The 57,671-nt window shown below is 40.5% G+C and carries 47 protein-coding genes, 2 rRNA genes, 1 pseudogene and 1 other annotated feature (2 of these 51 running past the window's edge); of the genes and pseudogenes, 9 read left to right on the forward strand and 41 right to left on the reverse strand.

Going from position 1 to position 57,671, the window contains the following annotated elements:
- From N4597_RS08450 to N4597_RS08495, 10 genes and pseudogenes are all read right to left on the reverse strand, one after another.
- Nucleotides 1–812 (reverse strand): 23S ribosomal RNA (locus N4597_RS08450) (it extends 2,106 nt beyond the left edge of the window).
- A gap of 199 nt (nucleotides 813–1,011) precedes the next feature.
- Nucleotides 1,012–2,574, reverse strand: a 16S ribosomal RNA gene (locus N4597_RS08455).
- Together the 16S and 23S rRNA genes form the textbook arrangement of a ribosomal RNA operon.
- A gap of 407 nt (nucleotides 2,575–2,981) precedes the next feature.
- A complete protein-coding gene (locus N4597_RS08460; protein ID WP_172580086.1) occupies nucleotides 2,982–5,045 on the reverse strand; it encodes an LTA synthase family protein in 2,064 nt (687 codons plus the stop codon).
- 113 nt (nucleotides 5,046–5,158) lie between these two features.
- The gene (locus N4597_RS08465; RefSeq protein ID WP_050610950.1) at nucleotides 5,159–5,392 is read right to left on the reverse strand and encodes a YkuJ family protein; all 234 of its coding nucleotides are present in this window, start codon (nucleotides 5,390–5,392) and stop codon (nucleotides 5,159–5,161) included.
- A 185-nt stretch (nucleotides 5,393–5,577) separates the two neighbouring features.
- Nucleotides 5,578–6,594, reverse strand: coding sequence for a lysylphosphatidylglycerol synthase transmembrane domain-containing protein (locus tag N4597_RS08470; protein ID WP_056975973.1), 1,017 nt, complete (start codon nucleotides 6,592–6,594; stop codon nucleotides 5,578–5,580).
- Between the two features lie 118 nt (nucleotides 6,595–6,712).
- Nucleotides 6,713–7,729, reverse strand: a complete 1,017-nt coding sequence (locus tag N4597_RS08475) for a glycosyltransferase family 4 protein (RefSeq protein ID WP_170092162.1) — start codon at nucleotides 7,727–7,729, stop codon at nucleotides 6,713–6,715.
- A 26-nt stretch (nucleotides 7,730–7,755) separates the two neighbouring features.
- Nucleotides 7,756–8,938 (reverse strand): annotated as a pseudogene (locus tag N4597_RS08480) (glycosyltransferase family 4 protein).
- A gap of 186 nt (nucleotides 8,939–9,124) precedes the next feature.
- Nucleotides 9,125–10,843, reverse strand: a complete 1,719-nt coding sequence (gene ptsP, locus N4597_RS08485; RefSeq protein WP_170091943.1) for a phosphoenolpyruvate--protein phosphotransferase — start codon at nucleotides 10,841–10,843, stop codon at nucleotides 9,125–9,127.
- A complete protein-coding gene (locus tag N4597_RS08490; RefSeq protein WP_050610945.1) occupies nucleotides 10,843–11,112 on the reverse strand; it encodes a phosphocarrier protein HPr in 270 nt (89 codons plus the stop codon). The genes ptsP and N4597_RS08490 overlap by 1 nt, the downstream gene beginning before the upstream one ends.
- Before the next feature lie 197 nt (nucleotides 11,113–11,309).
- On the reverse strand, nucleotides 11,310–11,498 hold the full coding sequence (locus tag N4597_RS08495) for a hypothetical protein (RefSeq protein WP_056975965.1): 189 nt from the start codon (nucleotides 11,496–11,498) through the stop codon (nucleotides 11,310–11,312).
- 198 nt (nucleotides 11,499–11,696) lie between these two features.
- Between N4597_RS08495 and N4597_RS08500 the strand changes: the two genes are divergently transcribed.
- From N4597_RS08500 to N4597_RS08510, 3 genes are all read left to right on the forward strand, one after another.
- The gene (locus N4597_RS08500) at nucleotides 11,697–13,886 is read left to right on the forward strand and encodes an ATP-dependent Clp protease ATP-binding subunit (RefSeq protein ID WP_260905284.1); all 2,190 of its coding nucleotides are present in this window, start codon (nucleotides 11,697–11,699) and stop codon (nucleotides 13,884–13,886) included.
- A 162-nt stretch (nucleotides 13,887–14,048) separates the two neighbouring features.
- Nucleotides 14,049–14,333 (forward strand): DUF1827 family protein, encoded by a 285-nt coding sequence (locus N4597_RS08505; RefSeq protein ID WP_050610942.1) that lies wholly within the window; start codon nucleotides 14,049–14,051, stop codon nucleotides 14,331–14,333.
- 180 nt (nucleotides 14,334–14,513) lie between these two features.
- Nucleotides 14,514–15,560 carry a MucBP domain-containing protein gene (locus N4597_RS08510; RefSeq protein WP_167589739.1) on the forward strand — a complete coding sequence of 349 codons (1,047 nt, stop codon included), beginning with the start codon at nucleotides 14,514–14,516 and terminating at the stop codon, nucleotides 15,558–15,560.
- Between the two features lie 28 nt (nucleotides 15,561–15,588).
- Here N4597_RS08510 and N4597_RS08515 read toward each other — a convergent pair whose 3' ends face one another.
- The 7 genes from N4597_RS08515 to N4597_RS08545 all read right to left on the reverse strand — a co-directional run bounded on the left by N4597_RS08515 (nucleotide 15,589) and on the right by N4597_RS08545 (nucleotide 26,397).
- Nucleotides 15,589–17,427 (reverse strand): glycoside hydrolase family 13 protein, encoded by a 1,839-nt coding sequence (locus N4597_RS08515; RefSeq protein WP_260903419.1) that lies wholly within the window; start codon nucleotides 17,425–17,427, stop codon nucleotides 15,589–15,591.
- Nucleotides 17,408–19,846: a glycogen/starch/alpha-glucan phosphorylase gene (locus N4597_RS08520; RefSeq protein WP_172580085.1), complete on the reverse strand. Its 2,439-nt coding sequence runs from the start codon at nucleotides 19,844–19,846 to the stop codon at nucleotides 17,408–17,410. Before N4597_RS08520 ends, N4597_RS08515 begins: the two co-directional genes overlap by 20 nt.
- A 104-nt stretch (nucleotides 19,847–19,950) precedes the next feature.
- Entirely contained in the window at nucleotides 19,951–21,387 is a 1,437-nt protein-coding gene (glgA, locus tag N4597_RS08525; protein ID WP_260903421.1) for a glycogen synthase GlgA, read from the reverse strand.
- 4 nt (nucleotides 21,388–21,391) lie between these two features.
- Entirely contained in the window at nucleotides 21,392–22,537 is a 1,146-nt protein-coding gene (gene glgD / locus N4597_RS08530) for a glucose-1-phosphate adenylyltransferase subunit GlgD (protein WP_167589743.1), read from the reverse strand.
- Entirely contained in the window at nucleotides 22,527–23,669 is a 1,143-nt protein-coding gene (locus N4597_RS08535) for a glucose-1-phosphate adenylyltransferase (RefSeq protein WP_050610936.1), read from the reverse strand. The genes glgD and N4597_RS08535 overlap by 11 nt, the downstream gene beginning before the upstream one ends.
- 60 nt (nucleotides 23,670–23,729) lie before the next feature.
- The gene (glgB, locus tag N4597_RS08540; RefSeq protein ID WP_167589768.1) at nucleotides 23,730–25,664 is read right to left on the reverse strand and encodes a 1,4-alpha-glucan branching protein GlgB; all 1,935 of its coding nucleotides are present in this window, start codon (nucleotides 25,662–25,664) and stop codon (nucleotides 23,730–23,732) included.
- Between the two features lie 424 nt (nucleotides 25,665–26,088).
- Nucleotides 26,089–26,397 (reverse strand): hypothetical protein, encoded by a 309-nt coding sequence (locus N4597_RS08545; protein WP_050610959.1) that lies wholly within the window; start codon nucleotides 26,395–26,397, stop codon nucleotides 26,089–26,091.
- Nucleotides 26,398–26,688: 291 nt separating this feature from the next.
- Between N4597_RS08545 and N4597_RS08550 the strand changes: the two genes are divergently transcribed.
- On the forward strand, nucleotides 26,689–26,937 hold the full coding sequence (locus N4597_RS08550) for a hypothetical protein (protein WP_056975951.1): 249 nt from the start codon (nucleotides 26,689–26,691) through the stop codon (nucleotides 26,935–26,937).
- 75 nt (nucleotides 26,938–27,012) lie between these two features.
- On the opposite strand, the gene glmM is transcribed toward N4597_RS08550, so the two are convergent.
- From glmM to cdaA, 3 genes are read right to left on the reverse strand one after another with little or no spacing between them, the layout of a single operon-like run.
- Nucleotides 27,013–28,368 (reverse strand): phosphoglucosamine mutase, encoded by a 1,356-nt coding sequence (gene glmM, locus N4597_RS08555; RefSeq protein WP_056975949.1) that lies wholly within the window; start codon nucleotides 28,366–28,368, stop codon nucleotides 27,013–27,015.
- A gap of 26 nt (nucleotides 28,369–28,394) precedes the next feature.
- On the reverse strand, nucleotides 28,395–29,543 hold the full coding sequence (locus N4597_RS08560) for a CdaR family protein (protein WP_089145039.1): 1,149 nt from the start codon (nucleotides 29,541–29,543) through the stop codon (nucleotides 28,395–28,397).
- Nucleotides 29,540–30,382 (reverse strand): diadenylate cyclase CdaA, encoded by an 843-nt coding sequence (cdaA, locus tag N4597_RS08565; protein ID WP_050610932.1) that lies wholly within the window; start codon nucleotides 30,380–30,382, stop codon nucleotides 29,540–29,542. Before cdaA ends, N4597_RS08560 begins: the two co-directional genes overlap by 4 nt.
- Before the next feature lie 202 nt (nucleotides 30,383–30,584).
- Between cdaA and N4597_RS08570 the strand changes: the two genes are divergently transcribed.
- Nucleotides 30,585–31,259, forward strand: coding sequence for a DUF1361 domain-containing protein (locus tag N4597_RS08570; RefSeq protein ID WP_192944865.1), 675 nt, complete (start codon nucleotides 30,585–30,587; stop codon nucleotides 31,257–31,259).
- A 71-nt stretch (nucleotides 31,260–31,330) separates the two neighbouring features.
- Here the strand turns inward: N4597_RS08570 and murB are convergent, their stop codons facing one another.
- A complete protein-coding gene (gene murB / locus N4597_RS08575; RefSeq protein WP_050610930.1) occupies nucleotides 31,331–32,239 on the reverse strand; it encodes a UDP-N-acetylmuramate dehydrogenase in 909 nt (302 codons plus the stop codon).
- Between the two features lie 129 nt (nucleotides 32,240–32,368).
- Between murB and N4597_RS08580 the strand changes: the two genes are divergently transcribed.
- Nucleotides 32,369–32,908 carry a 3'-5' exonuclease gene (locus N4597_RS08580; RefSeq protein ID WP_089145038.1) on the forward strand — a complete coding sequence of 180 codons (540 nt, stop codon included), beginning with the start codon at nucleotides 32,369–32,371 and terminating at the stop codon, nucleotides 32,906–32,908.
- Nucleotides 32,909–32,963: 55 nt separating this feature from the next.
- Here N4597_RS08580 and ftsX read toward each other — a convergent pair whose 3' ends face one another.
- The 7 genes from ftsX to N4597_RS08615 all read right to left on the reverse strand — a co-directional run bounded on the left by ftsX (nucleotide 32,964) and on the right by N4597_RS08615 (nucleotide 41,079).
- The gene (ftsX, locus tag N4597_RS08585; RefSeq protein ID WP_050610928.1) at nucleotides 32,964–33,851 is read right to left on the reverse strand and encodes a permease-like cell division protein FtsX; all 888 of its coding nucleotides are present in this window, start codon (nucleotides 33,849–33,851) and stop codon (nucleotides 32,964–32,966) included.
- Complete coding sequence (gene ftsE, locus N4597_RS08590) at nucleotides 33,832–34,527, reverse strand: cell division ATP-binding protein FtsE (protein ID WP_050610927.1); 696 nt, start codon at nucleotides 34,525–34,527, stop codon at nucleotides 33,832–33,834. The genes ftsX and ftsE overlap by 20 nt, the downstream gene beginning before the upstream one ends.
- An 81-nt stretch (nucleotides 34,528–34,608) precedes the next feature.
- Nucleotides 34,609–35,737 (reverse strand): peptide chain release factor 2 gene (gene prfB / locus N4597_RS08595; protein WP_101812090.1). Its coding sequence is split into 2 segments (ribosomal slippage): nucleotides 34,609–35,664 and nucleotides 35,666–35,737, totalling 1,128 coding nucleotides; the frame shifts between segments, so codons are not numbered across the junction.
- 63 nt (nucleotides 35,738–35,800) lie between these two features.
- On the reverse strand, nucleotides 35,801–38,164 hold the full coding sequence (secA, locus tag N4597_RS08600; RefSeq protein ID WP_089144729.1) for a preprotein translocase subunit SecA: 2,364 nt from the start codon (nucleotides 38,162–38,164) through the stop codon (nucleotides 35,801–35,803).
- A gap of 174 nt (nucleotides 38,165–38,338) precedes the next feature.
- Entirely contained in the window at nucleotides 38,339–38,893 is a 555-nt protein-coding gene (gene hpf / locus N4597_RS08605) for a ribosome hibernation-promoting factor, HPF/YfiA family (RefSeq protein WP_050610924.1), read from the reverse strand.
- 160 nt (nucleotides 38,894–39,053) lie between these two features.
- On the reverse strand, nucleotides 39,054–39,758 hold the full coding sequence (locus N4597_RS08610; RefSeq protein ID WP_260903431.1) for a ComF family protein: 705 nt from the start codon (nucleotides 39,756–39,758) through the stop codon (nucleotides 39,054–39,056).
- Entirely contained in the window at nucleotides 39,751–41,079 is a 1,329-nt protein-coding gene (locus N4597_RS08615; RefSeq protein ID WP_260903434.1) for a DEAD/DEAH box helicase, read from the reverse strand. The genes N4597_RS08610 and N4597_RS08615 overlap by 8 nt, the downstream gene beginning before the upstream one ends.
- A 58-nt stretch (nucleotides 41,080–41,137) precedes the next feature.
- Here N4597_RS08615 and N4597_RS08620 point away from each other — a divergent pair, with 58 nt between their 5' ends.
- Nucleotides 41,138–41,785 (forward strand): YigZ family protein, encoded by a 648-nt coding sequence (locus N4597_RS08620; protein ID WP_170091278.1) that lies wholly within the window; start codon nucleotides 41,138–41,140, stop codon nucleotides 41,783–41,785.
- A 38-nt stretch (nucleotides 41,786–41,823) separates the two neighbouring features.
- Here the strand turns inward: N4597_RS08620 and N4597_RS08625 are convergent, their stop codons facing one another.
- The 4 genes from N4597_RS08625 to groES form a co-directional block, all read right to left on the reverse strand.
- Nucleotides 41,824–42,942: a glycosyltransferase family 4 protein gene (locus N4597_RS08625; RefSeq protein WP_089144732.1), complete on the reverse strand. Its 1,119-nt coding sequence runs from the start codon at nucleotides 42,940–42,942 to the stop codon at nucleotides 41,824–41,826.
- Between the two features lie 197 nt (nucleotides 42,943–43,139).
- Nucleotides 43,140–44,975 (reverse strand): APC family permease, encoded by a 1,836-nt coding sequence (locus N4597_RS08630; RefSeq protein WP_089144733.1) that lies wholly within the window; start codon nucleotides 44,973–44,975, stop codon nucleotides 43,140–43,142.
- A 265-nt stretch (nucleotides 44,976–45,240) separates the two neighbouring features.
- Nucleotides 45,241–46,860 carry a chaperonin GroEL gene (groL, locus tag N4597_RS08635; protein ID WP_050610917.1) on the reverse strand — a complete coding sequence of 540 codons (1,620 nt, stop codon included), beginning with the start codon at nucleotides 46,858–46,860 and terminating at the stop codon, nucleotides 45,241–45,243.
- Nucleotides 46,861–46,898: 38 nt separating this feature from the next.
- Complete coding sequence (gene groES, locus N4597_RS08640) at nucleotides 46,899–47,183, reverse strand: co-chaperone GroES (RefSeq protein ID WP_056975923.1); 285 nt, start codon at nucleotides 47,181–47,183, stop codon at nucleotides 46,899–46,901.
- Nucleotides 47,184–47,386: 203 nt separating this feature from the next.
- Between groES and N4597_RS08645 the strand changes: the two genes are divergently transcribed.
- Nucleotides 47,387–48,022, forward strand: coding sequence for a CPBP family intramembrane glutamic endopeptidase (locus N4597_RS08645; protein WP_089144734.1), 636 nt, complete (start codon nucleotides 47,387–47,389; stop codon nucleotides 48,020–48,022).
- A 41-nt stretch (nucleotides 48,023–48,063) separates the two neighbouring features.
- Here N4597_RS08645 and N4597_RS08650 read toward each other — a convergent pair whose 3' ends face one another.
- The gene (locus N4597_RS08650; RefSeq protein WP_050610914.1) at nucleotides 48,064–48,708 is read right to left on the reverse strand and encodes a redox-sensing transcriptional repressor Rex; all 645 of its coding nucleotides are present in this window, start codon (nucleotides 48,706–48,708) and stop codon (nucleotides 48,064–48,066) included.
- Nucleotides 48,709–48,941: 233 nt separating this feature from the next.
- On the opposite strand from N4597_RS08650, the gene N4597_RS08655 reads away from it, so the two are divergent.
- Nucleotides 48,942–50,897 carry an ABC-F family ATP-binding cassette domain-containing protein gene (locus N4597_RS08655; protein ID WP_260903442.1) on the forward strand — a complete coding sequence of 652 codons (1,956 nt, stop codon included), beginning with the start codon at nucleotides 48,942–48,944 and terminating at the stop codon, nucleotides 50,895–50,897.
- A gap of 48 nt (nucleotides 50,898–50,945) precedes the next feature.
- Here the strand turns inward: N4597_RS08655 and N4597_RS08660 are convergent, their stop codons facing one another.
- From N4597_RS08660 to rplK, 8 genes are all read right to left on the reverse strand, one after another.
- Nucleotides 50,946–51,842 (reverse strand): DNA/RNA non-specific endonuclease, encoded by an 897-nt coding sequence (locus N4597_RS08660; RefSeq protein WP_089144736.1) that lies wholly within the window; start codon nucleotides 51,840–51,842, stop codon nucleotides 50,946–50,948.
- 12 nt (nucleotides 51,843–51,854) lie between these two features.
- On the reverse strand, nucleotides 51,855–52,319 hold the full coding sequence (locus tag N4597_RS08665; protein WP_056975918.1) for a sunset domain-containing protein: 465 nt from the start codon (nucleotides 52,317–52,319) through the stop codon (nucleotides 51,855–51,857).
- 94 nt (nucleotides 52,320–52,413) lie between these two features.
- A complete protein-coding gene (gene rplL / locus N4597_RS08670; protein ID WP_050610910.1) occupies nucleotides 52,414–52,782 on the reverse strand; it encodes a 50S ribosomal protein L7/L12 in 369 nt (122 codons plus the stop codon).
- Nucleotides 52,783–52,843: 61 nt separating this feature from the next.
- Complete coding sequence (gene rplJ, locus N4597_RS08675; RefSeq protein WP_050610909.1) at nucleotides 52,844–53,347, reverse strand: 50S ribosomal protein L10; 504 nt, start codon at nucleotides 53,345–53,347, stop codon at nucleotides 52,844–52,846.
- 34 nt (nucleotides 53,348–53,381) lie between these two features.
- Nucleotides 53,382–53,499, reverse strand: a sequence feature (ribosomal protein L10 leader region).
- A gap of 56 nt (nucleotides 53,500–53,555) precedes the next feature.
- A complete protein-coding gene (locus N4597_RS08680) occupies nucleotides 53,556–54,197 on the reverse strand; it encodes an ATP-binding cassette domain-containing protein (protein ID WP_260903444.1) in 642 nt (213 codons plus the stop codon).
- A complete protein-coding gene (locus N4597_RS08685) occupies nucleotides 54,190–56,256 on the reverse strand; it encodes a hypothetical protein (RefSeq protein WP_260903446.1) in 2,067 nt (688 codons plus the stop codon). The genes N4597_RS08680 and N4597_RS08685 overlap by 8 nt, the downstream gene beginning before the upstream one ends.
- Nucleotides 56,257–56,463: 207 nt before the next feature.
- Nucleotides 56,464–57,156, reverse strand: coding sequence for a 50S ribosomal protein L1 (rplA, locus tag N4597_RS08690; protein ID WP_050610907.1), 693 nt, complete (start codon nucleotides 57,154–57,156; stop codon nucleotides 56,464–56,466).
- A 110-nt stretch (nucleotides 57,157–57,266) separates the two neighbouring features.
- On the reverse strand, nucleotides 57,267–57,671 hold the 3' portion of the coding sequence (gene rplK, locus N4597_RS08695) for a 50S ribosomal protein L11 (protein WP_050610906.1). Its footprint extends 21 nt past the window's final position; the window shows 405 of its 426 coding nt (coding positions 22–426); its start codon lies off the right edge, out of view; its stop codon occupies nucleotides 57,267–57,269.

The raw sequence follows: 57,671 nt of genomic DNA on the forward strand, positions 1-57,671 counted from the left end.
ACCTCATCCCAGCATTTTTCAACATACACGGGTTCGGTCCTCCAGTGCGTTTTACCGCACCTTCAACCTGGACATGGGTAGGTCACCTGGTTTCGGGTTTACGTCAACATACTAAAGCGCCCTATTCAGACTCGCTTTCGCTTCGGCTCCGGGCTTTCCCCCTTAACCTCGCATGCTAACGTAACTCGCCGGTTCATTCTACAAAAGGCACGCTATCACCCATTAACGGGCTCTAACTACTTGTAGGCACATGGTTTCAGGAACTCTTTCACTCCCCTCCCGGGGTGCTTTTCACCTTTCCCTCACGGTACTGGTTCACTATCGGTCACTAGGTAGTATTTAGCCTTGGGAGATGGTCCTCCCGGATTCCGACGGAGTTTCACGTGTTCCGCCGTACTCAGGATCCTGGACAGAGGAGACTCAATTTCGTTTACAGGGCTCTCACCTTCTCTGGCTGATTTTCCCAAATCATTCAACTATCAAATCTCTTGGTAACTCTAAAGTCCAGTCCTACAACCCCGAGAAGCAAGCTTCTCGGTTTGGGCTCTTCCCTCTTCGCTCGCCGCTACTGGGGGAATCGAATTTCTTTCTCTTCCTATGGGTACTTAGATGTTTCAGTTCCCCACGTCTACCTTCAACTAAGCTATGAATTCACTTAGTGATAACAGACCGTTAGGCCTGCTGGGTTGCCCCATTCGGAAATCTCCGGTTCACAGTTTACTTACAACTCCCCGAAGCATATCGCAGTTAGTCACGTCCTTCATCGGCTCCTAGTGCCAAGGCATCCACCATGCGCCCTTAATAACTTAACCTCGCTTAAAAATTTAAGCTATGAGTTTGCGATTAAGAACTAATTCTTGTTTTAACTCTTTAAAACGCGGTGTTTTCTCGGTTTTTCATTAAATAAGAAATAGAATAAATATCTAGTTTTCAAAGAACAAGTTTGAGAGTAGAACTCTCAAAACTAAACAAAGTTTTAAACCCCGTGTAGGTTTCCGTAATTTTCCTTAGAAAGGAGGTGATCCAGCCGCAGGTTCTCCTACGGCTACCTTGTTACGACTTCACCCCAATCATCTGTCCCACCTTAGACGGCTAGCTCCTAAAAGGTTACCCCACCGGCTTTGGGTGTTACAAACTCTCATGGTGTGACGGGCGGTGTGTACAAGGCCCGGGAACGTATTCACCGCGACATGCTGATTCGCGATTACTAGCGATTCCGACTTCATGTAGGCGAGTTGCAGCCTACAATCCGAACTGAGAACGGCTTTAAGAGATTAGCTTGCCCTCGCGAGTTTGCGACTCGTTGTACCGTCCATTGTAGCACGTGTGTAGCCCAGGTCATAAGGGGCATGATGACTTGACGTCGTCCCCACCTTCCTCCGGTTTGTCACCGGCAGTCTCGCCAGAGTGCCCAACTTAATGCTGGCAACTGACAACAAGGGTTGCGCTCGTTGCGGGACTTAACCCAACATCTCACGACACGAGCTGACGACAGCCATGCACCACCTGTCATTTTGTCCCCGAAGGGAAAATCTTATCTCTAAGATGGTCAAAAGATGTCAAGACCTGGTAAGGTTCTTCGCGTTGCTTCGAATTAAACCACATGCTCCACCGCTTGTGCGGGCCCCCGTCAATTCCTTTGAGTTTCAACCTTGCGGTCGTACTCCCCAGGCGGAATGCTTATTGCGTTAGCTGCAGCACTGAAGGGCGGAAACCCTCCAACACTTAGCATTCATCGTTTACGGTGTGGACTACCAGGGTATCTAATCCTGTTTGCTACCCACACTTTCGAACCTCAGCGTCAGTTACAGACCAGAGAGCCGCTTTCGCCACTGGTGTTCTTCCATATATCTACGCATTTCACCGCTACACATGGAGTTCCACTCTCCTCTTCTGCACTCAAGTCCTCCAGTTTCCAATGCAATTCTTCGGTTAAGCCGAAGGCTTTCACATCAGACTTAAAGGACCGCCTGCGTTCCCTTTACGCCCAATAAATCCGGACAACGCTTGCCACCTACGTATTACCGCGGCTGCTGGCACGTAGTTAGCCGTGGCTTTCTGGTTAGATACCGTCAATACAAGAACAGTTACTCTCTCGCATGTTCTTCTCTAACAACAGAGTTTTACGATCCGAAGACCTTCTTCACTCACGCGGCGTTGCTCCATCAGGCTTGCGCCCATTGTGGAAGATTCCCTACTGCTGCCTCCCGTAGGAGTTTGGGCCGTGTCTCAGTCCCAATGTGGCCGATCAACCTCTCAGTTCGGCTACGTATCATCACCTTGGTAGGCCGTTACCCCACCAACAAGTTAATACGCCGCGGGTCCATCCAAAAGTGATAGCCGAAACCATCTTTTACATAATGACCATGCGGTCATCATGGTTATGCGGTATTAGCACCTGTTTCCAAGTGTTATCCCCCTCTTTTGGGCAGGTTACCCACGTGTTACTCACCCGTTCGCCACTCAATTTCCAATCGGTGTAGCAAGCTACGATGATTGGAAAAAGCGTTCGACTTGCATGTATTAGGCACGCCGCCAGCGTTCGTCCTGAGCCAGGATCAAACTCTCATTTTAGAATTTGTGACTCATTTTTATACTAGCGAATTGACTTCGCAAATGTTTTTGCAGTTGTTTCCAACTGACCCTACACATTTGGTTTGTCTAAAACTTTGTTCAGTTTTCAAAGATCTACTCATTAACAATTCGTTATCGCAATGACAACTATTAAATAATAACAAATTGTTTTTTACTTGTCAAACACTTTTTTTGAATTTATTTTTCAACTTCAAGTGCTCTCCCTGACAACAAATAATATCTTACCAATATATCCACATGACGTCAACATCTTTTTTTGATTTTTTTTAGAATTCCTAACTTATATTCAAACTTACATTAGTTCTACTAACTACTAACCAAATTCTATTATTCACTCACCTCTCTAAAATAAAAAAAGTAGAGGCAACTCACCTCTACTTTTCATTTCATTTCAATTCAGGGGCATCTGTTACAAATAAGCTCTCAGTCGACTTCTTGTTATTATTAAAGAATAGACTAGTCTGTTCTTTAACTTGGGCCTGGTCTAATTGCTTTAATGCTTCCGTCTTCTTATAGTTGTAATCACTCTTATTTACCTTAGTAAACCACTTTGGTTGATAGAAGCGTAATAAGTCACCCGTAATTATTTGATCTGACATCGAAAGCAGCTTATCAGCATACGCTTCTTTTTGCGCCACCGACTTGCTTTGTGCCTTCGTTAGCTTTTTAGTAACTACTTGACCTTTATTATTGTAGACCGTACTTCCAATCTTTGAGTAGGTTGGTGAAACATAGTCACCATTTCTAAATACCACTGTTTGGTTACGCTTAGTAGCTAATAAATCATTTCCAAGCTGAACAGTATCCGTATTCTTTAATCCCAATAAGTCCATCAAAGTTGGCATTACATCAATTTCCCCACCGTAGGTATGGTTAACGCCGCCTTGAAGCCCTGGCATATGAATCATGAACGGAACCTTTTGGAACATCGCTAAATCATAGCTAGTGACACTTTTCTTACCCAATAGTTGTGCAATCGCCTTTTTGTGGTTATTTGAAATTCCATAGTGATCTCCGTAAACCACAATCATCGTCTTATCGTATAAACCAGTTTTCTTCAAATAGGAAATAAATTCACCAAACGCCTGGTCCAAGTAACGTGCAGTTTGCACATAGCCATCGACGGTATTATCACCCGTGGTCGTTTTTTCTATCGCTTGGTTCTTCTTATCAATTTCATACGGGTAGTGATTAGTTACGGTAATCAACTTAGCATAAAATGGCTGTGGTAATTGTTCTAGGTACTTTGTTGATTGTTTCAAAAAGATCTTATCCTTCAAACCATAACCAATTTTATACCCGCTCTTAACTTGATAGTAATTTTCGCTAAAGAAATATTGATAGCCCCAAGACTTATAGGTGTTATCCCGATTCCAAAAGCTACCAACGTCTCCGTGAAAAGCAGCCGTTGCATAACCTTGTTGATTCAAGATTGCAGGTAAGGCCTCAAAAGTATTTGTCGTCCCATAAGTGGTCATCGCAGATCCTGACGGTAAACCAAACAAGGAATTTTCTAACATCGTTTCAGCGTCAGAAGTCTTACCCTGCCCGACTTGATTGAAGAAATTATCAAAGGCAAGCGTATTGCTATCAGCATAGAACTTATTAATATTAGGGGTTACTTCTTCATCATTTACCTTATAGTTAATTAAAAATTGTTGGAAACTCTCCAGGTGGAAGATGATAACATTTTTACCCTTAGCCTTGCCATAATAAGCCATATTAGCATCTGCCCTATGTTTTTTTAAGTAAGTAAGAATTTTATCCATATCCTTACTACTTGCCTGCGACTTAGTTACACTTTCATGATAAGCTTGATAGCCACTATAACCCGCATAAAAATTTAGGCCTAAGTACTTAACAATGTAGTTATTGTCAAATGTCCTCGTTAATAGTTGAGACCGGTCCTTTTCAGCTAAAGACAAATTAACTGCAAACAACAGGATTGATACGACCGTTATCAAGAGTGCGCCTTTCTGCTTAGCTGGACTGTAGTCAACTTTAATAACCTTAAAAGCCAACAAGAGCGTCAAAATGATAACATCTACAAAAACCAAGAAATCACTAGTATGAATAATTTGCGAAATACTCAAACTAAGATTATTCGAGACAGATCCCGATGACTTGATAATTGCCATTGAAATGAAATCTGAAAATTCGCGGTAATACAAGATATTAGCAAATAACCACAAACTTTCAATCAAATCAACAATCATCATAATCCAATAGGATTTCTTACCTCTAAAATACAAGGCAATCCCAAATAGTAACAAGCCAAAAGGCAGTGGATTCAATGCCAGCAAAAATTTCTGCATTCCATTTGAGATTCCTAATGTAAATTCTGTCTGATAAACCAGGTAAGTTTTCAGCCAAAACAACACCAATACTAAGCAAAAAAAGCCTGTACGTGTGTTAAGACCACTACGTACCTTTTTTAAAGCTGAGCGCATTTAATTGCCTCCAAATGTCTACTAAATTATATTACTGTTAAATAATTATAGAGGAAAAAAACTTCTACCGAAATAATTTTCCTCAATCTTCAAACTTATTTAATAAGCTTAGTTTAGTAGTCTAATAAATCATAAATTTCCATTGCAGTTAAATCAATGTTATCAAACTCAAATTTTTGATGACTAGCTAGTTCTTCTAATTCAAAAGTCCCACTAGCTGGATCGTAAGTCACAAAGCCTCGCTCTTGGCCATCCTTTTCAAATCGCCGTGATTGCACTTCATCTCCAGCTGCTTTCATCATTGCATCTAGTCGTGAAATAATTGCCACAAGTTGTGAATTTTCCATATCAAAACGCCTCACTTATCTATTTTTACTAAAAAATGAATGGAGCCTTCCATCCTTAATTCGTGTGTACTGATACACCATTACCATTCTAGCAAATTTCTCCCCAAAACTCGACTGTTTAACCGTAAATAAAAAAGAATTCTAAAGAAATTTCCTTAGAATTCTTAACTAAAACACTCAATATTTCATTTAGAAGTTTTTTTAGGCTCAAAGGCTAATGCAATTATCCCACTAAACATTCCTAGGTAATAGGTGATAATTCGCCATAAAAACATCGCCACCACTAGACGATTCCCCTGCTGGACAAAAGTCGAAAAGACAACGGAAAAACTATACTCTGCGCCCCCAGCTCCACCAGGAATTGGGAAAAGCGAAATTACCATTACAATTAACACATGCAAGGTCGTGACTAATAAAATATTAGCATTCGTTACCCCTAGCGCTAGCAAGATAAAGTAAGGAATTACATAATAAATCAGTAATTGAAATAAAGTTAAGCAACTGATCCTAACTAGCACCTGTTTGTTTGCCTTCAACTTCAAACTTTCTTGATAAAAAGAATCTACCTTTTCATTTAATGTCTGCTCCAGCTGTTTATACCGGTTGGAGTTAGTCATGACTTTTTTTAACACTAGCATCATTAGCTTTAATAACTTCTTAGTCAACCGGTACCAAAACATAATCATCAACAAACTAACAATCACTGCAAAGTGAATGATAAAACCAAATACTAATAGCCAAATCATCCCGTGAATCCTATCGGCAACATACTGGAACCCTAGTGCTAGACAGATTATAAAATTAACGACAATCATTGCTTGGTAAACAATAAATTTCATCAGTAAACTAGAGGTTGCCCGGCCAGCATCTACTCCAGACTGCAGCAATGCTACTAGTTGTGCAGGTTGTCCCCCAGTTGCAAAAGGGGTGATGCCATTAAATAACTGTTCGACCAAAGGAACCCGCAAGGCCGCCCAAAAACTATACGTTGGCAACTGCTGCCTAATTAAAACTTGCACCACCCTTGCTTCTAAAAGTAGTGAGCTTGCCATCAAAAGAAAAGCCACCACCAACCAAGACCAGTGTAAGTGGGCAATCGCATCCATTAAACTGTGGTAGGAAATTTGCTTTACCGAAAAGTAAAAAATAACCAAGCCTACCATCAACATTATTACCAAGACTATTTTATTCTTCTTAGTCACAGTTTCTCCACTATATTAGGCATAGACTAAGTGGTTCTAACCACTTACTATGTTTTAAGTAAATATAGTTTTTCCTTTCCTAGTAATTCTATTCACACTTAATACTAAACTCACTGCATCAATCACGCTTTGCTTGCGCCAGATAGTACTCTTTCCAAATTTGCGCTAAGCGTTTTTCGGAATAATAAGTCGCAGCGCGATTAGCTTTATCCTTCAAGGTAGTTAACCAATCAGGATTAGCAGCTAGCCGCTTAATCTTTATATCCATTTCCGCCCTATCCTTTGCAGGTTCATAATAGCCCGCAATAATAGCATGGTACAACTCCAAATCCCGTAATAAAACTGGGGTCCGACAATTAAAGGCCTCCAGGATACTCATCGGAAAGAGTTCATTATAAGATGGCAATAAAAATAAGTCAGCTGCATTATAATAATAATTCATTTGCTGCCGTTCAACAATCCCCGGAAAAATCAAGTTACTTGGCGGATTAGCCACTACCTTCTTTAGCTCAGCATAACCGTCCGTAATTTTACCAAACGAAAAACCACCCACCCACACAAACTGTAGTTGGGGGTTGTTTTTGGCTAACTCGATAAAGTCAAAGACCCCCTTGCGGGCTTGGACCTGTCCTACTCCTAAGACGGTAAACCTATCTTTTAGGCCTAATTTTTGGCGCAACTCTGTTTTTGTTGCCGCTTGTGGATAAAATTCCGTCTGGCTAACAAAATTAGGAATATAAGTAATTTTAGTCGCAGGAATCCCATATGCCTCTAGTTTCGGGATAAAACTAGGATTAACGACTACCAAAGCATCCATTCGCTTATAAAAAGTAATCAGATAACGATAAAAAACAACTTTGACTAACCTTGGTAACTTTAAACTTCCTTCTAGAGTCTCAGGTAAAAAATGGACATAGCCTATCTTTTTTCCCCGAAATGGCAAAAAGGTCGAACAAAAGAAGCGGAAGTCCACTGTATGGTAGTGGCTTATATCCGCTCGTTTTAGGTTATTGATGCTTACTTCAATCTCAGTAGCACAGTATTTTTTTAGCAAGGCTATCAATTCTAAGTAGGCACTTGCTACTCCCTGCCCCTTTATTTTAGTTGCAGATGAAAACATACTAACTTTCAACATAGTCTTAGTGATTTTTCACTCCCTTACTAGCCTATTTCACTAGAGCGCTTAGCCATTTGTCGTTCATTTAAATAATAGGCTTGACTTTCCTTGTAAAACTCACTGACCTTTTGCCCAAAAGTTTGCGCAGAAATTTCCGCTAATTTCTCACTTCTAGCTGCCTGATCTGCTATCCTTGGTGGATTGTTTAAATACGTAACTATTTCACTAACTAATTGCGCTGGGGTCTCAAATGTAGCCCCTAAGCTAGGGTGATTCAACAGACCGTTAGTGTACGGATTGTTGGCTGCCACTACTGGTATACCTGCCGCTAAAGCCTCTAGATAAGTTAAGCCTTGCGATTCACTGACAGATGCGGAGACAAACACATTGGCAAGGTGATAGTAATGAGCCACACTGTCGTTATCAATTTCACCCGTAAAGATAACATCTTGTTTTAAGCCTAAAAGTTTGGCCTGTGCTTCTAAATCAGCCCGGGCAGGACCATCACCACAAATCATTAACTTAGCACCGGTAACTCGCTTCTTAACTTCCACCATAGCAGTAATTAAGCGGTCAATATCCTTTTCATAAGCTACCCTACTTAAGGTCAAAATCACCGGTGTAGTAGCAGTTAAACCATACTTAGCACGATAGTTCAAGTACTCTGGCTGTTGGAACTTACTTACATCAATTCCAGTTGGAATGACTTCAACTGGTGTTGTCACTTGATATTCTTGTAATTTGGCTAACACCCTGTCACTTGGAGCAATTACCCCACTTAAATTTTGACAAAATGAGCGTGTCATCAGCCGAACATGCTTAGGCCGCAATACTTTTCCCTTGGCAACATAATGAAGATAATCTTCATACATCGTGTGGTATGTATGGACGCAGGGGATTTTTAACATTTTAGCTACCAATTTCCCCATCAAACCGATTGAAAACTCGGTTTGGGTGTGGATAATATCTAGTTGCAGTTTGCTACTGATTCTATAAGCTTGTAATAAGCCCCGAATGGCTACGCGCCGATCAGTAAATGATATAAAGGGGATGCTTGTAAAGCGAAAAATATTTCGTTCGTAAACTTCTTTTTACCTTAGGATCCGTCGTGGTAAATAAATATACGTTGTGGCCTTGGCGTTCTAATTGTTCGCGTAAAACTTTGATAGACGTTGCAACACCACTGACTTGCGGATAGTATGTGTCAGTAAAGATTCCAATATTCACGACCATTCTCCTTAAACAGTTTAATCACTGTTAATTATATGGTTTTCAATTAACGATTGCAATTAGTATCCCTAGATGTCCCATCATCAGTCATATTCTTAAAGCTTTTTTTAAAAAATTTATCTTCACAAAAAAAGAGTTAAGACGAAAATTCATCTTAACTCTCTTTTCTATAAAACTTTAAAATTACTTAGTGTATTCTTCAACTAAAGCAGTAACTTCTTCGGCTGTTTCACAATCCAATGCTTTATCAGCAAGTTCTTGCATCTTAGTTGTGTCGAGTGTCTTCATCAAGCTTCTAGTCTTCAAGATTGAAGTAGCACTCATGGAGAATTCATCTAAACCTAAACCAGCTAACAATGGCACAGCCACTTGATCGCCGGCCATTTCGCCACACATTCCAGTCCACTTACCTTCAGCATGTGAAGCGTCAATAATCCGCTTAACTAAACGTAAGATAGATGGGTTGTATGGTTGGTAGAGGTAAGATACACGTTCATTACCACGGTCCGCAGCCATTGTGTATCCAATCAAGTCGTTAGTTCCGATACTGAAGAAGTCAGCATACTTAGCTAATTTATCAGCAATCATAGCGGCTGCTGGAATTTCCATCATCATCCCGACTTCAATATCGTCAGAAACCTTAACCCCTGCTGCAACTAAGTTAGCTTTTTCTTCTTCAAAGATTGCTTTGGCTTGCTTAAATTCGTTAACCGTTGCAATCATTGGGAACATAATCGCTAAGCGACCAAAAGCGGAAGCACGTAATAAGGCACGTAACTGTGTTCTAAAGATGTCTTGACGGTCTAAGGAAATCCGGATAGCCCGGTAACCCAAGAATGGATTTTCTTCCTTTGGTAATGGTAAGTAAGGCAATTCCTTATCCCCACCAATATCCATCGTCCGAACAACCACTTGCTTGCCGTTCATACCTTCGATAGCCTTCTTATAAGCTTCGAATTGTTCATCTTCAGTTGGTAATTCGGCAGAATTCATGTACAGGAATTCTGACCGGAACAAACCAACAGCTTCAGCCCCATTGTCGTTGGCACCAACAACATCATCAGGCGTACCAATGTTAGCAGCCAAAGTAACTTCCTTACCGTCGGCAGTAACTGACTTGGCATCCTTAAGCAGCTTCCATTCAGCCTTTTGAGCAGCAAAATCAGCTGCCTTTTGCTTGTATTCAGCTAATTGAGCTTCGCTTGGGTTAACAATAGCATCACCTTCGATACCATCAATAATCACCATGTCGCCATCTTTAACTTCGCTAGTAGCGTTACCAGAACCAACTACCGCAGCAATTTCTAATGTTCGTGACATAATTGCTGAGTGTGAAGTCCGCCCACCAATATCAGTAATGAAACCTTTGACAAAGTTTCTATCTAATTGGGCAGTATCGGATGGTGTCAAATCATGGGCAACGATAACAACCTCTTCATTAATTAATGCTGGGTTAGGTAGAGTCACACCTAATAAATGACTCATAACCCGCTTGGTAACATCGCGAATATCGCCAGCCCGTTCTTGCATGTAAGCGTTGTCTGTCATTGATTCAAACATTGAAATAAACATGTCTGTCACAGACTTCAAAGCAGCTTCAGCATTAACCTTATCAGAATTAATCTTATCCTTGATTTGGCCAATCAATTCTGGGTCAGCTAAAATAGTCAAGTGAGCTTCAAAGACTTCGGCTTCTTCTGCCCCTAGATTTTCAGTTGCCTTAGCTTTAATTAATTCTAATTCTTTCTTAGAAGCAGCTAACGCATCATCTAAACGCTTAACTTCAGCTTCTGGGTCATCAATGCTTGTTTCTGTAAATGACAAATCGGGTTGAACGAGCATATATGCCTTAGCGGCAGCGATACCGTCACTAGCCGCAATCCCCTTTAACACTTTTGTCATTATTCAGCAAGTCCTTCCTTTGACATTGTTTCTGCAATAGCTGCAATTGCTTCTTCTTCATCGGCACCTTCAGCCTTGATAGTAACATCAGCGTTTTGACCTACACCAAGTGACATTACACCCATGATTGACTTTAAGTTAACTGACTTGTCGTTGTAAGTTAAAGTGATATCTGAGTTAAATTTACTTGCAGCTTGAACTAATAATGTAGCTGGACGTGCGTGGATACCTGTTTCTGCTGTTACGTGGAATTGTTGTTCTTTTGCCATAATAAATCATGCTCCTTTGAGTAAGTTGATAAATTAATTTTTATGAAGCGAACTTTCATGAAAATAGTACTATTTTAACTTAGTACACGTTTTCATTTTATTGAAACCGCCCCTATCAATGAAATATTAACATGTTTGATTACTTAAAACAAGTTTTTTATTACAAGAAAGATTATTTAATTACTTTTGAATTTAGATTAAATTCCGTCTCTACTATAGTGGTAGCTAACACCTCCACCACGTTTTGCCCTACCTACAATACTATTTCGTTGGTGAAATTCCATTAACACTGGTTGGAAAGCTTGAAATTCCTTTTGCTCAACATCTAGCTCAGCTAACTCTCCGCTAACTAACTGCTCCAATAATTTTTGGTAGTCTTTATCCATCTAATCCCTCCATTCGGCATCTAAAACTCAAGTAGATTTTAAACACGTTTCCTATTATACCAAGCTTTGAATCTTTTTTCTAAAACCGAGTCTTTTTACTTGCACTTAGAAAGAAAGTTTTTATAATAAGAATTACAAAGGTCAAAAATGGTCAAACTATTTCTGACTAATGTTTGAAGAAAGGTAGTGAACTTATTAATGCTTTGTCAAATTTGTCATCAAAATCCGGCAACCATTCATTTAACAACTAATGTCAATGGTCAACAAACTACCCTCGATCTTTGTCAAAAAGATTATCAACTTTTAAAAGAACGAAGTAGTCAAAATGGCGGCCTAAGTGCCTTAATGCAAGATCCATTCGGCTTTGGTAACTTAGATGATATTATGCGCTCGCTTAGCGGGCAAGCTAACGGGGCAAACCCTTCAATGCCAGGTGGACCACGGCCAAATCCACAAGCTGGCCGAAACGGTAACGGTGGTAACTCCATTCTTGACCAATTCGGTCTAGATTTAACTAATGAAGCAAAAAATGGGCACATTGACCCCGTTATTGGACGCGATAAAGAAATCGCCCGTGTTATCGAAATTCTTAACCGGCGAACCAAGAATAACCCTGTCTTAATTGGGGAAGCTGGGGTCGGTAAGACTGCAGTCGTTGAAGGCCTGGCCCAAAAAATCGTCGACGGTGACGTCCCCCAAAAATTATTGAATAAAAAGGTTATTAGACTTGATGTTGTTTCCTTAGTTCAAGGGACTGGTATCCGTGGTCAATTCGAGCAACGGATGCAACAATTAATGACCGAACTTAAACAACAACAAGACACCATTCTCTTCATCGATGAAATTCATGAAATTGTAGGCGCTGGTAACGCTGAAGGTGGAATGGATGCAGGTAACGTCTTAAAGCCTGCCTTAGCACGTGGTGAACTCCAATTAGTAGGTGCTACTACCTTAAACGAGTTTCGCTCCATCGAAAAAGACGCCGCCTTGGCACGACGCTTACAACCAGTACAAGTAGATGAACCAAGCATCCCTGAAACTATCAAAATTCTTGAAGGAATTCAAAGTAAATACGAGGCTTATCACCACGTAAAATATAGCGAAGATGCCTTAAAGGCCGCAGTTACCCTTTCTGCTCGCTATATTCAAGATAGGTATCTTCCAGATAAGGCAATTGATTTGCTTGACGAGGCTGGCTCTAAAAAGAATTTAACTATTCAAGCAGTGGACCCTAACCTCCTTAGCGAAAAAATTAAGAATGCCGAATCACAAAAGCAAGCTGCTTTAAAAGAGGAAGACTATGAAAAGGCAGCCTACTACCGTGATCAAGTCAACCGCTTTGAAAAGATGAAGGAAAACAGCGTTTCTGACGAAGATGCACCTTTAGTCACTGACCAAGACATGGAAAAGATTGTTGAAGAAAAGACTAAAATCCCTGTTGGTGAATTAAAGGCCAAGGAACAGTCACAACTCAAGAATTTGGCTGTTTCCCTGGAAAGCCATGTTATCGGTCAAAACCAAGCGGTTGATAAAGTTGCTCGGGCAATTAGACGTAACCGGGTCGGCTTTAACAAGTCAGGTCGGCCAATTGGTTCCTTCCTCTTTGTCGGTCCAACCGGGGTTGGTAAAACCGAAACTGCTAAGCAACTAGCCAAGGAACTCTTTGGTACCGAAGACTCTATGATTCGCTTTGACATGAGTGAATACATGGAAAAATTCTCAGTTTCCAAATTAATTGGTTCACCTCCTGGCTACGTCGGTTACGAAGAAGCCGGTCAATTAACTGAACAAGTAAGGAGACACCCATATAGCTTAATTCTTCTTGACGAAGTAGAAAAAGCCCATCCAGACGTTATGCATATGTTCTTACAAATCTTAGATGATGGTCGCTTGACCGATTCTCAAGGGCGGACCGTATCATTTAAAGATACCATTATTATCATGACAAGTAACGCTGGTTCTGGCGATTCAGTTGTCAACGTTGGCTTTGGCGCAGAAGCTAGTGGTAAGTCTAACTCAGTGATTGATAAACTTACTAAGTACTTCAAACCCGAATTCTTGAACCGCTTTGACGGTATCATTGAATTTAACGCCCTTTCAAAGGAAGACCTAACCAAGATTGTCCGCCTAATGTTGGCTGATGTTAACGATATGTTAGCACCACAAGGTTTATCCTTGCATGTTACCGCTCCGGTAGAGGCTAAATTAGTCGACTTAGGTTATGATCCAAAGATGGGGGCCCGGCCACTGAGACGTGTTATTCAAGAACAGTTGGAAGACAGAATCGCAGATTATTTCTTAGATCATCCGACAGAAAAACAACTTGTTGCTAAAGTTGAAAACGGCGAAATTAAAATTACTAACCAGACCACGGAAACAAGTAACTAATCGTTAATAAAAAGAAGCCTGCTACTAAAGTAGTAAGCTTCTTTTTTATTTGGCAAAAATAATCTTCATTTTTAAATTGTTATCAATTTAAACTTTTTAATATTTGCGGTATAATTAAGGTACAAAGAAAGGAATATATTAATTGTATAGGAGGGACTAATTATGATTATGACAGACGTTACTAACAGCTACCACCGTTTTATCAACGAAGAATTACGTTCATCTAACGCCCACTTTATTAAGGTTTATTCTTTGGGCAATTCCAAAGTTGTTTACAAGAAAAAATTTGGGCACGCAGAAGTCGTTATTTCTAACAAAATTCGCCCTGTCACCCAAAAAGAAATTGATTTTGTCCTCAAAGAATTAGCATCCTCCCTAGAAGTCACACCGACTATAGATAATGCTAACCATAACTTAGTTCAGATTACTTGGGATTTAGCTAGTTAACTACTAGCTTTAAACAAATTACCGACTTGGCTTGGAGTCACTAAAGTGGTTCCAAGCTTTTTATTTACCAATAGCTAGCATTTTATTTTTCGCGGTCTATTTCTTTTTTCTTGTAAAAAATCTAGCTGAATACGTTATAATGAACTTAGTTAACTTTTTTACTAGGAGGGGTCAGCGCTTATGTTATGGTCACGAATATTTTCTAACCTAACCACTAACTTTAATATTCGCCGCCGGCAGCGGGGCCGCCATTTTGCCACCAAAAAGCATTATGTCCCTACTCCAAAAGCTATCCCTAATCCTAAAACTGTTACGCCGTCTACTAGCGACGCAACCTTATTGATTATTTATAAAGATGAAGCCCACCAAGCTTTAGCTGACCCTGAATTAGTTGTAGGTCAGTTAGGGGCCAAGTTTGACTTAAGGTTTAAAAATTTCAAACACTATCGGCTGGTTAAAATCCAAGGTTTCACCTCCACTTTCGTGGATTCATATGGCATTATCACCCTAACTTACCAGCGAATTACCGCTGCTAACATCTGGGTTTTTTGTATCGACTTAGACAGCCGGCGCTTTTTGATAAAACCTCACTTTGTTAACGGCCTCCTTGGTCAACCATACTCTTTAGCTTCACCTACTATCAAAAATTATCGGCTCTTGCTTGCAAAAGGTCCAATTCGGGGAACTTTTTCAGATAAACAAGCTGTTGTTACTTACTATTATCGTAACAATAACATTCAAGATATTACCTACCAACCTTACTTTCTTGAGATGCTTGACTTTATTACTTGTTATGATAACCCGTTGGGGCACTTAACCTCGGTTACTCTTGCTAAGGGAACGGTTTGGAAGACTTTTCAGACTATTCTTCTGACTGATGGCCAAATCTGGCACTGCATGGGTGGGAGTCTTTGGATTAAAGAAACTGCAACTGCCTTCAAAAAAATAACAGGGCCAACCAAAAAATCTGCCCTCAATTACCAAGCAGCGATTAAACTCCCTTATAGCCAACCAATAAATCAGTTGGCAACCATTAACTTTGTTCCTCATAAACAAGTAACTAGTTATGAGCGACCATTTGGCCGTCCAAGTCAGCAATTCACTCACAACCAACAAGTTTTAATAACCGCTACCCTTCAATCTTATAACATTACCTGGTATCAACTTAATCATACTTCTTGGATTACTAGTCAATACCTTAAAATTTCGGCCAAAAAAGGGAACTAGTCGTTAGCGACTAGCTCCCTTTTTAGTTTTAGCTTCGATTTCCTTGCCAAAAGTATCCTTCAAATGGTTGCAACTGGGTAGTCGCAACTTGTTTAACAACCGTTTCGCCCAAATTATGATTGTCGTGATCAAAAGCAAAACTTTCTTGGCCTAAATCTATAGTTTGTTGGCTTAGATTGAGCACATAGAAAGCTAATTTAGTTTCGGTATAACGCAAAATTATGAAGCAATTGTCATTACCACCAATGATTAACTCACCTTTTTGCAAGGCCTCACTATCGTTATGCCGGTGCACCCACTTCTTGACCAGCTTTTGGATTGTTCGGTTTTCTCGTCCCCATGGGAAGAACGCCCGGTTTAAAGGATCTTTGCCTCCAGTCAATCCGGCTTCATCACCGTAATAGATGCATGGCACCCCAGGAAACATAAATAACAAGCCATAAGCAGCAATCAATTTACGCTCGTCATTACCTAATGCGGTTAGAATTCGCTCCGTGTCATGTGTCCCCAAATTGTTCAGCGCGTTAAAGAAAAAGGTCCGGGGGTAGTTTTCACGCAAACTCATTAATTCTCGCGCCACCGACCAAATCGGACGTTGGTGGCTATTTATCAATAAATCTAAAATACATTTGCGTAAAGGATAATTCATAACCCCATCAAGTTCTGACCCCTCTACATAGTGACGTCTAGCCTCGTGTGCTATCTTGTTAGACGCGTCTTCCCAAACTTCACCTAACAATAACTTTTCGTTTGCAAAGCCATCTAAGTTTTTCCGAATTCCCTCAATAAAGTATTCCGGCAATTCATCCGCCACGTCTAACCGCCAACCATCTACCCCTAAATTAGTCCACTTGCTAATGACGCTATCTTTGGCGCCGTAGATATAGGCTTGGTAGTTAGGATTGGCTTTATCAACTTCAGGTAGATCTTTAACCCCCCACCAAGAAGCATATTCATCAGGATAATGGGTAAACTTAAACCATGAATAGTAGGGACTATTTTCGTTTTGAGCAGCCCCTTGGTCAGCACCATAATAAAGCTTACGCGCATTAAAATACTTACTATCCTTGCCAACGTGATTAAAGACCCCATCTAAGATTAGATACATCCCATTGCGATGTAACTCGTCTAACAAGTCCTTAAAATCTGCACTTGTTCCCAACATCGGATCTATTTCCATAAAATCATTAGTATCATAGCGGTGATTAGTCGTCGCTAAAAAAATCGGATTCAAATAAAGTCCGCGAATTCCTAACTCTTTTAGGTAGGGAATCTTAGCTTTAATTCCCTTCAAATTGCCCCCAAAAAAGTCCCAGCGCACAACTTCTCCCTTAGCATCCTTGATATAGTAAGGGGTATCCTCCAATGTTGCATAGATAAAACTATTCTTCTTTTTACCAGTGATTTCTTGATTGGGATTTCCATTGTAAAACCGGTCTGGAAAAATCTGGTAACAAACTCCGCCTTGATACCACTTAGGAGCCGTAACCTCTGTTTGGTAACAGGTTAACTGGTAAGCGGTAATGTTATCTCCAGCACTAACTCTACCTGGACCACCATAGCCATCATAATCCGCGCCATAAAAATAACAAGCGCGCTGGCCATTTTCATCCAGCTCAATCTTAAAATAGTAATAATAAAGCCCAGCCTGCTCTAAACTTAAAGTTACTTGATAAAAATCAGCTTCCTTATAAGTCATTTGATAACTAGTAGCAGACATTTCACCGTCTTTTCTAAGCAGTAGTTCTACCTGGGGGTTAGTCTGACTAGCTACGGTGATTCCAAATGTAACCGCTTGGTCTTTAGCGATAGCACCAAATGGTTGTTTATATTTTGCTATCCACGAATTATAGTGGATATTTGGCATTAGTTCCTACTTCCTTTCCTTCTGTGACTGATTTAATATTCCAGATTTCGGCAGCATACTTCTTAATCGTATCGTCGGACGAGAAGAAGCAACCATTGGCAGTATTAATCAAACTCATCTTATTCCAACGATTTCTATCACGATATGCTTCATCAACCTCAGCTTGAGCACGTAAGTAGTCTTCAAAATCACCTAAAACAAAGTAGTCATCGTTTAAGTAAGTTAAGGAATCAAAGATTTCGTGCCCTTCATTACTAATATTAGGAATCGTTCCATCAACAAATGCATCTAATACCCGATGGATAACTGGATCATTATAGTAATAGTCTGAACCATGATAGCTATGGTTAGCATAGTATTCATATACTTGATCTTTAGTTAAACCGAAGATAAAGATATTGTCGTCGCCCACTTTATCCTTAATTTCAATATTAGCCCCATCAAGAGTCGCGACTGTCAAGGCACCATTTAACATGAACTTCATGTTAGATGTTCCTGAAGCTTCCTTAGAAGCAGTAGAAATTTGTTCACTAACATCGGCCGCAGGAATAATCTTTTCAGCCAAAGTTACCCCATAATCTTCCAAGAAGACAACCTTCAACTTACCTTGAATGCTTGGATCATTATTTACTAAGTTTGCTACTTCGTTAATACACTTAATGATTGACTTAGCGTACCGATAACTAGGTGCAGCCTTAGCTCCAAAGATAAAGACGCGTGGGACCATATCTAGATTTGGATTATCCTTCAAATCAAGGTAAACTTTAACGATTCTTAACAGGTTCAATAATTGCCGCTTATAAGCATGCAGCCTCTTTACCTGAACATCAAAAATTGCATCAGGTGATACTTCAATCCCCGTCTTTTCCTTGATAACGGCAGCCAAACGAACCTTGTTTTCACGCTTAGCTTGTCCAATCTTATCTAGGACAGCTTGATCATCGGCATAATCTAATAGCTTATTAACCTGTTTGATATCACTCCGCCAGTTAGTCCCCAACGTTTCGTCTAATACCCGTGCCAAAGATGGGTTGGCTAATTGTAACCAGCGGCGTTCTGTAATCCCGTTAGTCTTATTATTAAAGCGTTCAGGATAAAGGGTGTAGAAGTCGTGTAGTACATCTTCTTTCAATAATTCTGTGTGCAACTTAGCAACCCCATTAGTGCTATGCGAACCGATAATAGCTAGGTGAGCCATATGAACTTGACCACCCGAGATAATCCGGGTCCGTTCAATGATGCTACCATCAACTTTACCAGCCCATTCCTTAACATAGCGGTTATCAATTTCAGCAATGATTTGCAGTAACCGTGGTTGGATTTCGTTCATCATTTGAACGCTCCACTTCTCCAATGCTTCCGCCATAATGGTGTGGTTAGTGTAAGACATCACTTGGACTGTTTGTTGCCAAGCATCTTCCCAGGACATGTGCTTTTCATCTAATAAAATCCGCATTAATTCCGCCACACACATTGCTGGGTGAGTATCATTGATGTGAATTCCAATGTGCTTTCCTAGTTCGGTCAATGGTTTACCATATTTTTCGTAGTGCCGCACAATACTTTGGACCCCAGCAGACACAAAGAAGTATTCTTGTTGTAACCGTAAACGCCGGCCGTCTTCGGTTGAATCGTCAGGGTAAAGAACCGCGGTTAAATCTTCCACCCGCCGTCTAGCTTCAATCGTTGGGTACTTAGTTTCTTCACTTTCAGGAATTTCCGCTTCCCATAGCCTCAAAGTATTAACGTGTTGATTATGATAACCAACCATCCCCGTATCATAAGGAACCGCCCGGATGATCATCCCATCTTCATAAACTGGTTCAAGGTAGTCCCCCTTTTGTTCTAGGTGAACGTGACCACCCATTCTGACCATAACGGCCTTACTATCACGCCTTACTTCCCAAGCATTACCTACCCCGGATTTCAACCAAACACTAGGTAATTCAACCTGGTAACCATTAACAAACTTTTGTTTAAATAGACCATACTTATAGCGAATCCCATTACCATTTCCAGGAAAACCATCCGAAGCTAAGGAATCCATGAAGGCAGCCGCTAAGCGACCTAGCCCACCGTTTCCTAAGGCCATATCAGGTTCAACCTTCACTAAATCTTCTAGGTTGATTCCTAATTCTGCTAACCCTGCTTGAACTGTTTCTAACCACCCCATGTTTAAAAGGTTGCTCTTTAGCATCTTACCTGGCAAAAATTCAATTGAAAAATAATAGATTTGTTTTTCATCTTTGTTGACATACTCTTTCCAAGTTTGACGCCACTTTCTAGTGTAAGCAGACTTTACTAACGAACATAAGGTATCATATAGTTCATAAGCGGTCGCATCTTTTACATCTAGAGCATATTTTGTCTCTAACCGTTCTTCAAATTTTTCCACAAAGTTCTCTTTAGTAAGTTCCATGATTCCTCTCCCTTTTTTAAAAAGGAGCTGGGAATAATACCAATCCCCAGCTCCTTATTTTTATTAACACGTTAGCTGGACAAAAGACTTAATCTTTAGCAACATTAATTACGGATAATTTCTTCATAAAGCGCTTCATAGCTTTGACTAGCTGTCTGCCAACTAGAGTCTCTCTTCATCGCATTAGTTACCAATTTCTTCCAAACTTTTGGTTCATTAGTATAAACCCCTAATGCCTGTTTAATTGTTTCCATCATATAAAATGAATTGTATTCTTCAAACCCAAAGCCGGTCCCGGTATGTTCGATTGGATTATAAGCTTCGACACTATCCTTTAAGCCCCCAATTTGGTGAACGATTGGTAGGGTCCCATAACGCATCGAGATCATCTGGGACAAGCCACATGGTTCAAAGGCCGATGGCATCAAGAACATATCACAGCCTGCATAGATTTCTTGAGCCAAGTTAACATCAAAATCAATCTTGACCCCACACTTATCTGGATACTTATCACCAAAGTACCAGAAGTCATGTTCTAAATCAGGGTAGCCTGTACCAAGCACTACTACTTGAACATCAAATTGAAGCAAGTTTTCCATTTCGCTTACTACTAACTGGAAGCCTTTTTGGTAAGTTAGCCGACTGACAATTCCAATTAGGGGAACGTCTTTTCTAACCGGCAAGCCAAACTTTTGCTGTAATTCAGCCTTATCCACCGCCTTACCCTTCAAATTATTCTTGGTAAAGGTGTGTTTAATGTTAGGATCAGTCTTAGGATTATTTGTTTCATAATCAATCCCATTTAAAATCCCAGACAACTTCCAATTTACCATCCGTAATACGCCATCTAACCCGCAACCAAATGCTGGTGTTTGGATTTCACCGGCATAGCTTGGGCTAACGGTATTAATTTTATCGGCGTATAAAATCCCGGCTTTCATGAAGTTAACCGCATCCCCGAAACGAACCGTACCGTCATCATAACGACCCGTATCCATTCCAAATAATTCTGGCAAGACGTCGCGGCCGTATTGCCCTTGGAATTCAAGGTTATGAATCGTTAGGACAGTCGCAATTTGTTGGTAAGCATTAATCCAGCCATACTTTTCCCGTAATAAGAAGGGAATGAAGGCGGTGTGGTAATCATTTACATGGAGGACATCGGGAATAAAGTTTACCTTTTCCATCATTTCAATGACTGCTTGTTGGAAAAAGGCAAAGCGTTCACCATCATCATAGTAGCCATAAAGACTCGGGCGCTTAAAATAGTATTCATTATCAATAAAAAAGTATTCGACCCCGTCTTGTTCTAAGTGCATCAAGCCACAATACTGACTCCGCCAACCAACGTTAACGCGGAAATTAAATAAGTAAGCTAACTTTTGCTTATACTCTTCTTTCATCCCAGCAAAGTATGGTAAGACTACCTTTACCTCGTGACCCTTTTTGGCTAGATACTTAGGCAGTGCTCCGACCACATCTCCAAGACCACCAGTTTTAAAAAAAGGAGCACACTCCGCTGCTGCAAATAAAATTTTCATTCACTTAGCCTCCAATAACGTCTGCGGTAATATGAGTATCTTTTTCGATTACTACCGGTTTTTCAGGCGTACCTTCAATCTTTAGGTTAGCGTCAATCGTTACGTTCTTATCAAGAATTGCATATTTAACGCTGGTATTTTCACCCACATTAGCGCTTCCCATTAAGACAGAGCCGATAACCTCTGCCCCATTTTCAACAACAGTTCGCCGTGAAATTAGGCTGTCTTCAACCTTCCCCTTAATGACACAACCAGTTGCAAACTGACTCCGCCGAACTTCTGAATCTTCGGTAAAGTAAGTTGCCACTTCATTTTTAGTCCGCGTAATTACTTTTTGGCTGGAGAATAAGAGTGAGTTGAATTTTTCAGGATTTAACATATCCATGTTAGCTTGGTAGTAGCTCTTAACACTGTAAATGTTGCTCATGTAACCTGTGTATTCATAAGCAGAGCTCTTAACCTTAGTCAATTCGCTAACTAAAAATTCTTCAATGCTGGTTGGTGCACCTGCATTTTGCCCGGCGTCTAAGGCCTTAATTAACCAGTCAGTATTAGCGATAAAAATTCCCATGGCTAAGTTATAGGTATCGTCTTTTTCGCTTAAGTCATTGAATTTTTTAGTGCCTAAAACCGTTCCATTTTCTCCTAAAGTTAGGATTTGGTCATCACTAGCAATATCATTTCTAGCAACCCGTTTAAAGACCGCCGTAATTTCATTATTTTGAGCTTGATGAATCTTTAATACGGCCCGCAAATCAACGTTAGCTAAAATCTTGTTAGAGATGAACACTGTGTATGAAGCCTTTGATTTTTGTAAGTAATCGATTACGTCATCAAAGTAGGTCTTACCTTCTGCCTTACGCCGGAGAATATCTTGATAGAAACTAATATATTGATAACTACCAATACTGTCTAAGCCCCATTCACGTCCCCCACCAAGGTGGTCAAAGACTGACTTAATCCGCCCTTCATTCATAATCATAAATACGTTTCTAATATTGGCATTTACCACGCTTGAAAGGGCAAAATCCATAATCCGGTATTTGCAATCAAAGTAGAGGGTGGAGAGGGGCCGATTCTTAGTTAAAGGTAAAAGACTCGTATATTCGTGTTCGTTACCAATAATTGCACACATTCTATTAGTCTTCATTAACTTTCACTCCAATCACTTCAGAATTTCCTACGACAGCGATTTCATCACTACCGTCAATTTCAGCGTTATCACCAATAACCGCATTTTCACCAATGATTGCGCGGTTAATCTTGACATTTTTACCAATCGAAGCCCCTGGCATAACGATACTGTCCTTAACCACACTGCCTTCCTTCACTTGAACGTTGGCAGCTAAAATTGAGTGCTCAATATCACCTGCTACAAAGCAACCGTCAACAATCATTGAGTTATTAACGTTAGCGGTATCCGTAATGAATTGAGGTGGTGCAATTGGATTTTTAGAATAAATTCTCCAACTGTGATCGCGGATATCTAAACCACCCTTATCATCGATGAATTCCATGTTAGCTTCCCAAAGCGAGTCAATTGTCCCAACATCTTTCCAATAACCTGAGAAGTTGTAAGCAAAGACATTATCCCCGCTCTTAATATAAGCAGGAATAACATTCTTACCAAAGTCAACCATTGGAACACCCTTGGTGAAGCCATTGACTAATACCTGTCTTAGGCGTGGCCAACTAAAGATATAAATCCCCATTGAAGCGTGGTTACTCTTTGGTTCCGCTGGCTTTTCTTCGAACTCGATAATGCGATTATTTTCATCGGTATTCATAATACCAAACCGGCTAGCTTCATCCCAAGGAACATCGATAACAGCAACCGTTAAAGCGGCATTTTTTTCCTTATGTTGTTGCAGCATATCTTCATAGTCCATTTTGTAGATATGGTCTCCCGATAGGACCAATAAATATTCTGGATCCATGCTATCAATGTAATCAATATTTTGGTAGATAGCGTGCGCAGTACCTTCAAACCACTTACTGCCTTCATTACTTGAATATGGTTGTAAGATAGTTACCCCAGAATCAAGCCGATCTAGCCCCCAACTAGCACCGTTACCTATATGATTATTCAATACAAGAGGTTGATATTGGGTAATTACCCCAATATTGTGAACCCCAGAGTTTACACAGTTACTCAAGGTAAAATCGATAATGCGGTAGCGGCCACCAAATGGAACCGCGGGTTTCGCAATATTTTTAGTTAACTTTTTTAACCGGGTGCCTTGACCACCAGCCAAAATCATTGCAAGCATTTCATTTTTCATATTCTAAGATGGATTTACTCCATCCCACACCTCTTTTCTATGAAAATCTATTAACAAAACTTACTTCTTCTTTTTAACTTCCTTTTTAGCAGTAGGATGCTTCTTTTTCTTACGCAAATTAATATCAACCGGCTTTAAAATAATTGCCCCTAAGGCAGGAACTGTTGTAGTGATTACTTGCTCAAATTGCTTGAAGCTTTCATCTTGACTCAGGCTATCAACATTGTGCTTAGTCCATGTCCCCCCAAATTCCTTCATTTCAGTATTGAATACTTCTTGATACTTACCAGGATATGGGACCCCAATCTTGAAGTTTCTTCTTTCAACCGGGGTTAAATTCATTGCAATTATTAAGAAATCCTTCTTACGTTTGCCGTGTCTAATGAAGGTCAAGACCGTTTCATCAGTATTATCTGCGTCAATTACTTCCAGGGTATTTTCAGTGTGGTCAGTTTCCCACAAAGCGCGATTATCGTGGTAAAACTTGTTTAAGCTGGCAGTATAATGTTGCATACTTGCATTCAAATCGTCTTGCAAATCAACCCACTCTAATTGGTCGTCATACTTCCACTCTAAAAACTGGCCCCATTCGCTTCCCATGAACAAGAGTTGCTTACCAGGGTGGGTAGCCTGATAGAGATAAAGTGTCCGTAACTGGGCAAACTGCCGGTACCGATCTCCCCACATCTTATGCATCAAACTCTTTTTGCCATGCACCACTTCGTCATGAGAAAGCGGTAAAATAAAGTTTTCAGACATTCGGTACATCCACGAAAAAGTCAGTAAATTCAAATGATACTTGCGATAAACTGGATCCATTTCGAAAAACTTCAAAACGTCGTTCATCCAGCCCATGTTCCACTTATAATCAAACCCAAGCGAATCTTCTTCTAGCATCCCCGTAACCTTTGTCCCGGCAGATGATTCTTCTGCCATAATGATAGTCTTAGGATGCTTTAGTTTGACTACGCTATTAAACTTCCGTAAGAAGTGCCAACCTTCAAGATTACGATTGCCCCCGTCTTTATTAGGTTTCCAAGGGCCAACATCATAGTCTAAGTAAATCATATTTGAAACTGCATCTACCCTAATTCCGTCTAGGTGGAAAGTCTCAATCCAATAAAGGGCACTAGAAATTAAGAATGATTGCACTTGCGGTTTGCCCAAATCAAAATTCAAAGCTCCCCACCCGATATTATTAGCGCGATCAGAGTCATAATATTCATAGGTTGGTGTCCCATCATAATAAGGAAGCGTATCATCGTTACGGCAGAAATGACCTGGTACCCAATCAACCAAGACCCCAATATTTTCATTATGACAAGCGTTGACAAAATATTGGAAATCCTCAGGTGTTCCATAGTAGGAAGAAAGGGCAAAATAACCGATTAACTGGTAGCCCCAAGAAGCTCCTAACGGATGCTCCATCAAGGGCATAAATTCTACGTGAGAATAGCCCATTTTCTTCAAATATGGTACTAGCTCATCTGTTAAGTCCTTAAAAGTATATGGGCTACCATCGGCATGGTGTTTCCAAGACGATGCATGCACCTCATAAATATTTAAGGGACGCTCAAAGTAGTTAGACCTTTTTTGTCTCCCCCGCCACAGTCCATCAGTCCAATGGAAGTCTTTCAAGTCGTAGAGGATGGCCGCATCTCCTGGTCGTTTTTCAAACCTTTGCGCAAATGGATCAATTTTAAAAATTTGCCGACCATTAGCCTGGGTAACATTATACTTATACATCTGACCTTCTTTAGGAATAGTCGTAAAAACAGACCAAACTCCCTCTTGGTCTTTGGTCAGAGGAATCCCCTCAGCTTGCCACTCATTAAATTCACCAACTAGGGAAACGTTTTGTGCATTCGGAGCCCACACCGAAAAGATAAAACCATCTTTGCCATCAACCGTCGCCTTATGTGCACCTAGAGTGTTATAAGCATGAAAGTTCTCACCAGTCGTAAATGTCGCTAGGCCTTTTTTTAAGTCATTCATATTAAATTTGCCCACAGCGACCCCTCCTTGCAAAATAATCTAGATAGTCATAGTTTAATAACTCTCTATTTATATAATACCATAAATCTTTGAAGATACCTTATTTTTTCTAATTTTAAGAACAAATTATTGTATTCGTTTTAAAAGTTGCAGTTACAAGCTTTTACTATAAAAAAGTAACCATTAGAATAATCGGTTACATTATAATTATAATCTTCTTTTAATCATAACTTTTTTAGCAACAACGCTCTTTTCTTGTTAAGATTTAATCTAAATAAGCTTAGAAAAAATCTAAAAAACGCTTTCTTAACTTGCATTTAAGCCCTTTCTTTTTTCTAATTAAATAAACATGCATTAATTTAAACTTAATTTAACCCAACTAAAAAGACACCTAGCAATTGCCAGGTGCCCCTTTACTTAAAGCCTAAGCGATATGATTTTCACGTAAGATAGCGTCTACTAATTTTTGCGCCTCCGGCGTTTTAGTCCACTCTTCAAAGTGATCCATCTGTTCAGTCGGCATCTCAAAATTTTCGTTTACATACTGCTCATATTTAATGACGTTAGTTGATCTGGGAATATTCAATTGCAAAATCCTAACCTGTTTAATAAATCCCCGTACTGCAGCCAACTCTGCCCGGCCATTTTGAACCATGTTGGCAATTTCAAAGTACCTACTTCCGTCATTTCTAGTAATTTCTTCGATTAAAGTCAACGTCTCGTTACTTTTCAACAACAACAACTCCCTTATTAGCAGTCTCATTAACTTTCAAACTCGACTATAGCACAAAAAGCTCAAAACAACAAAACCACTGTAACTAAAAAGCTACAGTGGTTGGCATAAGAGAGAAAGAGAATTGATTAGAAGGTAAATTAGTTTAAATACCTTACTCCTATAATATACTCCCGTCTGTAAGCGTTGTCAAACTATTTTTAAGTTTTTTTACTTAATTTATTCAACTTGTCCTTCCTCCTATTAAAGCCTATACTAAGTAGTAGTTTATTAGGTTAGGATGTTCACACTATGATTAATACTAAACAATTTCAACTCTCGCTTTTTTTAGGGTTAGTGATTACTTTAATTCACCTCCTGTTGGAATTCACCCAACTTAACTCTGGAACTAACCTTACTTTTGACACCCTGTTACTCTTTTTCCATACTAAGTTTTTCCTACTTCCCATCCTGGTTTGGTTCTTAGAGTACCTAGTCAATACTAGCATCTGCTACTTGTTTTTCCGCCTACTAACCCACCTCATCAAATTATTTCAATAGATAACAAAAAAGGCTGTGATAAGAGTAACTTTTCTTACTCATATCACAGCCTTTTATTTTGAATCAAACTAATATTTAGGCTTCACTTACACCCATTTCTTCTTCGACCACTGCTACAATCTGCATGACATAATCATGAACCTCCTCTTTAGTAGGAGCTTCTGCCATGACACGCAATAAGTCTTCGGTGCCACTAGGACGTACTAACACCCGACCATCGTCACCCATCTTATCTTCAACCTTAGCAATGACTTCCTTAATCTTTTCATTGTCCAAAGCAGCTTTTTTATCAGTTACACGGACGTTGACTAATTCTTGTGGATAAGTCGTAACTTCAGCTGCCAGTTGTCCTAAGGTCTTACCTGTTTGCTTAATAATGTTTAATAGCTGTAAAGCTGTCAACATCCCATCACCAGTAGTATTGAAGTCCAAAAAGACTACGTGGCCTGATTGTTCCCCGCCAAGATTGTAACCATTCTTCCGCATTTCTTCAACGACATAGCGGTCACCAACCTTGGTTTTTACTGAGTTTAACCCATTAGCTTCCATTGCCTTATATAAACCAATATTAGACATGACAGTGGTTACGATGGTATCCTTTTTCAAACGACCACGTTGACTAAGATATTTACCACAGATATACATAATCTTATCGCCGTCTACAATTTCACCATTTTCATCAACTGCAATGCAACGGTCCCCATCGCCATCAAAGGCAATTCCGACTTGTGCGCCCTTCTCAAGCACAAACTTAGCCAAAGCTTCAGGATGAGTTGAGCCTACGCCGGCATTAATATTAATTCCATCCGGGCTAGTTGCCATCGTTTCAAAATCGGCATTTAAGTCGGCAAATAATCTTGAAACCAAGGCACTGGTTGAGCCATTTGCACCATCAACCGCAATATGTAGCCCAGTTAAATCGTCTGGAATCGTTTGTTCTAAAAATTGAGTGTACTTCAAAGCCCCTTCTTTATAGTCGTTAATCCTACCCAAGCCTTCTGCAGCTGGCCGGGGAAGGTTATCGCTAGCTTGATCTAGCAGTACTTCAATTTCTTCTTCTTGATCATCAGATAATTTGTAACCATCACTACCAAAAAACTTAATCCCATTATCTGAAGCTGGATTATGGGAGGCAGAAATCATAATCCCGGCATCGGCATCTTGTAAGCGGACAAGGTATGCCACCCCTGGGGTTGTCATTACTCCTAAGGTGAAGACTTCAATCCCTACGGATAATAAGCCAGCAATTAGGGCGCTTTCTAACATTTGCCCAGAAATTCTTGTATCACGAGCCACTAATACCCGGGGAGTTTTCCCACTTGCATGCTGTGTTAGGACGTAACCTCCACAACGCCCTAATTTGAAGGCCAATTCAGGGCTTAAACTTTGATTGGCAATCCCTCTGACACCATCTGTACCAAAATACTTCATACTATTTTAATCCTCGTTTCTTTAACTTAATTCTCAACTTCATCACTGCTACTAGAACTACTTAACTGGCTACTAGTACTCGAAGAACTAGTTGCTTCAGAACTACTATCATCCGTAGCTACCGTTTCCTTCGTACTACTGGCACTACTTGTTTCAGCTTGTGAACTAGCCTGGGTTTGCTTTTGAGCAGTACTTGTTTCCTTTTGACTAACACTGACGTTAACCGTAACCGTGGTTGGGCTAATAGCAGTTATCCCGCTTTGACTTGGAGACAAGCGGACATTTTCGACCGTGTCTGCCGTCACCCCGGTAATTGATACCGGCACGTCTAAGCGGTTCAATTTGCTTAAAGCCTCCTTAGTTCCGTGGACAGTCACTGTCTTAGTATCCGAACTAAAACTATACTTCATATTGCTTACCCCTTCGCCCCGTGCAACTAAGTTAATTGGGACCTTTTTACTTGCACTAGCCGTATAAATCGGCACTGTTGCCGTTACGTTAGCCGGGGAAATAACAACGTTTAATACTTTACCACTTTCATCTAAGGCTTGCAAAGCCACGTTTTTAGCGTAGGTCTCATTGGCATTACGCGGCAAATTCAGGTTAGCCACCACTTTATCTAGGTTATTAATATCTTTAGCGGCCCCCGTTACCGTCACATATGCTTGTGAACTATATGCTTCTCCAGCGGCATACCCACTTGCAATCCGATTGCTATCATACCTAACTTGAACCGCTGTTTTCTTAGTCTTTTTCTTACTAATTCGTACCGTAATCTTTTCGGGAATGATTTTTACGGTCAACTCACTACTTAGACCTGAATCTTTCAACCTAACGGTGTGGACCCCTGGTTTTAAGTCATTTAAGTCGGCATAAATTTCAAAGTTTTGTGTATTTTTAGCCGCAATTACTAGCGCCGACGGGCCACTAATTTTGACCTTAACCACATCGGGATACCCACTTACAAAGTATTTATCGCTATTAACATTTAGTTTTAAATCTGTTTCTAGTGTAATTGTTTTATTAGAAACTAAGCTACTACCGAAGGTCCCGGAATTACCACTACGCGTCGTATTTCCTTTTTCAGATGTTACGTAAAATGAAAGTAACAAGGCAAAAAATAGGGAAATTAGCCGGTAAAAAAGCTTAGAGTTAAAAGCTTGTCTTACTTTCAATGCTTATGTCCCCCTCCTTTTATCATCCCTTCAATAAAGCGTGTAACTGGATTGGTCTTTACTTCTTCTTGCCGCGGAACTAATTCGTTACGCAACAATTTCAAATAATCCTGCTGGGTAAGGTCACGAATCAACTCGTTATTCTTCGTAACTGTTACCCCACCGGTTTCTTCTGAAACAACAATTGTTAACGCATCAGTTACCTCACTGATTCCAACCGCTGCTCTGTGTCTAGTTCCGAGCTCTTTAGGAATTAAATTACTCTCAGATAAAGGCAAGTAGGCGGCTGCTACTGCAATCTTATTATCCTTAATAATTACGGCCCCATCATGTAAAGGGGTATTAGGAATAAAAATATTGATTAGTAACGCACCCGTGACATCGGCATCGAGGCTTATTCCAGTTTCAATGTAATCTTCTAAGCCGGTATTTTGTTGGATAGTGATTAAAGCACCAATCCGCCGTTTAGACATATATTGAATGGCTTGATCCAAAGCTTCAACCATTTTTTCTTCTTGATTGCCGGTTTTATTATAGGTAAATACCGAACCACGCCCTAGATGCTCTAAGCCCCGTCTGATTTCAGGCTGGAAGATAATGATAATTGCAATAATCCCCCAATTAATAACCTGATCCATAATCCACGATAGAGTTTGCAACCCTACATACCAACTTATTAACTTAATTACAATAATGACCAAAACACCCTTAAATAACTGAACAGCTTTGGTCCCCTTTAAGAGCATCATTAATTCATAAATAACAAACCATACCAGGCAAATATCGATTAAATTAACAAAATTACGCAGGGTGAGCAAATCTCCCCAATTAATTGCCATTAGTAAGATCACCCCTCTTTTTAAATTTCTTTTTCATTATATCACGACTTTAAAAATTATTTTAGCTTTGCTCAATTGACCGCCAGCTAAATTTTAATGGTCACCACTAAAAAGTTAAAATATCCCTAAATACAGTTTTTTAGTAAGCAAATTTTCTTAGCATTTGTTAGAATAGTAGTAATAAATTCTAGGGTGATGTTTTATGTCTACGAAATCTAAATGGTTAATCCGAACAGCGTTTTGGCTGTATATGTTGTATGTCTACCTAACCGTTGTCCGTCACAACTCTTTTTATAGTTTTTTACTTTTAAATACTTTTTTAGCCTACATTCCAATTGAACTTTCCTTTCACATTAAGGAAAAACAAACTGGGCTGTTATTTTATCCCCTGTTGATTGGTTGGTTATTATTTTATCCCAATGCCCCCTATATCTTAACCGACCTCTTTCACCTGGCGCGGATGACCCCTTACAATCCGACTACAGGTTTAATGAGCTTTAACTTGCATATGTGGCTAAACTTTACCAACTTAGTTTCCTCAGCATTAGCAGCATCCCTAATCGGAAATTGGAGTCTCCAATACGTAGCGGATGTCATTTGCTTGCGCTTCAAACTGCATAATAATTTCGGGCGCCTAAGCATTGTCACGCTCTTGCTACTATTATCGTCAGTCGGCATTTACGTTGGCCGGTTCTTACGGCTCCACACCGCTTACTTATTCTTAAACCCTAATTGGGTAATTGAACAACTGCTTAACATGTGGAGCATCCGGATGCTAGCCTTCGTTTGCTTCATGTTCTTACTACAACTAATTATTTGGTTGAGCACCTACTTAAGTTACCTCGCTTTTAGAAATATGGATTCTAAGTTCAATTAACAAAAACCGTTTGAAATCAAGTTCGATTTCAAACGGTTTTTTATTACTTACTTTTTGTTTTTTTAATCCAACTAACTGTCACGCCCGATAATTCGAACTTCTGTTTCTAAATCCACATCAAATTTAGCCTTAATTTCTGCTTGAATATGATGAATAACATCTAGGTAGTCGCTAGCGGTCGCATGGTCCACGTTGACAATAAAACCTGCGTGCTTTTTAGAAACCTGCGCCCCCCCACTTTGGTAACCTTGTAGGCCAGCATCACAAATTAATTTACCTGTAAAATGTCCTACCGGCCTCTTAAAGACACTCCCACAAGAAGGATATTCCAACGGCTGCTTAGAAGCCCGTAAGAAGTTCAATTCTTCCATTCGGTTACGGATTGCATACCTATCACCCGCCCGCAAACTAAAAGTTGCTTGCAAAACAATATCGTCTTCTTCTTGGAGGCGGCTGTGCCGATAAGCAAAGTGGAGTTCATTATTTTGGTAAGTTTTTAACTGACCATCGCGGGTGATAACTTCGACTGATTTAACAACGTCCTTAATTTCTCCATCATAAGCACCAGCGTTCATAAAAATAGCTCCCCCGATACTACCAGGGATACCCGCAGCAAATTCCAAGCCAGTTAACCCGGCTTGATATGCAACTTGAGTCGTTTTAATTAAAGAAGCTCCGGCCTGGGCCAAAATAAAATTACCCTCAACCTTGATTTCATTCATATCGGTTAGAATAATCACTAGCCCTAAGATTCCACCTTCTTTGACAATCAAATTACTAGCATTGCCAATTACAGTCACAGCTACCTGGTTTTCCTTAGCAAATACCAACAATGATTTGATTTCAGCAACATTTTTAGGAAAGGCTAGGCATTCGGCCGGACCACCCGTTTTAGTATTTGTATATTTAGCTAATGGCTCAGCTGCTAATATTTTGATTTTCGGAAACTTAACCTTAAATTCTTGTGCTAGTTCAGTCATTATAATAATACTTCCTCACATTTTAATAATACTACCCCATTTTAGCATTTTTTAAGGCGTCTTGCTTGATTTAGAACCCACTTCTGTTAAACTTTTAACGTAAAGTCAAAATTTGAAAGAGGGACTCCTATGGATTTTGTTGCCTTTGATTTTGAAACAGCCAACGCAAAGAGAAATAGCGCTTGCTCACTAGCATTAAGTGTTGTTCGTAATGGTCAAATTGTCGATGAATTTTACTCGCTAATTAATCCCCAAGCTGAGTTTGCTCCAACTAACATTCGCATTCACGGGATTCGGCCTGCTGATGTAAAAAAGGCACCAACTCTAGCCGAGCTGTGGCCTCATATTCAGTCTTTTTTCCAGCCCAACCAGTTGGCTGTCGCCCATAATGCTAGCTTTGATTGTAGCGTTTTAAAGTGCACCCTGGAAAGTTATGACATTACGGTACCACAATTTTTGGTCTTAGATACCCTAAAGACTAGTCGGAAATTTTTTGCCGACTTTCCTAATCAAAAGCTCGACACTATTTGTCAACGACTTAATATTTCACTTCAAAACCACCATAACGCCTTAGCCGATGCATCTGCTTGTGCTAACATCTTACTTTACCAAGCAAACCATTTTGGCAGCTCCGCCTTGGTAGATTTTATTAAAACTTATCCCAAATAAAAAGTACCTAACAAGTTGGTTTCACAAAACCACTTTGTTAGGTACTTTTTTAAAACTAAATCTTTAAGAACTTACTCATTGATAAACCAGAACCTAAAGCCCCGATAACAATCCCAATTACGGCTAAAAGTAAGTCGATTTCCCATAAAAACTGACCTGGTGTTAACAACCTGTATGCTGTTCCTTCAAAGGACTTGGATAAAACAGCGTAAGCCCAGTTGTAACCGAAATCAACTAATATAATTGGAATAACGGCACCAAGCAACCCTGTCCAAGCTCCTTCTAAAACAAACGGCCAACGAATGTAGCTATTAGTAGCTCCCACTAAGCGCATGATTCCAATCTCATCTTTACGTGATAAAATCGTAATCCGAATTGTGTTGGAAATCAAGAACACAGCCACGAATAACAAGAGGACACTGATAGTTAAGCCCCATTTTTGAATAGTTGCTACGGCTTTAAACAACTTCTTAGCTGCTACTCCACCATAACGAGCATCGTAGACGTTCTTAATCTTCTTAGCTTGCTTGGCAACCTTGATGGTTTGGTCGGGTGAGTTAGTCTCAACAATGTAAACATCGTAGAGCGGGTTACTGTCCCCTTGGAACAAACGGAAGTCATCACCGTAAACCCCAATTACATTTTTTAATTCTTGCTTACGGCTGGAGAACTTAATCTTCTTAACGGCCTTGATTTTAGTCAAATCAGCCTTAATTTGTTTAATCTGTTCCTTGTTAGTTCCACGGTTAATAACTACTCGAACTTGCACGTCCCTTTCAACGTCATGAGCAACTTTATTGATATTTAATAAGACTGAGAGTAATACCCCTACCAATAATAAGGTTACTGTTACAGCTGAAATTGCAGCAACTGACATCCAACCATTACGTCTTAAACTCTTAAAACTTTCGGTCAGATGACGCTTAAGCGTTAGCGTCTTCATTACTATAAACCCCTTCCTCTTCATCACGAATAATCTTACCACCATTAATTTCTAACACCCGGTGTTTGTATTCATTCACTATAAAACTGTTGTGAGTCGCCATTACAACCGTAGTTCCTTGCTTATTAACCCGTTCTAGAATTTCCATAATTCCTTCGGCGGTTTCAGGATCTAGGTTACCAGTTGGTTCGTCAGCAATCAAAATGCTTGGCTCGTTTGCAATTGCCCGTGCAATCGCCACCCGTTGCTGTTCGCCCCCTGACAATTCCGCTGGAAAATTATCCCGCTTGGCACTTAGACCAACTAAGTCTAAAACGCGACTTACCCTTTGTTCAACTTCTTCTGGGGTTTTTTCAATTACTTGTAAAGCATAGGCGATGTTTTCAAACACTGTTAGCCGTGGTAACAACTTGAAATCTTGGAAAACAATCCCCAATTCGCGCCGTAAAAATGGAATTTCCCGACTCTTAATACTTTCCAAAGCATATTCATTTACAATAATGCTCCCCGATGTGGGGGCTTCTTCCCGGTACATCATTTTTATAAAAGTTGATTTTCCCGCCCCACTGGGACCGACAACGTAAACAAATTCGCCCGGCTTTATTTTTACCGAAATATTGTTGGTTGCTGTAATATTATTATCGTATTTTTTTACGACGTTTTTAAATTCAATCAAAAAAGTTACCTCCCTACAGATTGTAATAGCCTTAATAATTATATCATTTTGGCTTAGCTTAAGGTTGCAATTAAATTACAGTTACTTATCATTATCCCCACTTGCTTTGTGAATGTTCCACTGGAGATAAGCGTTGATAAAGGGATCTAAGTCCCCATCCATTACCGCGCCAGTATTACCAGTTTCGTAGCCAGTCCGGTGGTCTTTAATCATTGAGTAGGGGTGGAAAACATAAGATCTTATTTGGGAGCCCCAAGAAATATCCAGCTGTTCACCCTGCAACTTGGCTTTTTCCTTTTCCTTAGCTTCTAATTCCAGTTGATACAACTTAGATTTCAACATACTTTCGGCCGTAGCCCGGTTTTGGAATTGCGAACGTTGAGCTTGACTCGAAACAACAATTCCCGTCGGAATGTGAATCAACCGTACCGCTGAAGAAGTTTTATTGATATGTTGCCCCCCAGCTCCACTAGCTCGAAAGACTTCCATCTTCACATCTTCTGGCCGTAACTCTACTTCAACAGAATCATCTAGCTGAGGCATAACATTTACAGAGGCAAAAGAGGTATGCCGTCTGCCCGCCGCATCAAATGGTGAAATTCTCACTAAGCGGTGAACCCCTTTTTCACTTCTGAGGTAACCGTAAGCGTTTGTCCCTTCAATTAGTAGGGTAACACTTTTAATCCCCGCTTCATCTCCGGCCTGATAATCTACTGTTTCAACCTTAAATCCATGCTGGTCTGCCCAGCGCGTATACATTCTTAATAACATCGAACCCCAATCTTGCGATTCAGTCCCACCAGCTCCAGGGTGGATTTCTAAGATTGCATTGTCCTTGTCATAAGGTTGGTTCAACAAAATGCTTAGTTGGTAGGCTTGTAACTTGTTAGCAGCCGCCGCATAGGTTTGCTCTAGTTCCGCTAATAATTCTTGATCGGTTGGTTCTTCAGCCACCATTTCTAAGAGCACTTCTAAGTCCTCAACTAGCTTTACTAACTCTTTGAAATTATCATACTTAGCCTTTAATTCATTATTCTGATTAATCAACTTCTGAGCGGACTCTTGGTCATCCCAAAAGCCCGGTTGAGCCATCTTATTTTCGTTAAGGGCAATCTCTTCTTCTAATTCATCTAAGTCAAAGAGACCTCCTAAATTCTAAGATTTTTGCCTTCATCGTGGCAATTTCACGTTTGTAATCACTATATTCCATTTTATCCTCCATTCAAAAAGCTGAAAAGCAAGCTTACTTCAGTCTTACCTTCCAGCTTTATTTTTACCGCTTAATATTTTGGCGAATTTCTGCCTTCATGAAGAGGCGGGTAACATCGTATTCAATATCCCCAATCATCTGTTCAAACATTCTGAAACCATCTGATTGGTATTCAACCAACGGATTCAATTGTCCGTAACCACGAAGACCGATTGATTGGCGTAATTGATCCATTTCATCGATGTGATCAGTCCACCGGGAGTCTACCACTCGTAAGATAACAACCTTTTCAAATTCTAGCATTTGACTAGCATCATATAGTTGTTTTTCTTTTAACTTATAGTTAGCCTCGGCACGGTCCATTAAGTAAGCAACAATCTCATCAGGAGTCTTGCCAACTAAATCTGCCAATTCAATGCTATCTTCATTAACCATTGCTGATACAGCAAAATCTAAAATAGCTTGCAAGTTCCACTCATTCTTTTCACCCTGAGTATGAACTTGAACTGTATGCTCTACAGTTCGCTTAATCATTGGCATAATTACACCCTTGAGTGACTTATCTTCCATGATTACTTGTTGCCGTTGGCTGTAAATAATTTCACGTTGAGCCCGCATTACATCATCGTATTGTAACACTTGCTTTCTAGTATCGTAGTTATTACCTTCAACCCGCTTTTGCGCAGATTCAACTTGCTTAGTAATCATCCGTGATTGGATAACCGCATCATCATCGGCCACTTTCATTCGTTCCAAGAATGCCTTGATTCTTTCTGAACCAAAGCGTAGCATCAAATCATCTTCCAGCGATAGATAGAATTGTGACACCCCTGGATCACCTTGACGACCTGACCGGCCCCGTAACTGATTATCAATCCGGCGCGATTCGTGCCGTTCTGTCCCAATTACGGCTAAACCACCAAGTTCACGAACACCCGGCCCCAGTTTGATATCGGTACCCCGACCGGCCATGTTAGTAGCAATTGTGACAGCTCCTCTTTGCCCGGCATTCATAACAATTTCAGCTTCCCGGGCGTGGTTTTTGGCGTTTAAGACAGAGTGAGGAATTCCCTCTTGATCAAGCATATGTGACAAAAGCTCAGAGGTTTCCACAGCCACCGTCCCAACCAAGATTGGTTGGCCAGCTTCATGGCGAGTCTTAATATCTTCTACCACCGCTTTAAACTTACTCTTTAAAGTTGGATACAATAAATCAGGCCGGTCTTCCCGGGCGATTGGCCGGTTAGTTGGAATTGTCACAACTTCCATGTTATAGATTTCCCGGAATTCTTCTTGTTCCGTCTTGGCAGTCCCAGTCATCCCCGAGAGTTTCTTATACATTCTGAAGAAGTTTTGGTAGGTAATGTTAGCCATTGTTTTAGTTTCTTCTTCAATTTCAACGTGTTCTTTAGCTTCGATAGCCTGGTGCAACCCATCGGAGTAGCGGCGACCATCCATAATCCGCCCTGTAAATTGGTCAACAATCAAGACTTCCCCATCTTGGACCACATAATCTTTATCCCGTAACATGATAAAGTTAGCCCGCAAGGCATTATCTAAGTGGTGATTTAAGGCCGTGTTATCTGGGTCATATAAGTTGGTTAACCCAAAGTATTTTTCACCCTTCTTGATTCCTTCCTCAGTCAAGGAAACAGTCTTAGACTCCAAGTCAATCTTAAAGTCTTCGTCTTCCGTCAGCGTTTTAGCAAACCGGTCTGTCCGCGTATAAAGCATGGTTGACCCAGTTGCTTGCCCTGAAATAATCAGCGGTGTCCGCGCTTCATCGATTAAAATAGAGTCTACTTCATCGACAATTACAAAATTAAGTGGGCGTTGTACCATATCTTCTCTGTAAACAACCATGTTATCCCGCAGGTAGTCAAAGCCTAATTCACTGTTAGTGGAATAGGTAATATCAGCCGCATAAGCTTCCCGTTTTTCAGCTGGAGTCTTGCTAGCAATATTTAAGCCAACTTTTAATCCTAACCAATTGTAAAGCTCACCCATTTCACTGGCATCACGACTGGATAAATACTCGTTAACAGTAACAACGTGTACCCCTTCTCCTGATAAGGCGTTGAGGTAAACAGGCATAGTAGCCGTCAAAGTCTTTCCTTCACCAGTTTTCATTTCTGCAATATTACCTTCGTGAAGAACAATCCCCCCGATGATTTGAACCCGGTAAGGATATAGGCCTAAGACCCGACGAGCTCCTTCACGTGCAACCGCAAAGGCTTCTGGCAAGAGTTCATCTAAACTACTGCCATTTTGGTAACGTTGCTTTAATTCTGGTGTTTTTGCTTTTAATTCTTCATCTGATAAAGCTTCCATCGTACTTGCATAAGCTTCAACTTTATCAGCAATTTTTCCTAAACGCTTTAATTCACGTTTATCACTTTCAACCCATTTTCTTAGGAAATTTGCCATCTTATAAATCCTTCCTAATTTGTTTTCTTTTAAAAAAATTAAATTTCAATTTAAAATTTAGTATACCAAGGTATATTCTAGCATTATTTTCAGAAAATTTAAACATAAAAAAGGGTTGCCACTATCGACAACCCTCCCTAGCACTAGCTAGCTATCTTATTTAGTTAGCGAAGACTAGTCTTCGTCACCTGCTTCGATTAAGCCGTAACGTCCATCCTTACGACGGTAAACGATGTTAATGCCTTGGGTTTCAGCATCTTCATAGATGAAGAAGTTGTGGCCTAACATGTCCATTTGTAAGACAGCTTCTTCACTGTCCATTGGCTTCAAGGAAACATGCTTTGTACGCACGATTTCAAACTTCTTATCTTCTTCTTCCTTTTCTTCGGCTTGAGGAACAAATTCAAAGGAAGCAAAGCCTTTTTCACGTGACTTGCGATTAACTTTTGTCTTATACTTACGGATTTGACGTTCAAGTTTATCAGTCACCAAATCAATACTTGCGTACATATCAGGTGAGGTTTCTTCAGCCCGTAAAACTAAGTAAGGCAAAGGAATGGTTACTTCTACCTTGTATGTTTTGTCGGTGTAAACTTTTAGATTTACATGAGCTGTAGAATTTGAAGTATTCTCGAAGTACTTTTCTAACTTAGTTAGTTTCTTTTCTACGTATTCGCGAATAGCTCCTGTAACTTCGATATTTTCACCACGAACATTGATTTTTAACATGGTAAACCTCTCCTTTCAACACTAAGTATCACTACTTAGTTCAAAGATAGGTTCTTATATGAACCATATCTTATCTACACTTTTATTATAATAGAAAGCGGTTCATTTAACAATTGTTATAGACAGATTTTTCCCTTTTTTTAGACTTTTTTCGCTTTTTTTAACGGCTAAGCGTCACACTTCTAACCAACGCAGCCCCGTGTTTTTTTAAAACTGCACGGGCATGATACAGTGTCCGACCGGTTGTATAAACGTCATCTAAAAGTACCACCTTCTTTTGCAAAATTTCCTCCTCACTTCCACTATAATTGAACGGTTGCTTGGTTTGCATTCGTTGGCGGCGGTTCTTCTTAGATTGCTTTACCCGTCCATGAGTTTGTTTCATCTTTAATACCTCAGTTAAAGGCAAAAGTTCTGCTAGACCTATCACCTGGTTGAATCCCCGCTGGCTCTTACTTTCCTGATCGACCGGAATAGGAACATACAGCCAGCCTTGCTTAGGAGGATAGTTCTTAACAATAAAGTCACACCACTGCTTTTGAAAAACGTAACGCAAGCGGTAATCGCCTAAAAACTTATACCTTTCTAAGTAGTCCTTCATTGCTTCGGTCTGGTAGCTATACAGGGCTTTGTTAGTTAACAACTCTGGGGCTACTTGTTGCCAACGCAAGCAGTCTGAACACAGCTTGCCCATCTCACTCAGCCGGCCACACCCTGGGCAAGTTAATTTATTATCTAACCTGATAAAATTAGCAGCACAGCGCTCACATAGGTATTTATCAACCAGCGGTTGCAATGTTAAAAACCATTTTAAATCAAAGTGGTAAGTTAGGTCTTGTTGACAAAGTAAACACTGCTTATTCATCTTGCTTCAACTTCTTTCCCTTACGATTGAGAAACTTAATTTGCTTGCAGGCGGCTTTTACCGTCCGGGTATAATCTTGACAAAAGAAATAAACATCCCCGGTAGGTCGCGCCTTATTTCTCCCCGCTCGTCCTGCAATCTGGACCAAAGCAGCCGTCGAAAAGTTGCTATCGTCTGCAGCTAAAACCATAATATTAATCCCAGGAAATGTTACCCCCCGCTCCAAAATAGTAGTCGTAACTAAGTACCGGTATTCCTGCGCCCGCATTTTAGCTACCTTCTCAATTCGTTGACCATCGTTAGCGTAGACCGTCTGCCCCTTTAATTCTGGCTTTAACAAGTTAGCAATAGCTTGGTAGACCGGCTTTAAGAGGGCAATTCTTGGAACAAAAACTAAAAATTGATATCCTTCTTCCTGCCACCTTAGTAGAATTTTTTTAATTTTTGAATTCAAAATTCCCTCGTCAAGCTGACTGCGTAATTTAGCAACTGCGACTAAGTTAATTGTTGGCAGTAGGTAGCCATGAAATCGAAGTGGGAGGTAACTGACCGAGAGTTCTTTTTTCTTAACAGCCGCTAACAGCTCCCTACTGGGAGTTGCAGTTAGGTAGACTAGCGTACCGCCTGGGATTAGCGCGTTATTGGCGGCATAATGAAGTCCTTGATCATCTACAAAGGGAAAAGCATCGACTTCATCAATTATCAACAGGTCAAATGCCTGGTAAAAACGCAATAGCTGGTGGGTGGTTGCAACTACTAGCTGGGTATAACGGTATGGCTCCTTAGCGTGGCCGTGAAGTAAAATCATGGGGGTTTTTGCAAATGCAGCTTGTAACCTGGGAAATAATTCGTTACAAACATCGACCCTCGGTGAAGCAAGTCCCACCCGCTTTCCAGTTTGGAGGGCCCAGTTAATGGTTTCAAAAAGCATCTCCGTCTTTCCCGCCCCCGTTACAGCCCACAGTAAATGTTTGCCCCCGTGTTTAACAACCGTTTGTAGTTGAGCCGAGCACTTCTCCTGGTACTTAGATAATTGTCCCTGCCAAGTTAAACTATTTTTTTGGTATTCAAATAGGTGGGGCTCTGGTAAATTATAAAGCCGGTCAGCACTAGTCAGCCGTCCTAACAGTAGGCAATTAGGACAATAGTACTTTCCAGTTGGAAGCCGGGCTAACTTTAAACTAGTAGTCTGCCCGCACCTTTGACAAATCACTCCTCGCTTACCTACCACCAAAGCAGGTTTAACCCGGAGATTATTTAAGCCCTCCAAGCCTTTTTCACCCAAAACTATTTGGCGACCGTACAAAATGCTTGCATCCATAGTAATTCCCCCTTCATAATATAAATACGCAAAAAATTCAGATTACTGGAGGAGTTACATGGAAAATGAGACATATTTAACCATAAAATCATCTGGTTCTTATAAACAAACGATTAAGAAGTCAGATTTCATTTGCAGTCTCGCTCGAACTGAAACAGAAGCAGAAGCTAAAGCCTTCATCGCCCAGATTCAAGCCCAAAATAAAAAGGCCAACCATAACTGTTTTGCCTACACTTTAGGCTTAAATGACGAAATCCAGCGCGAAAGCGATAACGGGGAACCTTCAGGAACAGCCGGCGTACCCATTTTAGAGGTGCTTAAAAACCTTTCCCTCCATAACGTCACCGCAGTCGTTACCCGTTACTTTGGCGGTATCAAGTTAGGTGCTTCAGGGCTAATCCGAGCTTATTCAAGCACTACCAGCCAGGCCATCAACGAAATCGGCATCGTCAAAAGGGTTATGCAAAGAGAGCTCGCACTTCAAATCGCTTATAACCAACAAGGTCGTTTAGAAAATTATTTAAAACAAAATAACTATCACATCCTAAATACTGACTACGGAGTTGACGTTACTATCAAGATTGCGGTTGACCTTGAGAACGTTAATCCTACTGAAGCTAACCTCATCGACCTTTTAAACGGCCAAATTCAAATCACCCCCGGCCCTAGTTTCTACAACGAAATCCCCTACCAACCTCATCACTAACAAATAAAGGATGCCCTGTCAAAGAGCATCCTTTATTGTTATTTATGTCGATCTTCTTTATCACGGTCGCGACGTTCACGCGCACTTGTCATTAAAACTAACTTTTTAATTCCATCAAGTAAGGGTTGCCGCCCATCTCCTACTAAGCCGATTAATTCCACAAACAACTCTAATCCTAGTAGGGTAGCGACTGTTAACAGCACTGACCCCCACAAGTTTGACAAGGGGTACAGCAAGGAAATGAATGAAAAGATTAAAGCAATTCCATAAATTACCAGCACTGTTTGGCGGTGTGAAAGCCCCATTTGCATTAAGCGGTGGTGTAAATGATGCTTATCTGCTTGCGAAATTGGTTTATTATTCAACCATCGCCGCAAAATCGCGTAGACTGTATCCGTAATCGGAACACCCATAATTATCACTGGGATAATAATCGTAATGAACGTCGCATTCTTTAAGCCATACAAAGAGAAAACAGACATCATAAACCCAATGAATAATGAACCCGTATCTCCTAAATAGATTCTAGCCGGGTGAAAATTATAGGGCAAAAAGCCAATTAAAGCAGCAACTAGTGTAAACATCATGATTGACACAAAGGTATTGGTTACATTTAAGAAGAAATACCCTGTCACTGCACTGGTTGTTAAAGCTATAATTGAAACCCCGGTCGCCAACCCATCCAGACCATCAATCAGATTAACTGCGTTGGTGATAGCTAGAATCCAAATAATGGTGATAGGAAAACTCAGCCAGCCTAGCGGGATTACCCCTAAAAATGGTAAGGTTAGCGTCGTCATCCTTACTTTGGCAACAAAAAATACCACTAGCGCTGCCAAAAAAATTCCAAACATTTTTTGCCGGGGTTTCAATTCATAAATATCATCAATCACGCCCGTCGCAATTATGATTAACTGGGCTAAAATTAACGAATACAACTGACTACTTGGATATTGATTTCTTAATAAAAATAAATTTGCTAAATTAAATGACAAAAAGATTGCCAAACCACCCATTGTCGGCATGGGGATTTTATTAACCCGCCGCGCGTTAGGGTTATCAACTGCCCCTACTTTAAAAGCCAGCTGCCGAATAAACGGTGTTAGCAAGGCAGCCAGTAACATAGTGGCAAATAAAGACGCAAGGATTTTATACATATATCTGCCGTCCTTTTAAATCTAAATCTTAGTCAAAGCACTAACTTGACTGTAACAGTCAAATTTAACTGTCAACTATCATAACTTCTATGATAACATATCGCCAACCTTTTTTGGCATTGAAATAATAATCCCCCTTTATAAAAGCAAAGCGAAACGACCTTGACTAACAAATTATCAGTCAAGGTCGTTTTAGCTTATTTCTTCAAATGATAACTATAGGTCGAGACAATCACATTTTCGTGAAGATTTAATGCCCGCCGTAATTGTAAGGCGGTTTGGTTATGCAAGATATTTTGCCATGGCTTCTTAGGTACGAATTGTGGGACTAGAACTGTCACCGAATAGTTACGGTTAGCCGCATTTTTAGCAATTACATCAGTAAAGCGTAAGACTGGCTTAGTAACCGACCGATAAGAAGAGTGCAAATCGACAAACCGAACGTCAGGGAAGGCCTGCTTAAATTCCTTAGCCGTTTCATGTTCCTTTTTCGGATTAGTGTCAAAAGAAACGTGCATAGCAATCACGTAATCCCCAATCGAACGCGCATAGTTAATAGCCCCCGTCGTTACATGGGTAACTGAACTAACTAACACAATTACCGTTGAGCCATCGTACTTATGGAATTGTGCTTCCTCGTCCATTGTCAAACGTAACTGGGCGGCAATCTTAACATAGTGATCATGCACCTTATAAAACATAAACAGTAAGAATGGCATGATTACTAGGTATGGCCAAACATTGTCAAAGTGTAACCAGAACAAGAAAATCACTAAGGCAAAGGAAATTAATGCGCCTAATAAGTTGAAGCAAGCATTTAAGACCCAATTCTTTCCTTTTTCCCTAAACCAGTGAATAATCATCCCTGATTGCGACAAGGTAAACGGCACAAATACCCCCACTGCATACAGTGGAATCAAGAGGTTAGTTTGACCATGGAAAATAAAGATTAACGCAATCGCACCAACCGCCAAGAAAATAATCCCGTTAGAATAACCTAGGCGATCACCCTTATCCATAAACAGGTGGGGCATAAACTTGTCCTTAGCCATATTGTAAGCTAACATTGGGAAGGCTGAAAAACCTGTGTTAGCAGCAACAGCTAAAATCATAGCAGTTGCTAATTGAAGGAGGTAATAAAAAATCCCCTTTCCAAAAACTAACGCCCCAATTTGAGATAAGACCGTTTGCTCAGGATTAGGCATTACCCCTAAGTAATAACTAAGGAAGGTAATCCCAGCAAAGAAAGTCGCCAAAATTAAGGACATAATTGCTAAGGTATTAGCCGCGTTCTTTCTTTTTGGTTCCTTAAAGTTTGGCACCGCATTACTGATGGCTTCGACCCCAGTTAGGGAAGAAGACCCTGCAGAAAATGCCTTTAAAAATAAAATAACCGTCATGCCAGGAACACTAGCACCAATCGCAGCTGGAGCATGGTAAGCCAAATGACCGGTAGCAATATTAATTAATCCCCAAACGACCATCCCGACAATCATGATGACAAAGAAATAAACGGGCACGGTCAGAAATGAAGCTGACTCCCTCATTCCCCGTAAGTTCAAGGTCATGATAAAGAGGACAATTATTACTGAAATTGCCACACTATGGTCACGCAAAGCCGGCACCGCAGAGGTTATCGCTTCAGTCCCCGCAGTCACAGAAACCGCAACGGTCAGCATATAGTCAACCAATAATGAGCCCCCGGCCACTAACCCAGCACCTGTTCCCCAGTTCTTGGTTGCGACTACGTAAGCACCACCACCAGATGGATAGGCATGAATAATTTGGCGGTAGGACATTGTAATTGCAAAGAGCAAAATCAACACAATTCCAGCCGCTGGCATTGCATACCAAGTTGCAGCTGCAGATAAGGCAAATAACACGGTGGTTATCTGTTCGGTCCCGTATGCCACAGAAGACAAAGCATCTGAAGAAAGAAGTGCCAGGGCCTTAAACTTGGTTAAAGATTGCCCGCCTTCCTCTGCAGTTTTTAACGGCTGACCAATTAACAGCCGTTTTAAATAACGCCACATAACAATTTCTCCTTTAGCTAATCGTAATTATCACTTATTTAAAGTAGAAACTTTTTTGATTAAACACCACCATTTTACACCAAAAGCCCCAAAATTAGTAGCCACATCTTATTAAGACTAGTAGGGGCAGTTGTAAAATAGTACGCCCTTGATTTAATCATATTTACTTAGGACTTGCAAGCTAATTTTTTAACAAAGTTTTTCCATAATAAAAAAAGCAAGCCCCCTCAAGGGAAACTTGCTTTTAATTACACTTAATTTTAAATTACATCATACCGCCCATGCCAGCAGCTGGTGCTTGAGGAGCAGGATTTTCTTCTGGTTTGTCGGCAACAACCGCTTCGGTTGTAAGTAATAATGCAGAAACTGAAGCAGCATTTTGAAGTGCTGAACGAGTAACCTTAGTTGGGTCAACGATTCCGGCTTCAACCATATCTACCCATTCATCACTAGCAGCATTGTAACCAATACCGGCCTTTTGTTCCTTTAATTTTTCAACGATTACAGATCCTTCCAGCCCAGCGTTTTCAGCAATTTGACGAACTGGTTCTTCTAAGGCACGTTTAACAATGTTAATCCCAGTTAAAACGTCACCTTCAGCTTTAAGGCTAGCAACAGCAGGAATTACATTTACTAAGGCTGTACCACCACCAGGAACAAAGCCTTCTTCCACGGCAGCCCGGGTTGCATTTAAGGCATCTTCAATCCGGTACTTGCGTTCCTTCAATTCAGTTTCAGTGGCAGCCCCAACTTTAATAACCGCAACCCCACCGGCTAATTTAGCTAACCGTTCTTGAAGCTTTTCACGATCAAAGTCAGAAGTTGTTTCTGCGATTTGCTTCTTAATTTGTTCTACTCTTTCCTTAATTTGAGCTGAGTCACCAGCACCTTCAGTAATTGTTGTATTTTCCTTAGTTACAATTACCTTGTGAGCTGTCCCTAATTGGTCAAGGGTAGTGTCTTTTAATTGAAGGCCTAAATCATCGGTAATCAAAGTTGCACCGGTCAAGATAGCAATATCTTCCAACATTGCTTTGCGCCGGTCACCAAAGCCAGGTGCCTTAACAGCAACTACATTAAAGCTACCGCGAATCTTGTTTAAAACAAGGGTTGGTAAAGCTTCACCATCAACATCATCGGCTACAATCAAGAGTGCCCGCCCTTGTTGAACTACTTCTTGAAGCAATGGCAAGATTTCTTGGATGTTAGAAATCTTCTTATCAGTCAACAAAATGTATGGGTTGTCAAGGTCTGCTTCCATCTTATCAGTATCTGTTACCATGTATTGTGATAGGTAACCACGGTCAAATTGCATCCCTTCAACAACGTCTAAGGAAGTATCAATCCCCTTAGATTCTTCAATAGTGATAACCCCATCGTTACCAACTTTTTCCATCGCATCAGCAATTAAGTTACCTACTTCTTCACTTGCTGATGAAATAGAAGCAACTTGGGCGATATCACTCTTAGAAGCAACTGTGTGAGACATCTTGTGTAACCCTTCAACGGCAGCCTTAGTTGCCATTTCAATCCCAGTTCGGATACCAACAGGGTTAGCACCAGCAGTTACGTTCTTCATTCCTTCGTTAACAATTGCTTGGGTCAAGACAGTAGCAGTAGTTGTACCGTCACCGGCAATATCATTTGTCTTAGAAGCAACTTCGGCTACTAATTTAGCCCCCATATTTTCAAAATGATCTTCTAATTCAATTCCCTTAGCAATAGTTACCCCATCGTTTGTGATAGTTGGGGAACCATATGATTGTTCCAAGACAACGTTACGTCCCTTAGGACCAATTGTTGATTTAACTGTGTTAGCTAATTTGTCAACCCCGGCTAACATTTTTGAACGTGCATCTTCTGAAAACTTAATTTCCTTTGCCATTAAATATTCACCTCATATAGTAGTAAATTTAATAAAAACTAGTCAACGATTGCAACTAAGTCGTTTTCACGAACAACTAAGTAAGTTGCATCTTCATATTTAACTTCTGTTCCAGCGTACTTGTCGAATAAGACAAGGTCACCTTCCTTAACACTTGGAGCAACTTTTTGACCATTGTCTAAAACGCGACCTTCACCAACAGCGATAACCTTAGCTGTTTGAGGTTTTTCTTTTGCATTAGCGGCTAAAATAATGCCCCCAACTTTTTGTTCTTCTTCTTTTTGAACTTCTAAAATTACTCGATCTCCTAATGGTTTAAGCACGTTAAATCCCTCCATGTCTTTTTTTAGCACTCGTTAACTTTGAGTGCTAACTGATTACAACTATTACTATACTCACTTTAATTTAAAATTGCAAGACTTTTTTATCACTCTCGCCTGGCGAGTGCTAATTTTTTTAACCACGGCTTAACTGTGTTATAATTGACGCTGTTGAAATTTTACTTACAAGCAGAAAGGTTTTTTCAATGGCAAATTCTAAAAACGCGTTGGCATTAGTGCTTACTTATTTTCTAACACTTAACTTTGCCAACCTAGCTAGCTACTGGTGGGCAAAAAGTCCTTATATTTATCTGTTCCTAACAATTATTAACCTCTTAGGTGCGGGACTTATGCTGGGGCTTAACCACCGCTACCCTTATCACAATCAGTTTGAAAGACGACCAGCTCCCTGGTCTGTGAGTTTACTCTACCTCGGCTTAGGACTGTTAGGCTTATTTATTAGTCAAAAATTGGCTTTAGGGTTCGAGAGTTACGTTCTCCACCTTCCAAGCGCTTCTGCCAACACCCAATCTTTGCTAACCATTACGAAATCCTATCCGTACTACGCCTTAACTTTGATACTAGCCGCTCCACTTATGGAAGAACTCGTCTTTAGGAAGGTACTCTTTGGAACCGTTAGCGACTTTACAAATAAACTCTACCCCTTATTAGGATCAACTTTTCTCTTTGTGTTAGCCCATAACGATGGTCACTTCTTAGTCTATGCTTTTATGGGCCTAATCCTTAGTGGGGTCTACTATAAGACGGGAAGAATCAGTATTAGCGTGGGGTGTCACCTGGGAATGAACTTACTAATCTTGCTACTTAGCCAAACAATATAAAAAAGAGGGATTTTCACCATAATGTGAAAATCCCTAAGTTATTAGTCTTCATCCTTAGTGCCAAAGTGATCTAAAAAGTAAACCAAAGTTTGGAGTTCGTTGGTCAAATCAACGTTTTGGACCCGGACTGTATCTGGAACAGAAATTCTAAGAGGGGTAAAGTTCAAGATACCTTTTACCCCAGTTTCCATAATTTCATCAGTTACATCTTGCGCAACAGATGCAGGTACAGTCAAAATAACAATTTCAATCTGTTGTACCGTTAACTGTTCTTTCATATCAGACATTGGGTAGATGGGCACCCCACTTTGAATGGTACCCGTTATCTCGTCATTAACATCAAAGGCAGCACTGATTCGGACGTTATTACTCTTATGGAAGTTAAAGTTTAATAAAGCATGGCCAAGATTTCCGACTCCAATCAAGGCAACGTTAGTCAACTTATCTTGGTTAAGAATCTTTTTGAAGAACTTAATCAATGCTTCAACTTCGTAACCATACCCTCTCTTACCTAGGGCACCAAAATAAGAAAAGTCACGCCGAATGGTTGCCGAATCTACTTTAACAGCTTCAGCTAATTCCGTAGAGGATACCCTTTTTTTACCAGAATCTGCTAGAATGTTAAGGTAACGATAATAAATGGGGAGCCGCTTAGCTGTTGCATTAGGAATATTTTCAGTAGCCATTTTATTTCTCCTTTCACATAGTTCACGAATTAATTCTACCATAACCGCGACTATAAGGGAACAAAAAAGCGTTTACTTTTTCACAATCTTTTTTAAATTCAGTCGGTAAAATCCCAGCTTATCAAGCACTACATCTAAGATTTTCGCTTAAAAAGAAAGATTGTACATATTAATTCACAAACATTATTACTATTTAACACAAGCTAAAAACTACACAAGCAGGTGATATTTTCATGATTTTACTTCAAGCACAAGCCGTCGCCCGTCACTTTGGGGCAGACGTCTTGTTTTCAAACGTTAGCCTCGATATTCAAGATAATTCTCGGATTGGCTTAGTCGGCAAAAACGGAGCCGGTAAGTCTACTTTAATTTCAATGCTACTCGGTGACTCCGAACCAGATGAAGGCCAAATTGTCCGTAAAAAAGGCCTAACTATTGGCTACCTTGCCCAAACTACTGGCCTTGATTCCGATAAAACTGTTTTCGAGGAAATGAAGTCCGTCTTTGCTTACCTCCAAGAAATGGAAGTTAAGCTCCACCAACTAGAAGAACAAATTGCTACTAGCATAGACCATCAAAGCGCCGCTTACGAACAACTAACTAAGCAATACGATCAATTACTCCATGACTTTAACGCTCAAAATGGTTACGGCTATGAAAATGAAATAAAAGCGGTCCTCCATGGTTTCCACTTCGACGAAGATATGTATGACCACGCCATCACAGACCTTTCCGGGGGACAAAAAACCCGCCTAGCCTTAGCTAAATTACTCTTAGAAAAACGCGACCTCTTGATTCTAGACGAACCTACTAACCACTTAGACATTGAGACTTTAACCTGGTTAGAAAATTACATTCAAGGCTACCAAGGCGCACTCTTAATCGTTTCTCACGACCGTTATTTCTTAGATAAAATCGTCACCGAAATCTACGAGATTACGCATGGTCACTCTAATTACTATAAGGGGAACTATTCTTATTATATTAAGGAAAAAGCCGCCCGCTTAGCTCAGGAATGGAAGAGTTACGAAAAACAACAAGCAGAAATCAATAAATTGGAAGATTTCGTTAACCGTAACTTAGTCCGAGCTTCCACCACTAAACGGGCTCAAAGCCGGCGTAAACAACTAGAAAAAATGGACCGGTTAGAACGACCTGAAGGCTATGAAAAGGGCCCCCACTTTAGCTTTGAAGGCGAAAAAGAGAGTGGCAATGTCGTTTTAACCGTATCTGACGCCGCAATCGGCTATAATCAGACAACCATTGCAGCCCCCATTAATATCGATTTACGCAAACACAAGGTTATGGCTATCGTTGGCCCCAATGGAATTGGTAAGTCCACCCTCTTAAAGAGTATCCTAGGTAAAATTCCCTTTATCAAGGGTTCAGCCGAACTAGGAACTAACGTTACGGTAGGCTACTACGACCAGGAACAACAAAACCTTGACTTCAAAAAGACCGTACTTAATGAAATTTGGGACGAACACCCAACTATGCCAGAACGTGACGTCCGCTCGATTCTAGGTAGTTTCCTCTTCGTTGGTGATGATGTTAAAAAAATCGTCGGTAGCCTTTCTGGTGGTGAAAAAGCCCGCTTACTTCTAACTAAGTTAGCCTTAGAACACGATAATTTCTTAATTTTGGACGAACCTACTAACCACTTAGACATTGACAGTAAAGAAGTCCTAGAGCAGGCTATCCTTGATTTTAACGGCACAATTTTATTTGTTTCTCACGACCGCTACTTTATCAACAAGGTGGCCACCAGCGTCTTAGAAATCGAACCAACTGGTAGCACCCTTTACCTAGGTGACTATGACTACTATGTTGATAAGAAAAAAGAACAAGCCGAACTAGCAGCTGCTAAAGCGAGCGAACAATCTGACCAAACTGCACAAGCTACTAGCTCAGTTTCCGATTCTAAGTTAAGTTACCAGCAAAGCAAGGAACGTCAAAAGCAAGAACGTAAACTGCAACGGGCACAAGCTGAGGCCGAAAGTTTGGTTGAACAACTCGATGCGCAAAAGTCTGAAATCGAAGTTGCTATGACCGCTCCTGAAAACTTAAATGATTTAGGTAAACTCCAAGCTTTGCAAAAACAACTTGACCAAGTAACTTCCGACTTAACTGCCGCCGAAACTGCTTGGGAAGAGGCTAGTTTAGCCTTAGAAGAATTTTTAGAACAATAACAAAAACGGCTTGCAATCACGCTATAAACGCATGGTTGCAAGCTGTTTTTAGTTTAGGCGACTAGTTCCGTCGTTATAATTTAGGGTCACCCCTGGTTGAATGTTAAAAATATAAATATTATAAGAAACACTGTTATCACCGACTGATTGTGCTCGCATCTGCACACCCCTTGCTAGTAATTCATTTTGATAGAAAACGGGGCGCACACTATAACGAACATAGTGCTTAGGACTCGCTTTTAGGTAATCTGCGACTTGATCTTCATATTTAACCATCCCCGGATCATTTAGAGAGCGGGTAGCAGTAATTAGGTTCTTCCAGTTGTTATTTTGCCCCGTTAGCTGATAGCCGATTAGGTGACTTCGATTGTACAACCAGCCCGAACTAATCCGTTTGTTATGCCATCCGGTAGGATTAACCGTCAACCTTTCCCGCTTGGTCTTAGGCATCAAACTTTGATTTAACAAGGCGTCTGCCTGGGTCGCCCGGTTTAAATTATCTAGATTTCCATAATGCTGCCACGGACCCTTAGCGGTAGACAAGTCAGCCGCACTAAAGCCAGGCTTATTATCATTGACCGTAATCACTTGCTGACCCTGATAGCTTAATTGCGCTAAATCCTCATTTCCGCTAGCCGTTTGCTTAGAGTCAGTGTCCTCTAAGGTGATTCCTAATTTTTGAGCCTGCGAGGATAGTTTAGCCTTTAAGCTTTCATTTTTACGCTCCTGCTTAGCATTTTTTTCGGTTAGTGAACGTAAAACGCTAATCAGTTGAGTTTTTGTTTGGTTAAGCGCCTCAACCGGACTATTGTTTTGACTAAGAGCTATCCCCGCAATAAAACCAACCGCGATTAAAGCCAGCAAGACTACTGGCTTAACTTTCTTTAGCTGTTTTAAGTTAAGTAGTAACACCAAAATTAATAAGACAATAATTCCAATTCCCATACTCTCTTCCCCCTAACGCTGTGCTTTACGGTAACCGGCAGCTTGTGCCTCTGCTTCAGTGTTAAAGTAAACGGCATTAGCGGCTTTCATAGAATACCTAGCCTGACCGGGCACATGGTAAACGTGAGTATTACGATTGCCGACTATTTGCCCAGTCTGTCCTGTCGTAACAGAACTAGTTTGTGCTTGGCTAACTTCACTGCTAGCTTGAACTTGACTAGTAGCCTGGCTATTAGCACTAGCTTCTAGGCTAGCTAACGAAGTAGAAAGAACCCGCAGGCTACTAGCATCAGCCTTTAAACTAAGCGATTTTTTCTTAGCACTACTAATTCTTGCCCGTAACTGTTTCTTGGATAAGCTAGTTAGGTTAGTCTTGGCCTGAATCGTTGCGGGGGAGTGCTTAACCGTTCCCACAAACCCTAAGGTTAAAATTAACATCAACCAGGCACTTATAAATTTAATCTTTTTCTCTTTCATTCGCTTCACCCTAAAATAGTACGTATGTTTACTTAATTATAACAAAAAAGGCGTCACCCGCCAACTGGGGTAACGCCTACTTACTAAGCAAGAATTACTTAAGAGTAACCTTTGCGCCAACTTCTTCAAGTTTAGCTTGGATTTCTTCTGCTTCTTCCTTAGCAACGCCTTCCTTGATAACTGAAGGTGCACCATCAACTAAGCCCTTAGCGTCTTTCAAGCCAAGACCAGTGATGTCCTTAACAACCTTGATAACCTTAACTTTTGCAGAACCTGCATCAGTTAATTCAACGTCGAATTCTGATTTTTCAGCAGCAGCGTCGCCACCAGCAGCACCTGCAACTGCTACAGGAGCAGCAGCTGAAACGCCAAATTCTTCTTCGATAGCTTTTACTAAGTCGTTTAATTCAAGAATGCTAGCTTCTTTTAAGTCAGCAATAATCTTTTCTGTATCTAATGCCATTTTGATATCCTCCATTTAGGTATTATATATAATTAGTTAAAATAGTTATGCTAAAGACGCATTAAGCTGCATCTTCATCTTTACTGTCAGCAACAGCCTTAACTGCATAAGCGAAGTTGCGAACAGGAGCTTGTAATACGGAAAGTAACATTGAAAGCATACCTTCGCGGTTTGGTAATTTGGCCAAAGCGTTGATTTCTTCAAGAGAAGCAACCTTACCTTCGATCATACCACCCTTAATTTCCAATGCTTCGATATCTTCGGCATATTTAGCCATGATACGAGCTGGAGCGACAACATCTTCAGAAGAAAATGCCACAGCTGTAGGGCCTGTGAAAGTTTCATCAAGGCCTTCGTAACCAACCTTATCAGCAGCACGCTTCAAGTATGTGTTCTTGATAACACGCATTTCAACGCCAGCTTCACGTAAGTCCTTACGTAAGTTAGTTACTTGTTCAACTGTTAAACCACGGTAGTCAACGACAACTACTGAAACAGCTGATTGGAACTTTTCAGCAACTTCGTCAACGATAGCAGCCTTCTTTGCGATAATTTTTTCACTCACTTAGATTCACCTCCTAGTCATTGTGTCAAGGTTTCTTATAAAATAAAAAACCCTATGTTCACGAAGACATAGAGAGAGAGTTCATTCAAGTCTCCTCGGCAGGATATTAAGGTTTACACCACCTGAGTCTTCGGTAGAATCATAATTTAAAAAATTGACCTTCAATAGCATATCATTTTCAAACAAAATCGTCAAGGCTTTTTTGAAATTATTTTAATTCAATTACTTGGTCGCTAATTTCCTTAAAGTAAGGATCGTGACTAACGATTACCACCGTCTTCCCTAGGGAACGTAATTTGATAAAGAGCTCAGCCACCTGGTTGCGTAAATTCAAATCCAAGGACCCAGTCGGTTCATCAGCTAAAACTAATTCCCCCTTGGCAAGTAAAGCCCGGGCAAGCGCAACCCGTTGCTTCTCGCCCACGGATAACAGTTTCACCTTAGTTTTTAAGCGGTAGCTCAGCCCAACTTGTTTTAGAGCTTCATTCATCTTGAGATTTTTTTCTTTTTTAGTTAGCTTTTGGTAAGCCAGTGCAATCTTTAAGTTAGCCGCAATCGTTTGCTCCTCAAGCAAGCCATAATCTTGAAATACATAAGCCAAATGCTCCCGCCGATAACGCGTTGCCCTTGCCCCTTTAGCTGGGACTACCTGACCATTAAATAAAACATTTCCTGCCTGATAAGTCGCTAGTCCCCCCATAATTTTTAAAAGCGTCGTCTTGCCAACACCACTTGGCCCATAGATGGTCGTCAAACTATGTTCTTGAATGGCTAAATTTAAATCTTGAAACACTAGCTGCTTGCCATAACTTTTAGTTAAGCCCCTAACTTCGATTAACGTCCTAGTCATTTTCTGCCTCAACCTTTCTCAATGCTAGCCCAGTGACTGCTAGTTCTATCAAGCTGATTATCGCTAACACCACCAACAAATTTAACCCATCAGCTCCCTGGATAACCCTAACTATTCCGTAGGTTCCTATACATAAATATTGACCTAGTAGCAATAGCCAATAGGACTGATAGGCTTTGAAACGGCTATAACCGTAACTGCGTTTTAACCTAATTTCCCGGGCAAATAACTTAAGGTAGCTTCCTAACGAGTAGCCACTCAACAAGATTAAGGTTAACAAGTAGAATAAATTCTCAACCACATGTTCACCTAAATCAGTCAACTCCTGCCTAAATTCTGCTCGGTCGGCTTGGCTATAACGGATCAATTGGGGAAAATTATCTTCTAAATTAACCTCTTTCATTCGCTTAAGCCATTTCTGACGGAGAGCTTTCTCTGAGCCTTCAAGCGGAATCATTAACCCATCTCTAGGAGAACCGTTCAAAATATTAAGATAGGTTGTCAGACTTTTGCTAGTCACAACATACACAATCTCATCATCCATTGCCCGTTGATTAAGGGCATCATAGCTAGACTGGTTATACTTTGGGTCAGTGTAAATTACCTTGAGGGGCTTATTACTTGCTTGAACGTACTTTTTTATGTAAGTCAAGGCCGCCCGTTCTTGGTTACGTCGGTCTTTAGGAAGCAAAATAACCAGCCGGTTTTCACTTGGCTTAACCGTGATTTTATGACCATGAATATCTTTTAGTGGGTAAGCATCCAAATAGTAATTATTCATCGTCACGGAAGTTTTAGCACGGGCAACATCGGCCGGTTGTTTGTAAGAAGCCGCCCCTGAATCAATATATAAGATTTTCTCCTTAGCAGCTAAGTAATACAATCTTTTGCCACCGCGCAAATAATTATCAACGTCACCAACCGGATTGCGTCCAACTTGAAGGGGATAAAAGCACAGGTAATCTTTTTTCACTTGGTTAACCTGTACAGATTTAAAGCCACTAATAGTTGCTTCAGCAATATTAAACAGGCTTACAAAGGAAAGAGCCACCACTAAAAACTTCAAGCTAAATAAGCCTAAAAAACTTCCAATTTCTAGCAACTTTTCCTTAAGTTCATCCAAGCTGACTATGTAAAGCACCGTAATTGTCCCTAGCGAAACTAACAGTTGCCAAAAGAAGATATTAAGGACGATAAAACTTTCCGCCACCCCACCTGCTACTAAAAGCACCGTCAGACTTAGTCCAGTCGTTACTGTTAGTAGCAAGCCCGGCACTTTCATAACTGTTATTACCGTCAATGGCAAAGAATAGCCATTAAGTTTGTACAACTTTACGCTAGCCTGCTCTAAAAAATAGTAAATAACCAAGGCTAGCAAACTAAATAGCAATAAGTAATCATTAATACTAGCTAGGGTGTCACTAAAATAAAAATGCGGTATTAATAACTGCTCTTCATCTCTTGGCTGGTAATCACCACTAGCATAGTGCTTCTTGAACTTGCGGTTGATCTGCTGATTGAAATCGGCTAGAAAGGCGTCATACCTAGCTTGATTGCGGGTTTCCACAAAGTATATCCCCTCATATTGGGCCCGAAGCGGTTTAGCTTCATTCAAAGGTTTTAAAGTTACTTGATAACCTTTAAGGTAGGGATACGTATAGCGGTAGTAGTCTTTTTGTGTACCTAAATCCCCAAAATTACCGGTAATCATACTCGTTGCTAGGTGGTGAACGTAGAAGGTGTAGTGGTTGTGATAATTAGAAGTGGGCTTTAATCCAAGCCAATCGTAACTGTAACCCACGTCTGCACACTTCTCTAAATAATTTAAGTGATATTTAGACGCACTTTTATTTAAGGCCGAAAAAATCAACCGTTGCTTTGTAGCTGAATTAATCAACAGGTCCGCCGGCAAGCGCAAGGCGGTAAAGTGCTTGCTCAAATCTTGTTGTTGGGTCGCTAATTGTACTTGTTGTTGGTACTGATTCAGATAAAAACTTGTCAGTCCGGTAAGCATGCTCATCAGCACAATTAAGCCTAACAACCATTTTTTTGCACTCATCTTTTTCCTCCAATGGTAATTAAAATAATAAAACCACATACAGAGTTTATCTTAACAAAAAAATTGCCACTTGTTTCAAATTCACCCTATTCGGTCGCTTTTCCAACGTATTCGGTTAATTTTAGGGCTATCTAACACATGTAAGACCAAAAGAAAACCCCCGTAAGAAAAGGTTACCCTTCTCTCACGGGGGACTCTAATCAAAGATTAAAGTGAAGCTAAATCAACAGTTACACTAGGACCGAATGTTGATGCAAAGGATACATGCTTGATGTATTGACCCTTAACAGCAGCTGGACGAGCCTTAGCAATTACGTCGTAGATAGTCTTGAAGTTACCTTCAAGTGCTTCTTCACTAAATGATACCTTACCTAATGGAACATGAACGTTACCGTCGCGGTCAGTTCTGTAAGTTACCTTACCTGCTTTTGATTCTGAAACAGCCTTAGCAACATCCATTGTAACAGTACCAGTCTTAGGGTTTGGCATTAAGCCCTTAGGTCCTAAGACACGACCTAAACGACCAACTTGAGCCATCATGTCTGGAGTTGCGATTGCTACGTCAAAGTCCAACCAACCATCTTGGATTTGTGCAACTAAGTCGTCGTCACCAACAACATCTGCACCAGCTTCTTGAGCTTCCTTAGCCTTAGGACCCTTAGCAAATACAACAACCTTTTGATCTTTACCAGTACCGTTTGGTAAAACAACGGCACCACGTAATTGTTGGTCAGCTTGCTTTGTATCAACGTTTAAGTTGAAGGCAACTTCAACTGTTGCGTCGAACTTAGCAAAGTCGATTTTCTTAACCAATGCAAGTGCTTCGTTAGCAGTGTAGTTCTTACCTGCTTCAACTTGCTTTGCAGCTTCTAAATATTTCTTGCTTTTCTTTTTAGCCATTAGTGAATTTTCCTCCTTGCAATATGTGGTCTATCGGATATACCTCCCACTTGACACAGCCGTTTTCACGAAGTGTCCGACTGAGAAGCATGGCCGTAGAAAGAATAAAATTAGTCTTCTACAACAAAGCCCATGCTTCGTGCAGTACCTTCAATCATGCGCATAGCAGCTTCAACGTCTGCAGCGTTTAGATCTTGCATTTTAGTTTCAGCGATTTCCTTAACTTGAGCCTTAGTTACAGTCGCAACCTTCTTCATGTTAGGTTCGCCAGAACCCTTTTCTACACCAGCAGCTTTCTTAAGTAAAACAGCAGCAGGTGGTGTCTTAGTAATGAAGTCGAATGAACGGTCTTCATATACGCTGATAACAACAGGGATAATCATACCAGCTTGGTCAGCTGTCCGAGCGTTAAATTCCTTAGTGAATCCCATGATGTTAATACCTGCTTGACCTAAAGCAGGACCAACTGGGGGAGCTGGAGTTGCTTTCCCAGCAGGAATTTGTAATTTAACAAC

Source organism: Ligilactobacillus agilis (assembly GCF_025311475.1).
Taxonomy (GTDB): domain Bacteria; phylum Bacillota; class Bacilli; order Lactobacillales; family Lactobacillaceae; genus Ligilactobacillus; species Ligilactobacillus agilis.

Coding starts and splice junctions, on each gene's coding strand:
- N4597_RS08460 (WP_172580086.1), bottom strand. CDS start 5,045: ATGCGCTCAGCTTTAAAAAAGGTACGTAGTGGTCTTAACACACGTACA.
- N4597_RS08465 (WP_050610950.1), bottom strand. CDS start 5,392: ATGGAAAATTCACAACTTGTGGCAATTATTTCACGACTAGATGCAATG.
- N4597_RS08475 (WP_170092162.1), bottom strand. CDS start 7,729: ATGTTGAAAGTTAGTATGTTTTCATCTGCAACTAAAATAAAGGGGCAG.
- ptsP (WP_170091943.1), bottom strand. CDS start 10,843: ATGACAAAAGTGTTAAAGGGGATTGCGGCTAGTGACGGTATCGCTGCC.
- N4597_RS08490 (WP_050610945.1), bottom strand. CDS start 11,112: ATGGCAAAAGAACAACAATTCCACGTAACAGCAGAAACAGGTATCCAC.
- N4597_RS08495 (WP_056975965.1), bottom strand. CDS start 11,498: ATGGATAAAGACTACCAAAAATTATTGGAGCAGTTAGTTAGCGGAGAG.
- N4597_RS08500 (WP_260905284.1), top strand. CDS start 11,697: ATGCTTTGTCAAATTTGTCATCAAAATCCGGCAACCATTCATTTAACA.
- N4597_RS08505 (WP_050610942.1), top strand. CDS start 14,049: ATGATTATGACAGACGTTACTAACAGCTACCACCGTTTTATCAACGAA.
- N4597_RS08510 (WP_167589739.1), top strand. CDS start 14,514: ATGTTATGGTCACGAATATTTTCTAACCTAACCACTAACTTTAATATT.
- N4597_RS08515 (WP_260903419.1), bottom strand. CDS start 17,427: ATGCCAAATATCCACTATAATTCGTGGATAGCAAAATATAAACAACCA.
- N4597_RS08520 (WP_172580085.1), bottom strand. CDS start 19,846: ATGGAACTTACTAAAGAGAACTTTGTGGAAAAATTTGAAGAACGGTTA.
- glgA (WP_260903421.1), bottom strand. CDS start 21,387: ATGAAAATTTTATTTGCAGCAGCGGAGTGTGCTCCTTTTTTTAAAACT.
- glgD (WP_167589743.1), bottom strand. CDS start 22,537: ATGAAGACTAATAGAATGTGTGCAATTATTGGTAACGAACACGAATAT.
- N4597_RS08535 (WP_050610936.1), bottom strand. CDS start 23,669: ATGAAAAATGAAATGCTTGCAATGATTTTGGCTGGTGGTCAAGGCACC.
- glgB (WP_167589768.1), bottom strand. CDS start 25,664: ATGAATGACTTAAAAAAAGGCCTAGCGACATTTACGACTGGTGAGAAC.
- N4597_RS08550 (WP_056975951.1), top strand. CDS start 26,689: ATGATTAATACTAAACAATTTCAACTCTCGCTTTTTTTAGGGTTAGTG.
- glmM (WP_056975949.1), bottom strand. CDS start 28,368: ATGAAGTATTTTGGTACAGATGGTGTCAGAGGGATTGCCAATCAAAGT.
- cdaA (WP_050610932.1), bottom strand. CDS start 30,382: ATGGCAATTAATTGGGGAGATTTGCTCACCCTGCGTAATTTTGTTAAT.
- N4597_RS08570 (WP_192944865.1), top strand. CDS start 30,585: ATGTCTACGAAATCTAAATGGTTAATCCGAACAGCGTTTTGGCTGTAT.
- murB (WP_050610930.1), bottom strand. CDS start 32,239: ATGACTGAACTAGCACAAGAATTTAAGGTTAAGTTTCCGAAAATCAAA.
- N4597_RS08580 (WP_089145038.1), top strand. CDS start 32,369: ATGGATTTTGTTGCCTTTGATTTTGAAACAGCCAACGCAAAGAGAAAT.
- ftsX (WP_050610928.1), bottom strand. CDS start 33,851: ATGAAGACGCTAACGCTTAAGCGTCATCTGACCGAAAGTTTTAAGAGT.
- secA (WP_089144729.1), bottom strand. CDS start 38,164: ATGGCAAATTTCCTAAGAAAATGGGTTGAAAGTGATAAACGTGAATTA.
- hpf (WP_050610924.1), bottom strand. CDS start 38,893: ATGTTAAAAATCAATGTTCGTGGTGAAAATATCGAAGTTACAGGAGCT.
- N4597_RS08610 (WP_260903431.1), bottom strand. CDS start 39,758: ATGAATAAGCAGTGTTTACTTTGTCAACAAGACCTAACTTACCACTTT.
- N4597_RS08615 (WP_260903434.1), bottom strand. CDS start 41,079: ATGGATGCAAGCATTTTGTACGGTCGCCAAATAGTTTTGGGTGAAAAA.
- N4597_RS08620 (WP_170091278.1), top strand. CDS start 41,138: ATGGAAAATGAGACATATTTAACCATAAAATCATCTGGTTCTTATAAA.
- N4597_RS08625 (WP_089144732.1), bottom strand. CDS start 42,942: ATGTATAAAATCCTTGCGTCTTTATTTGCCACTATGTTACTGGCTGCC.
- N4597_RS08630 (WP_089144733.1), bottom strand. CDS start 44,975: ATGTGGCGTTATTTAAAACGGCTGTTAATTGGTCAGCCGTTAAAAACT.
- groL (WP_050610917.1), bottom strand. CDS start 46,860: ATGGCAAAGGAAATTAAGTTTTCAGAAGATGCACGTTCAAAAATGTTA.
- N4597_RS08645 (WP_089144734.1), top strand. CDS start 47,387: ATGGCAAATTCTAAAAACGCGTTGGCATTAGTGCTTACTTATTTTCTA.
- N4597_RS08650 (WP_050610914.1), bottom strand. CDS start 48,708: ATGGCTACTGAAAATATTCCTAATGCAACAGCTAAGCGGCTCCCCATT.
- N4597_RS08655 (WP_260903442.1), top strand. CDS start 48,942: ATGATTTTACTTCAAGCACAAGCCGTCGCCCGTCACTTTGGGGCAGAC.
- N4597_RS08660 (WP_089144736.1), bottom strand. CDS start 51,842: ATGGGAATTGGAATTATTGTCTTATTAATTTTGGTGTTACTACTTAAC.
- N4597_RS08665 (WP_056975918.1), bottom strand. CDS start 52,319: ATGAAAGAGAAAAAGATTAAATTTATAAGTGCCTGGTTGATGTTAATT.
- rplL (WP_050610910.1), bottom strand. CDS start 52,782: ATGGCATTAGATACAGAAAAGATTATTGCTGACTTAAAAGAAGCTAGC.
- N4597_RS08680 (WP_260903444.1), bottom strand. CDS start 54,197: ATGACTAGGACGTTAATCGAAGTTAGGGGCTTAACTAAAAGTTATGGC.
- N4597_RS08685 (WP_260903446.1), bottom strand. CDS start 56,256: ATGAGTGCAAAAAAATGGTTGTTAGGCTTAATTGTGCTGATGAGCATG.
- rplA (WP_050610907.1), bottom strand. CDS start 57,156: ATGGCTAAAAAGAAAAGCAAGAAATATTTAGAAGCTGCAAAGCAAGTT.